This is a genomic window from Flintibacter sp. (genome assembly GCF_046973065.1).
On sequence record NZ_JBKVXZ010000002.1, the window covers coordinates 75,421 to 132,368 of the forward strand.

50 protein-coding genes and 2 pseudogenes (2 of these 52 only partly in view) are annotated in these 56,948 nt (G+C 60.0%); 24 read left to right on the forward strand and 28 right to left on the reverse strand.

All coding sequences use genetic code 11. The features are described 5' to 3' along the window. On the reverse strand, positions 1-1,704 hold the 5' portion of the coding sequence (locus tag ACLTXB_RS01175; RefSeq protein WP_428226069.1) for an S-layer homology domain-containing protein. The gene continues 1,488 nt to the left of window position 1, outside the view; 1,704 of the gene's 3,192 nt are visible here — the first part of the coding sequence; the start codon lies at positions 1,702-1,704; its stop codon lies off the left edge, out of view. A gap of 307 nt (positions 1,705-2,011) precedes the next feature. Continuing rightward, positions 2,012-3,283: a DeoR family transcriptional regulator gene (locus tag ACLTXB_RS01180; protein WP_276896604.1), complete on the reverse strand. Its 1,272-nt coding sequence runs from the start codon at positions 3,281-3,283 to the stop codon at positions 2,012-2,014. 283 nt (positions 3,284-3,566) lie between these two features. On the opposite strand from ACLTXB_RS01180, the gene ACLTXB_RS01185 reads away from it, so the two are divergent. The 4 genes from ACLTXB_RS01185 (at position 3,567) to ACLTXB_RS01200 (ending at position 7,216) form a co-directional block, all read left to right on the forward strand. Then, positions 3,567-3,899: a helix-turn-helix domain-containing protein gene (locus ACLTXB_RS01185; RefSeq protein WP_021749716.1), complete on the forward strand. Its 333-nt coding sequence runs from the start codon at positions 3,567-3,569 to the stop codon at positions 3,897-3,899. Between the two features lie 143 nt (positions 3,900-4,042). Next, positions 4,043-5,173, forward strand: coding sequence for a TerD family protein (locus ACLTXB_RS01190; protein ID WP_412260835.1), 1,131 nt, complete (start codon positions 4,043-4,045; stop codon positions 5,171-5,173). 21 nt (positions 5,174-5,194) lie between these two features. Further along, positions 5,195-6,568 (forward strand): VWA domain-containing protein, encoded by a 1,374-nt coding sequence (locus tag ACLTXB_RS01195; RefSeq protein ID WP_021749718.1) that lies wholly within the window; start codon positions 5,195-5,197, stop codon positions 6,566-6,568. 390 nt (positions 6,569-6,958) lie between these two features. Then, entirely contained in the window at positions 6,959-7,216 is a 258-nt protein-coding gene (locus ACLTXB_RS01200; protein WP_021749720.1) for an HPr family phosphocarrier protein, read from the forward strand. Between the two features lie 136 nt (positions 7,217-7,352). On the opposite strand, the gene ACLTXB_RS01205 is transcribed toward ACLTXB_RS01200, so the two are convergent. The 4 genes from ACLTXB_RS01205 to ACLTXB_RS01220 are packed head-to-tail and all read right to left on the reverse strand — an operon-like array spanning position 7,353 to position 11,099. Continuing rightward, the gene (locus ACLTXB_RS01205) at positions 7,353-8,246 is read right to left on the reverse strand and encodes an NAD(P)-dependent oxidoreductase (RefSeq protein WP_287967063.1); all 894 of its coding nucleotides are present in this window, start codon (positions 8,244-8,246) and stop codon (positions 7,353-7,355) included. A 24-nt stretch (positions 8,247-8,270) separates the two neighbouring features. Beyond that, positions 8,271-9,548 carry a TRAP transporter large permease gene (locus ACLTXB_RS01210; RefSeq protein ID WP_287967064.1) on the reverse strand — a complete coding sequence of 426 codons (1,278 nt, stop codon included), beginning with the start codon at positions 9,546-9,548 and terminating at the stop codon, positions 8,271-8,273. After that, complete coding sequence (locus tag ACLTXB_RS01215) at positions 9,545-10,048, reverse strand: TRAP transporter small permease (RefSeq protein WP_025544782.1); 504 nt, start codon at positions 10,046-10,048, stop codon at positions 9,545-9,547. The genes ACLTXB_RS01210 and ACLTXB_RS01215 overlap by 4 nt, the downstream gene beginning before the upstream one ends. 34 nt (positions 10,049-10,082) lie before the next feature. After that, a complete protein-coding gene (locus ACLTXB_RS01220) occupies positions 10,083-11,099 on the reverse strand; it encodes a TRAP transporter substrate-binding protein (RefSeq protein WP_036629491.1) in 1,017 nt (338 codons plus the stop codon). A gap of 329 nt (positions 11,100-11,428) precedes the next feature. Here ACLTXB_RS01220 and ACLTXB_RS01225 point away from each other — a divergent pair, with 329 nt between their 5' ends. Then, on the forward strand, positions 11,429-12,157 hold the full coding sequence (locus ACLTXB_RS01225) for a FadR/GntR family transcriptional regulator (RefSeq protein WP_025544779.1): 729 nt from the start codon (positions 11,429-11,431) through the stop codon (positions 12,155-12,157). Between the two features lie 211 nt (positions 12,158-12,368). On the opposite strand, the gene ACLTXB_RS01230 is transcribed toward ACLTXB_RS01225, so the two are convergent. Then, the gene (locus tag ACLTXB_RS01230; RefSeq protein ID WP_025544778.1) at positions 12,369-13,271 is read right to left on the reverse strand and encodes a LysR family transcriptional regulator; all 903 of its coding nucleotides are present in this window, start codon (positions 13,269-13,271) and stop codon (positions 12,369-12,371) included. A 297-nt stretch (positions 13,272-13,568) separates the two neighbouring features. Between ACLTXB_RS01230 and ACLTXB_RS01235 the strand changes: the two genes are divergently transcribed. The 9 genes from ACLTXB_RS01235 to ACLTXB_RS01275 all read left to right on the forward strand — a co-directional run bounded on the left by ACLTXB_RS01235 (position 13,569) and on the right by ACLTXB_RS01275 (position 24,566). Continuing rightward, positions 13,569-14,885: a GntP family permease gene (locus ACLTXB_RS01235; RefSeq protein ID WP_267288423.1), complete on the forward strand. Its 1,317-nt coding sequence runs from the start codon at positions 13,569-13,571 to the stop codon at positions 14,883-14,885. Positions 14,886-14,948: 63 nt separating this feature from the next. Next, on the forward strand, positions 14,949-15,893 hold the full coding sequence (locus tag ACLTXB_RS01240; RefSeq protein WP_051319924.1) for a thiamine pyrophosphate-dependent dehydrogenase E1 component subunit alpha: 945 nt from the start codon (positions 14,949-14,951) through the stop codon (positions 15,891-15,893). After that, positions 15,890-16,870 carry an alpha-ketoacid dehydrogenase subunit beta gene (locus ACLTXB_RS01245; RefSeq protein ID WP_021747768.1) on the forward strand — a complete coding sequence of 327 codons (981 nt, stop codon included), beginning with the start codon at positions 15,890-15,892 and terminating at the stop codon, positions 16,868-16,870. The genes ACLTXB_RS01240 and ACLTXB_RS01245 overlap by 4 nt, the downstream gene beginning before the upstream one ends. Before the next feature lie 13 nt (positions 16,871-16,883). Next, a complete protein-coding gene (locus ACLTXB_RS01250; RefSeq protein WP_287554582.1) occupies positions 16,884-18,146 on the forward strand; it encodes a dihydrolipoamide acetyltransferase family protein in 1,263 nt (420 codons plus the stop codon). A 12-nt stretch (positions 18,147-18,158) separates the two neighbouring features. Continuing rightward, on the forward strand, positions 18,159-19,883 hold the full coding sequence (gene lpdA, locus ACLTXB_RS01255) for a dihydrolipoyl dehydrogenase (protein WP_428226070.1): 1,725 nt from the start codon (positions 18,159-18,161) through the stop codon (positions 19,881-19,883). A 43-nt stretch (positions 19,884-19,926) separates the two neighbouring features. Beyond that, on the forward strand, positions 19,927-20,805 hold the full coding sequence (locus ACLTXB_RS01260; RefSeq protein ID WP_287554584.1) for an NAD(P)-dependent oxidoreductase: 879 nt from the start codon (positions 19,927-19,929) through the stop codon (positions 20,803-20,805). A gap of 706 nt (positions 20,806-21,511) precedes the next feature. After that, a complete protein-coding gene (locus ACLTXB_RS01265; RefSeq protein WP_021751403.1) occupies positions 21,512-23,092 on the forward strand; it encodes a peptide chain release factor 3 in 1,581 nt (526 codons plus the stop codon). 132 nt (positions 23,093-23,224) lie between these two features. After that, a complete protein-coding gene (locus ACLTXB_RS01270; RefSeq protein ID WP_021751404.1) occupies positions 23,225-23,713 on the forward strand; it encodes an RNA polymerase sigma factor in 489 nt (162 codons plus the stop codon). A gap of 10 nt (positions 23,714-23,723) precedes the next feature. Beyond that, a complete protein-coding gene (locus tag ACLTXB_RS01275; RefSeq protein ID WP_317336031.1) occupies positions 23,724-24,566 on the forward strand; it encodes an RsiV family protein in 843 nt (280 codons plus the stop codon). Positions 24,567-24,757: 191 nt separating this feature from the next. On the opposite strand, the gene ACLTXB_RS01280 is transcribed toward ACLTXB_RS01275, so the two are convergent. Then, positions 24,758-27,706: an S-layer homology domain-containing protein gene (locus ACLTXB_RS01280; protein WP_317336029.1), complete on the reverse strand. Its 2,949-nt coding sequence runs from the start codon at positions 27,704-27,706 to the stop codon at positions 24,758-24,760. A gap of 282 nt (positions 27,707-27,988) precedes the next feature. Here ACLTXB_RS01280 and prfB point away from each other — a divergent pair, with 282 nt between their 5' ends. Both prfB and ACLTXB_RS01290 read left to right on the forward strand, forming a co-directional pair. Beyond that, the gene (prfB, locus tag ACLTXB_RS01285) at positions 27,989-29,113 is read left to right on the forward strand and encodes a peptide chain release factor 2 (RefSeq protein WP_021751408.1); all 1,125 of its coding nucleotides are present in this window, start codon (positions 27,989-27,991) and stop codon (positions 29,111-29,113) included. 132 nt (positions 29,114-29,245) lie between these two features. Further along, positions 29,246-30,637 (forward strand): MATE family efflux transporter, encoded by a 1,392-nt coding sequence (locus ACLTXB_RS01290; protein WP_036631364.1) that lies wholly within the window; start codon positions 29,246-29,248, stop codon positions 30,635-30,637. 52 nt (positions 30,638-30,689) lie between these two features. Here ACLTXB_RS01290 and ACLTXB_RS01295 read toward each other — a convergent pair whose 3' ends face one another. From ACLTXB_RS01295 to ACLTXB_RS01315, 5 genes are all read right to left on the reverse strand, one after another. Continuing rightward, positions 30,690-31,391, reverse strand: a complete 702-nt coding sequence (locus ACLTXB_RS01295; protein ID WP_021748678.1) for a M23 family metallopeptidase — start codon at positions 31,389-31,391, stop codon at positions 30,690-30,692. 108 nt (positions 31,392-31,499) lie between these two features. Further along, on the reverse strand, positions 31,500-33,017 hold the full coding sequence (gpmI, locus tag ACLTXB_RS01300) for a 2,3-bisphosphoglycerate-independent phosphoglycerate mutase (protein ID WP_287554589.1): 1,518 nt from the start codon (positions 33,015-33,017) through the stop codon (positions 31,500-31,502). A 47-nt stretch (positions 33,018-33,064) separates the two neighbouring features. Further along, positions 33,065-33,838 (reverse strand): triose-phosphate isomerase, encoded by a 774-nt coding sequence (tpiA, locus tag ACLTXB_RS01305; protein WP_276895500.1) that lies wholly within the window; start codon positions 33,836-33,838, stop codon positions 33,065-33,067. Positions 33,839-34,284: 446 nt separating this feature from the next. Then, entirely contained in the window at positions 34,285-35,478 is a 1,194-nt protein-coding gene (locus ACLTXB_RS01310) for a phosphoglycerate kinase (protein ID WP_412260831.1), read from the reverse strand. 226 nt (positions 35,479-35,704) lie between these two features. Beyond that, positions 35,705-36,196 (reverse strand): tRNA (cytidine(34)-2'-O)-methyltransferase, encoded by a 492-nt coding sequence (locus ACLTXB_RS01315; RefSeq protein WP_036629967.1) that lies wholly within the window; start codon positions 36,194-36,196, stop codon positions 35,705-35,707. Positions 36,197-36,271: 75 nt separating this feature from the next. Between ACLTXB_RS01315 and ACLTXB_RS01320 the strand changes: the two genes are divergently transcribed. The 7 genes from ACLTXB_RS01320 (at position 36,272) to ACLTXB_RS01350 (ending at position 45,898) form a co-directional block, all read left to right on the forward strand. Then, the gene (locus tag ACLTXB_RS01320; RefSeq protein WP_428226071.1) at positions 36,272-36,583 is read left to right on the forward strand and encodes a hypothetical protein; all 312 of its coding nucleotides are present in this window, start codon (positions 36,272-36,274) and stop codon (positions 36,581-36,583) included. A 38-nt stretch (positions 36,584-36,621) separates the two neighbouring features. Continuing rightward, on the forward strand, positions 36,622-37,638 hold the full coding sequence (locus tag ACLTXB_RS01325) for a glucosamine-1-phosphate N-acetyltransferase (protein WP_249390665.1): 1,017 nt from the start codon (positions 36,622-36,624) through the stop codon (positions 37,636-37,638). A 73-nt stretch (positions 37,639-37,711) separates the two neighbouring features. Then, positions 37,712-38,671 carry a ribose-phosphate pyrophosphokinase gene (locus tag ACLTXB_RS01330; RefSeq protein ID WP_276897316.1) on the forward strand — a complete coding sequence of 320 codons (960 nt, stop codon included), beginning with the start codon at positions 37,712-37,714 and terminating at the stop codon, positions 38,669-38,671. Between the two features lie 102 nt (positions 38,672-38,773). Further along, on the forward strand, positions 38,774-39,361 hold the full coding sequence (gene pth / locus ACLTXB_RS01335; protein WP_136891393.1) for an aminoacyl-tRNA hydrolase: 588 nt from the start codon (positions 38,774-38,776) through the stop codon (positions 39,359-39,361). Between the two features lie 268 nt (positions 39,362-39,629). Further along, entirely contained in the window at positions 39,630-43,154 is a 3,525-nt protein-coding gene (gene mfd / locus ACLTXB_RS01340; protein ID WP_412260828.1) for a transcription-repair coupling factor, read from the forward strand. A 115-nt stretch (positions 43,155-43,269) separates the two neighbouring features. After that, a complete protein-coding gene (locus ACLTXB_RS01345; protein WP_287554596.1) occupies positions 43,270-44,349 on the forward strand; it encodes a peptidylprolyl isomerase in 1,080 nt (359 codons plus the stop codon). Positions 44,350-44,641: 292 nt separating this feature from the next. Further along, on the forward strand, positions 44,642-45,898 hold the full coding sequence (locus ACLTXB_RS01350) for an acetyl-CoA C-acetyltransferase (protein WP_021751364.1): 1,257 nt from the start codon (positions 44,642-44,644) through the stop codon (positions 45,896-45,898). Positions 45,899-46,631: 733 nt separating this feature from the next. Here the strand turns inward: ACLTXB_RS01350 and ACLTXB_RS01355 are convergent. From ACLTXB_RS01355 to ACLTXB_RS01380, 6 genes are all read right to left on the reverse strand, one after another. Then, on the reverse strand, positions 46,632-46,841 hold the full coding sequence (locus ACLTXB_RS01355) for a hypothetical protein (RefSeq protein WP_287554597.1): 210 nt from the start codon (positions 46,839-46,841) through the stop codon (positions 46,632-46,634). Further along, positions 46,813-47,373, reverse strand: a complete 561-nt coding sequence (locus tag ACLTXB_RS01360; RefSeq protein WP_287554599.1) for a Fic/DOC family protein — start codon at positions 47,371-47,373, stop codon at positions 46,813-46,815. The genes ACLTXB_RS01355 and ACLTXB_RS01360 overlap by 29 nt, the downstream gene beginning before the upstream one ends. Positions 47,374-47,507: 134 nt before the next feature. Further along, positions 47,508-48,923 (reverse strand): tyrosine-type recombinase/integrase, encoded by a 1,416-nt coding sequence (locus ACLTXB_RS01365; RefSeq protein WP_412260825.1) that lies wholly within the window; start codon positions 48,921-48,923, stop codon positions 47,508-47,510. A gap of 14 nt (positions 48,924-48,937) precedes the next feature. Then, the gene (locus ACLTXB_RS01370; protein WP_298020846.1) at positions 48,938-49,534 is read right to left on the reverse strand and encodes a helix-turn-helix domain-containing protein; all 597 of its coding nucleotides are present in this window, start codon (positions 49,532-49,534) and stop codon (positions 48,938-48,940) included. A gap of 169 nt (positions 49,535-49,703) precedes the next feature. Further along, positions 49,704-49,943, reverse strand: coding sequence for a helix-turn-helix domain-containing protein (locus ACLTXB_RS01375; RefSeq protein ID WP_412260823.1), 240 nt, complete (start codon positions 49,941-49,943; stop codon positions 49,704-49,706). Between the two features lie 13 nt (positions 49,944-49,956). Then, complete coding sequence (locus ACLTXB_RS01380) at positions 49,957-50,553, reverse strand: type II toxin-antitoxin system PemK/MazF family toxin (protein WP_412260821.1); 597 nt, start codon at positions 50,551-50,553, stop codon at positions 49,957-49,959. 283 nt (positions 50,554-50,836) lie between these two features. Here ACLTXB_RS01380 and ACLTXB_RS01385 point away from each other — a divergent pair, with 283 nt between their 5' ends. Then, positions 50,837-51,049, forward strand: a complete 213-nt coding sequence (locus tag ACLTXB_RS01385) for a hypothetical protein (protein WP_428226072.1) — start codon at positions 50,837-50,839, stop codon at positions 51,047-51,049. 96 nt (positions 51,050-51,145) lie between these two features. Here the strand turns inward: ACLTXB_RS01385 and ACLTXB_RS01390 are convergent, their stop codons facing one another. From ACLTXB_RS01390 to ACLTXB_RS01430, 9 genes and pseudogenes are all read right to left on the reverse strand, one after another. Beyond that, complete coding sequence (locus ACLTXB_RS01390; RefSeq protein ID WP_412260819.1) at positions 51,146-51,700, reverse strand: hypothetical protein; 555 nt, start codon at positions 51,698-51,700, stop codon at positions 51,146-51,148. A 450-nt stretch (positions 51,701-52,150) separates the two neighbouring features. Continuing rightward, positions 52,151-52,279: a hypothetical protein gene (locus tag ACLTXB_RS01395; protein WP_428226076.1), complete on the reverse strand. Its 129-nt coding sequence runs from the start codon at positions 52,277-52,279 to the stop codon at positions 52,151-52,153. Positions 52,280-52,288: 9 nt separating this feature from the next. Next, positions 52,289-52,489 (reverse strand): annotated as a pseudogene (locus tag ACLTXB_RS01400) (ImmA/IrrE family metallo-endopeptidase); the annotation flags it as partial. Beyond that, the gene (gene ltrA, locus ACLTXB_RS01405) at positions 52,422-53,807 is read right to left on the reverse strand and encodes a group II intron reverse transcriptase/maturase (protein WP_428226073.1); all 1,386 of its coding nucleotides are present in this window, start codon (positions 53,805-53,807) and stop codon (positions 52,422-52,424) included. The gene ltrA and the pseudogene ACLTXB_RS01400, both read right to left, overlap by 68 nt. 739 nt (positions 53,808-54,546) lie before the next feature. Further along, positions 54,547-55,410, reverse strand: a pseudogene (locus ACLTXB_RS01410) (VirB4-like conjugal transfer ATPase, CD1110 family); the annotation flags it as partial. After that, positions 55,403-55,768 carry a PrgI family protein gene (locus ACLTXB_RS01415; protein ID WP_333847231.1) on the reverse strand — a complete coding sequence of 122 codons (366 nt, stop codon included), beginning with the start codon at positions 55,766-55,768 and terminating at the stop codon, positions 55,403-55,405. The pseudogene ACLTXB_RS01410 and the gene ACLTXB_RS01415, both read right to left, overlap by 8 nt. Positions 55,769-55,787: 19 nt before the next feature. Continuing rightward, positions 55,788-55,997 (reverse strand): hypothetical protein, encoded by a 210-nt coding sequence (locus tag ACLTXB_RS01420; RefSeq protein ID WP_412260815.1) that lies wholly within the window; start codon positions 55,995-55,997, stop codon positions 55,788-55,790. Positions 55,998-56,008: 11 nt separating this feature from the next. Next, positions 56,009-56,848 carry a hypothetical protein gene (locus tag ACLTXB_RS01425; protein WP_412260886.1) on the reverse strand — a complete coding sequence of 280 codons (840 nt, stop codon included), beginning with the start codon at positions 56,846-56,848 and terminating at the stop codon, positions 56,009-56,011. 75 nt (positions 56,849-56,923) lie between these two features. Next, a protein-coding gene (locus ACLTXB_RS01430; protein WP_412260813.1) for a type II toxin-antitoxin system RelE/ParE family toxin crosses the window boundary here: on the reverse strand, positions 56,924-56,948 show its final stretch. 311 nt of this gene lie beyond the right edge of the window; the window shows 25 of its 336 coding nt (coding positions 312-336); the start codon falls outside the window, past its right edge — the gene reads right to left on this strand; its stop codon occupies positions 56,924-56,926.

Below are 56,948 nucleotides of genomic sequence, written 5' to 3' on the forward strand. Positions count from 1 at the left end.
ATTGTTGCTGTCAGTCTCGTAGACCTTTTTGGAATCGACAGGCTTCAGGGTGTAGTCGCCATCTTCGTCCACACGATAGGTAACGATGGTGGCATTGGTGATCTTATCTTTGCCGTTGCTGTAGTTCTCAGTGGTGTCAACGACCTTCTCAGTGCCGTCGGCGAACACCAGCAGAGCGCGGTTGCTGGAGAAGTTGCTCTTATCCTGGGTGTCGACCAGCAGGGCGTAGTCACCGATCTCGTCGTTCTGCTCGACATAGATCATGTAGCCATAGGCATCCAGATAAACAGTGTATTCCTCATCCACGCTGACATTGCCGATGTCCTCGCCAGCGATCATCTTAGAGGCGTTGTACTTGGTGCCGCCGATGGTGAGGGCTTTCTTCACGTCCTCGTCCTTCACGCTGTTCTCAGCGCGGGTTACGGTACCAGTGACCTCCTCAGCCAAAGCCACAGACTTGACTTCATCAGCAGACTGGGAGTAGGTGTACAGGACATAGGCGTCGTCCTCGAAGGTCTCGGCGGTTTCAAAGTCCTCGACACCATTTGCACCGTCGGGCTTCACATCCTCAACAGCGATCTCCACATAGGCGTCCTTGTTGCCCTTGGCAGCCACGGAACGGTTGATGGTGCCCACATAGGTGTTCACCATAGTGATCACGACGGTGTCGTCGTCATCATCATAGAAGACCTCGGTCAGAACGCCGTTGGCGCCGAACTCGGTGTCGTCGTCGTTCTTGGTGATGTCAACAGCCTTGTCCTTCAGCTCAGCGCCGTCCTCATAGACGGTGACGTCCTTCTTGTCCACGCTGCTGCCCAGGTCCAGGTCGGCATAGATATCGTCCACGGCGACCTTGGCGGTGTAAGAAGCGTCAGCCTCCTTGGCGTAGGTGCCGATCTTCTCGGCCTTCAGACGCCACACGTTGGCGGGACGGGCGAAATCATCCGTGCCGTCGGACAGCTTCAGATCGTCGAAGTAACGCTCGGCGAACTGCATCTTGTTGTCCTCGCTGATGCTCTCGTTCTTGTCGTTGTTGACAACATCCTTCCGGCTGGAAGTGGTGTTGATGGTGATGTCACCCACAACGATGGTGTTCTGCTGGTCATACTCCACCATGGTGGCCTGCAGCATGTTGAACGCATACAGGGCAGCCTCCTGGCGGGTCACGGCCTTGGAGCCCACGAACTCGTCGTTGCCGTCGTCCAGGCCAATGCCCACGGCCTGCTTGATGACGGACACGGTCCAGTTGGCGCCGGTGTAGCCCTCGATGGAGCTGTCATAGCCCAGAGCGCCCAGCAGCATCTTCATGAACGCATTGCCGCTCAGGGTGCCGGTGGGACGGAAGGTGCCGTCAGCATAGCCGCTGATGATACCCTGCTGAGAGCAGTAGGTGATGTAGCCCGCGAAGGTGTTGGTCACGGGAACATCCTTGAAGGGGGCGGTGCTGGCCGCCAGAGCGGATGCGGTGGTGGGGCCCAGGATCAGGTTGCAGATGATCTTGGCGGCCGCACCGCGGGTCAGGACATCATCGGGACGGAAGTCGCCGCCGGAATAACCGTCGACAACGCCCAGAGCAGAGATCACATCCACAGCTTCCTTGTAGGTGATCTCGCTGTCGTCCGTGAAGTCCTTGGCGCCGGCGCTGACGGTGACCAGAGACATGGTCATCACCAGAGCAAGCACCAGAGAAAGGAACTTCTTCATTTGGGATTTCTCCTCCTTTAAAATATTTGCGGTCCGCCGGTATGCCTGCCGCCGGGTCTGAGATTCGTGTGGGGGCTAGCCAACCAACTTGTGTCGGCCTACACCAACCACAGAGCCGGCCGCCAGTGACACTCCCGCCGTCCGCAACGCCAATGTATCAGTGTTTTTCCGGATTGTCTACGGATTCGGCGCGATTGTTATTCAAACGAAACACGCCGTTCAAAAGCGTCTGATTCGTGGTAATTTATGTAACAAAAGTTGTGGATTTCCAAAAAAGAGAGAGGCGGGAAACCGGGGCTGCCCGGTCTCACGCCTCCTTCTGCAAGAGGATGTATTTCTGCCCGTCCTTGGCGATCTGGTGCTCCGCCAGCATCCGCTGGAGAATGGGCCAGCACTGGCGGGGGCCGATTCGCAGCACCCGGGCAATGTCCTGGCGGTAGGCAAACCCCGCTTCCGACAGGTACGCCAGGATCGCCTGCTCCTGGTCCTCCGGCGGCACCACCGTGCTGGGCAGGTAATAGCGGTTTCCCACTTTGGTCAGCTTTCCCCGGGCCACCATCTGCCGAAGCCGGTTGTAGGCCGTGTTCTTGGAGACCCGCAGAAGGGCCATCACCTCATTCCGGGTGATGGAGCCCTGGCGCCGGACAACGTCCAGCACCTGGTTCTCGCCGCCCACCCGGATGTCGTAGTCCAGGCGCAGGTCCCGCAGGGAGAGATCGTCCAGCCCGCCCTGCACCAGCGCCGCCCGCACCAGCTTGGACAGGCGGGTGCGCTCATAGGGGCGGCGGCTGCGGGGGGACATCAGGACCCACTCCGCCTCTGGCGGCGCCGCCTTGCGCAGCTTCTGGAGAATGGACAGGACGCCGCTGGTCAGGCGGACCTGCCGGTCCGGCAGGATAAGCCGCTCCTTCTGCAGGTCCACCTGGTCCCACCGCAGCGACGCGATCTCCTCCACCTGGAGCCCCAGCTGCCAGGTGAGCCACAGGGCCGCCCCGGCGGGGGTGTCCTGTTCCGCCTGCAGCAGCTTCCAGAGGGCGAACTCGTCGATCTGCGGCGCTGCCTTCCGGCGGATGCGGGTGGAGACCTTCTTCTCCGTCAGGTAGGCCGCGAAGTGGACGTTCATGGCGGCGGCCTCCAGCCCGGTGATCCGGGAGACGTACTGCCAGTCGTGACGTTCCAGCTGCCGCAGAACGTAGTCGTGGCGCAGGTCGATCAGGCGGACGGCCTTCAGGTCCCCGGCGTCCAGCGCGGCGCGGGCCAGGCGGGAGATGGACTGGGCCGCCAGGGGCTGCTGGTCCCGGTCCGACAGCACCACCCGTTCGCTGCTGCCGTTCCGCTCCCGGCGCAGGGCCTCCAGCCAGGCGGCCAGCTCCGGGGCCAGCGGGACCGCCCGGTCCGGCAGCAGGAGCTGTTCGCCCAGCAGATCCACCTGAGCCCAGGTGAGGTGCTGGATTTCGTCCCGCATCAGACCGGCCATCCACGCCAGCCGCAGGATGGCTCCCGCGGCATCATTTGTATGCTCTTCCAGCACCCGGCAAAGCAAGGCTCCATCGGGGCGGTTGAGCGTGTAACTCTGCATGGCCTCTCCTTGTTTTGTTACGCTTGTGTGTCACAAAAATGACCTTCCTGCTTTTGGAAGTCTGCGGATACCGGAATCTTCTCTATAAGCTAACGTTTTTTGTGACAATTGTTATGCACGTGAAACCGCTTTTGAAAAAACTCCTAATCCATTGCACCACAATGGATACGGAGATTTTCTCGCTCAAAATATACACTATAAGATAACTAAAATCAATATCTTATAGCATATTTTGAATGGACACGTTCCAGAATAGACTTATTCTAAAAGGAGCGTGAAACAGATGACAAAACAGGAGCGAGTCGCCATGGGGCACCGGCTGCGGCAGCAGAGGACCCTTCTGGGCCTCACCCGGGAGGAGTTTGCCGAGCTGGCGGATATCAGCGCCGGCTATTACGGCCAGATCGAGGTGGGGACCTCGCAGATGTCCATTGACACGCTGATTAAATTATCGAAGACGTCGCAGCTCTCAATGGAGTATATCCTTTTGGGAGAGGAGATTCAGCCCGATGCGGATCTGACCGCCATAGAGGCCCTGCTGGCCCGGTGCACGCCCCGGGAGGTCCGGCTGGCTGAGAAGGTCCTCCGGCTGTTTCTGCTGCGGGGAGACGCATAGCGGGCCTGCGGCGGCCGGATAGATCTGCGCCCGCTGGGTTGAAAAACCGGATCCACTTCTTGATTCGGCGGCCGCCATCCACTAAAATAGGGAGGTAAACCCGCAGGACGGAGAAACGGATATGCGAGAAAGGACGGGATCCCATGGAACTGCAGAAGGGACAGAAGTGCAAACTGGCGGACCTGACCGGAAGCGGACAGCTGCGAATCTCCGTGACGGTGTCCCTGCCGGGGAGCGAGGCGGACGTGACCTGCTTCGGCGTGGACGGAGCGGGGAAGCTGTCCGACGACCGTTATTTTATTTTTTACAACCAGACCAGTTCGCCGGAGGGCGCCGTCTCCATGCACCAGTCCGGGGAGTCCACGGTGTTCTCGGTGGACCTGAACCGCCTTCCGGGCTTCCTGCAGAGGCTGGTGGTGACGGTGGCGGCGGAGAGCGGCACCATGCAGGCGCTGGCTCGGGGACTCCTGACGCTGGAAGGAGAGTTGGACCGGGCGGCCTATGTCTTCACCGGTGCGGGGTATCAGCAGGAGAGGGCCCTGATTCTCTGCGAGGTGTACCGCAAGGATGGGATTTGGCGCTTTTCCGTGGTGGACAGCGGCTTCAACGGGGGACTCTCCGCCCTGCTGGCCTACTTCGGCGGGGAGGAGGTCAAGCCTGACCCGCCGACCCCGGCGCCCGCTCCGCCGGAGCCGAAGGTGAATCTCTCCAAAATCAGCCTGAAGAAGAGCGGAGAGAGCCACAAGATCGACCTGACGAAAAACCGTCGGCGCATCCACGTGAACCTGAACTGGGACCAGCGGCGGGGCCTGTTCAGCCGGGGCATCGACCTGGATCTGGCCTGTATGTACCGGCTGAAGGACGGGCGGCAGGGGGTCATCCAGGCCCTGGGCAACAGCTTCGGCGCCGCCGATCAGCCCCCCTACATCAAGCTGGACAAGGACGACCGCTCCGGCGCCAGCGCCAACGGCGAAAACATGGACTTCTTCCGGCCGGAGCTGATCGACTTCGCCGTGGTTTTCGCCTTCATCTATGAGGGCGTGCCCAACTGGCGGTCCACCAACGCCCGGGTGGTGTTGAGCCAGCAGGGGGCGCCGGATATTGAGGTCCAGATCGACAACCCCAACAGCAACGAACGGTTCTGCGTCCTGGCCAGCCTCACCGGCCGGGACGGCGGGCTGGAGGTCCGGCGGGAGGACTTGTTTTTCAACAGCCACCGGGCTGTGGACGCCCATTACCACTTCGGCTTCCGCTGGGTGGCGGGCCACAAATAACACGGGAGAGGAGCCGAAGTCATGTTGGATTTGCAGCGGGGACAGAAGATCTCCATTCAAACCGTCTGCCGGACCTGGACCCTGGAGGTGGAGCTGCGGCATCAGGGGCCCCTGGCGGTCGACGTGTCCTGCTTTGGCCTGGACAGCGCAGGCCGCCTCTCCGACGAGCGGTATTTTCTTTTCTATAACCAGCGGCGCTCGCCGGAAGGGGCCATGGCCCTCTCTGAGGGAGCATCCGGCGGAACGGCCCGATTCCAGGTGGATCTGGCGGCCCTGCCGGACCATATCCAGCGGCTCTCCTTCACTGCCGCCATTGACGGCGGCCGCACCCTGCGGGAGCTGGAACAGGGCAGCATCGGTCTGTGGGTCAGAGGGGAGGAGATGGCCCGGTATGCCTACGCGGGGAACGAGTTCTCCGGGGAGCGAGCCATCGTGGCCGGCGAGCTCTACCGGAAAAACGGGGACTGGAAGTTCAGCGCCGTGGGCCGGGGCTTCAACGGCGGCCTCCGGGCCCTGGTGGAGAGCTTCGGCGGCGTGGTGTCAGACCCGGTCCCGCCGCCTCCGCCGCCTGTCCGGACAGCTGTGTCTGCCCGGACAACCCGGCAGCCGGCCGCGCCCGCCGGCGGTCCGCCTCCTTCCGTGGGGGACATCCTGCGCTCCCTGCCGCCCCATGTCTGCACCCGCATGGAGGGGCTGGCCCGCCGCTGCCAAGGGGACCTGGACTTCCTGGCGCCGTTGTACAAAGCCTCCTTTGCAGCACTGGCCCAGGTGCCCCGGGCAGCGGAGAGGGACCTTCAGACGGTCCTGTGCGCCGATGCCTCCGGCTCCATGTTCGACCTGTACCGCGGGGGCCGGGTCCAGCAGATGTTCGACAAGTTCTTCGCCCTGTCCTCCACCCTGTCAGACAGCGGCGCCCTGGACTGCTGGGCCTTTGCTGCGAAGAGCCGCCAGCTGGAGCCGGTGACGCTGGACAACATCCGGGACTACACCTTCTCTCAGGCCGGCGGATACGAGCGGTGGATGAGCATGCTCAACTACCAGTACAACAACGAGCCGGAGGCCATGCGGGACATCATGATGATCTACGGCGGCCTGCGCAGGCCCATTCTGGTGCTGTTCCTGACGGATGGCCGGTTGCAGTCCGACTGGGAGATCGAGGAGATCCTCATCAAGACCTCCCGTTTCCCCGTGTTCTGGCAGTTCATCGGCCTCTATGGCGAAGAGTACGGCGTGCTGAATCACCTGGATGAGATCGACGGCCGCCACACCCAGAACGCCGCCTTTTTGAAGATGGAGGATTTCGACGATTTCATGGACAGCGGATTTTACCGGACCATTTTCGCAAACACGGCCGCTTGGCTGGAGGAGCTGGACCGGAAGCAGATGCTGCCGTAGAGGAGATGCGCTGGGGCGGATGCTATTTACGGGGCAGCAGGGGGCGGGAGCCGAGGCATGGGACTTTTTCGGGTGTCAAATGATGCGGAGACTGTGAAAAGCCCCTGGGATGGAACCCGGCGCATCAGGGATTTTGCCGCTGGGCATTGCGCACTCCAGCTGATGCGGCCCTGCGGGATACCCCTGGTTGCCCGGAGCGGCAGGCCGTGAGGCTGCGGGATGGCTGTGCCTTCGGATGCGGCACGTCTCCATGCTTCTGTCAGGGGCCATCCCGGCGCTCTCGGGTTTGCGTTACCCCCTTGCCCGGACAGGAAAAAGAAGGTATAATCATTTTGTTCCATCACAGCGGGCGGACAGCCCGCGGCAAGGAGAAACTGAGGAGGTCTTCTTATGCTGTGCACGAGAGAAGTCACGGTCCAGGTCCCTGACGGCCTGCACCATCAGACGGCGGCCCGGTTCATCCAGACTGCCAACCGCTTTACCAGCGTCGTCCGCGTCGTATACGGCGACAACAACGTCAATGCCAAAAGCCTGCTGGGTGTGCTCTCCCTGTCCATCGGAGCGGGGACGCGGATCACGATCACCGCAGACGGAGCGGATGCCGGAGAGGCGCTGGATGCGCTGGAGCAGTGCCTTGCCGGGGCGTGAGCCTTTGGAGCAGACCTGATCTCCTGAATCAAAGAGGGGCCGCTGGCAAAGCCGGCGGCCCCTCTTTACAGAAATGCGCGGGGACCGGACAGGCATCCGGTCCCCGCGCACTCTGAGATTGATCGTCTGACAAGCGTCAGTCTGCCGTCTCCTCCCGGCCGACCTTCACGCCCATCTTGTCCTCGTAATACTTGACCAGCGCCGCCTGGTCCTCGTCGATGTGGCCGTTGTCGTTCATCCAGTCCATCACATGGAGGACCACATCTGTCAGCGGCGTGTCGATGTCCAGCTTGTGGGCATAGTGCTTGGCGTTCAGGATGTCCTTCCGGTGGACGGCGATCCGCGCGCCGGGGGTGTAGTCCCGCTTGATGATCTTGGGCACCTTGTTGTCGTACATGGGACCGCCGGCAAAGCCGCCCCGGGTGGCCTCGAACGTGGTCTGCAGGTCGATGCCCGCCTTGGCCGCGAAGGCATAGCCCTCCGCAATGGCCACCAGGATGGCGCCGCCGATCATATTGTTCACCAGCTTGGTGACGCTGCCGCTGGCGGGACCGCCGGTGTAAACGGGACTGCCCATGCACGCCAGGACCGGCTTTACCTTGACAAAGGCCTCCTTGTCGCCGCCGGTCATAATGGCCAGCGTCCCGGCGATGGCCATGGGGTTGCCGCCGCTGACCGGGGAGTCCAGCAGGAACATCCCCGCGTCCTTGGCCTGCTGGTACAGCTCCAGAATGATGTCCGGTGCGGTGGAGCTCAGGTCCACAATCACATTGCCGGGCTTGCCGTACTGGATGGCCTGCTCCACGCTGTTGCGGATGATGGGATGGGTGGGCAGGATCTGGAGGATCACGTCGCAGGCCTTGTAGATTTCTGCCGGGTCACTGACGGGGATGCCGCCTGCCTCCCGGAAGGCGTCCATCTGCTGCTGGACCACATCGTAGCCCAGCACGGGCAGCCCGCACTTCTGCACCACGTTTTTCGCCATAGGCAGTCCCATGACGCCCATTCCCAAAAATCCGATTTTTTGCATATCCAAGACTTCCTTTCTTCGCAATCAGCCCGCCACGATGCTGGGAAGCAAGGTGGTGAGGGGCGAGACATAGGTGATGAGGAACAACACGATAATGGAGATCAGCAGCATGGGCATCATGGCCTTCAGGGAGTGAGACAGCCGGGTTTCGCCGGTCTGGTTGCACAGCAGCAGACACAGGCCCACCGGCGGCGTCACCAGGCCGATGCAGAGGTTGAAGCTCATGACGATGCCGAACTGCAGCAGATCGATGCCGAAGGCATTCAACAGCGGCAGCAGGATCGGGGTCATCATCACCACAGCCGCATTGGCCTCCATCAGCATACCGATGATCAGGAACAGAATGTTCAGCAGCAGCAGAATGACGACGGGGCTGTTTGTGATGGAGCTGAAGAAGGAGACCAGCTGCTGGGGCAGGCCGGAGGTGGTGATTACATAGCTGGAGGCGGAGGACAGGCCCACCATCACCATGATGGTGGCGGTGGAAACTGCGCCCTCCACAAACACCTGGGGCAGCTCCTTGAAGCTCATGTCCTTGTATACGAAGAGGCTGATGATCAGGCTGTACACCACTGCCACGGCAGAGGCCTCGGTGGGGGTGAAGATGCCGCCGAAGATGCCGCCCAGGATGATGATGGGCATCAGCAGCGCCCAGATGCCCTTGCGCACGGAGGCGCCGATCTTCCTCAGGTTGGGCTTCTCATGGGCCGGCAGATTGTGCTTGTGGCCGTAATACAGGCCGTAGGCAATCAGAGCCACCGCCAGAATGATGCCCGGCAACACGGAGCCCAGGAACAGCTCCGCCACGGACACATTGGTGATGCTGGCGTACACGATCAGCACAATGGAGGGCGGAATGATGGGACCCAGGATGGAGGAGATGGACGCTACGCCCACGGCGAAGGGGGCGGGATAGCCCTCCCGCTTCATGGCGGGGATGGTGATGCCGCCGATGGCGGAGGCGGTGGCCACGCCGGAGCCGGAGATAGCGCCGAACAGGGCGGAGGCCAGAATGGTCACCAGGGACAGGCTGCCCTTGATGTGTCCTATAATGGCATTACAAATGTCAATCAGTTTTCCTGTAATACTGCGGGACATGATATTGCCCGCCAGAATGAAGAAGGGGATGGCCAGCAGGGCGCTGCCGTTCATGCCCGCGAACATTCTCTGAGGCAGCACAATCAGGGGCAGGTCCGCCAGGTTCAGGGCTGCCAGGGCGCCGATGCCCAGGGCGATGTAGATGGGGAATCCCAGGAGGGCGAGACCCAGCAGCAGAATGATGATTAACAGGCCGGCGTTCATACCTGGGCCTCCTTTCCGGCCCCGCGCAGGGCAGAGATGTTCTTGAAGAGGACCTCAATGGAAGTCAGGAGCATCAGCACGATGCCGACGGGCATACAGGAATAGGGGATGGACATGGGGATCCCAAGCCCCGCAGACATGGTGCGGGCGCCGGTCTGCACCAGGGTGATGGAGTAGGACAGCAGGAATACCATGAACACCATGCCGGCCAGAGTGGCGATGATGGTGAGGATGGTCCGCACCTTCGGCTTCATCAGATTGATGAGAATGTCGATCTGCAGATGGCTGTTGCGGCGGATGGCAATGGCTGCACCGATCATCACGTCGTAGATGAACAGATACCGGGCCAGCTCCTCGCTCCAGGAGTTGGCGTGGGCAAAGATGTACCGCATGATGACCTGGTAGGCGATGATGATGACCATAATCCCTACGGTGACAGCCAGGATCGCTTTCTCGACCTTCTCCAGGACATCTAGGAATTTGGAATATCCTCTCAGCATGTTTGACACCTCGCTATGTCCTTCGTGGCGGTTGTCAGGCATTGGGGGCCAGCGCACGGATCTGGTTGCACCAGTCGGCCAGATCGGGGAAGTTGGCCTCCGCATAGCCGCTGAAATGCTCGGTAAAGGCGGCGTTGTCCACATCCACAAAGGTGACGCCTTCCGCGGTCAGCTCTTCCTTGGCGGCATCCTCCCGCTCCAGCACCTCCTGACCGATCTGTTCGCCGGCATAGACGGCAGCCTCCTCCAGCGCGGACTGGATGTCCTCCGGCAGGGATTCAAAGTACGCCTTATCCATGATGATGGTGTTGGCGCTGTATACATGGTTGGTCAGAATCCAGTAGGGGCAGACCTCCTGGAAGGAATAGCTCTGGGAGTCCAGGATGGAGTTCTCCTGCCCATCCACGGTGCCCTGCTGCAAAGCCGTGTAGGTCTCGCCCATAGCCAGGGGAGTCGGGGCGGAGCCCATCCACTCCCAAACCTTGATGTAGCCCTCCAGATTGGGGCTGCGGAGCTTGAAGCCGGCGAAGTCCTCCACGGTCTTCATCTCCTTGGTGGCGGTCACGATCCGGGCACCACGGTAACCGGCGCCCATCAGCTTGAAGCCGGAGTCATTGCCCACGGTGTCTAGAATCTCCTGGCCCAGCTCGCCGCCCCAGACCGCCTGGAAGTGGTCGTAACCGTTGTAGATGTACGGCATGATGTCGATATTTGCCAGATTTGTGAAGGGAGCCAGCGTGCCCACGGACTCGCAGGTGATGTCCGCTACGCCGGCAGCCATGCCCTCCAGCACCTCAGTGGTGGAACCCAGGCTGTTGCCGCCGTAGAATTCAATGGAGACGCGGCCGGATGTGAGCTCCTCTACCTTCTCCTTGAAGAACGTGGCCATATCATAGCCCAGCTCGCCGGGGGCACTGCCGTTCAGCGCCATGCGCCAGGTGTATTCCGCGCCGGTGCCGTCTCCGCCGGAATCACCGCCTCCACCGCCGCAGCCTGTCAGCAGGGTAAACATCATCACAAGTGCCAATACCATTGCCAACGTCTTTTTCACATCAAACACTCCTTTTTCTTTTATCCTGTCGATTCTCTGCGAAGGGTCGCTTGCTGCCGGGACATGACAGTCGTGCCGCCGGCCTGACAACAAAATATGTTGTCTTATAAATGGTTTTACTATTTATATTTCTTGCTTTATTTTATAGCACTTTACCCAATGCTCGTCAAGCGTTAATAAAATAACTAGCTATTTTGCACAATTTTTAACAATGTCGCGTGCGGATATGTCTCGCCACTCCTGCAGGCATCCTACGGACTCTCCCTTGATTCCGGCTTTCGAGTATGATATACTTTTCACAAAAAGCAGGAAGGGTAAGGAGAACCATGATGGAGCAGCCTTCTTCCAAGGCCCTCTTCACGCCTGCCAAGACCCAGCGGGCATCCGAGGCTATTTACAATCAGATCTACCCCAAGATCATTTCCGGGGAACTGCGTCCGGGGGACCGGCTCCCGCCGGAGCGGGAGCTGGCGGAGATGTTCCAGCGCAGCCGCCCTGTGGTGCGGGAAGCGCTGCGGATGCTCCAGCAGGAGGGACTGATCGAAACCGCCGTGGGCAGCTCCGGCGGCGCGGTGATCCGGGGCGTCTCCCTGAAATCCGTGGAGGAGCCCCTGAAAAACCTGGTGGCCATGGGGGCCATCAATCTGGATGAGCTGCTGGAGTATCGGCATATCAACGACCGCAGCTGCGCCCGTCTGGCTGCCATCCACCACACGGAGGAGGATGCCGAGGCGCTCCGGCAGACCCTGGAGGGCGCGAAGGCCAACCTGGACAGCCTCTTCAGCTTCCAGGAGTATGATGTGGCGTTCCACAGTGCTTTGGCCAAGGCCAGCCACAACACGCTGGCCTCTCTGATTAATGACGTGATTGTCCGCCTCAACACGGATGTGTTTGTGGAGACGATTCGGGATTACACACCGGAGCAGCTGCGGGAGATCAATTTGCGGATCTACAACACCCATTACGCCATCATGGAGGCCGTCCTCGCCCATGACCCCGACGGGGCGGACCGCGCCGTGGCGGCCATGGTCCGGCTGTTTCAGGATACGGTCCATTGAACAGGCACGGAGCTTCACAAGTACGGCAGCGCGCCGCGAAAAGAAACGCTCGCCGCTGCGCATGAGGGGGCGCATCCGGATCCTGCTGCCTGGGAAGGGCAGGGAAATACCGTTCACAAATTTCTGCGATGCAGCTGCGTCGCAAAAAAGCTGGCTGCCCGCCGGGCAGCCAGCTTTTTTGCCATGATGTTTTGGAAAGGAGTTCCCGCGGTTAGGTGCCGCCCCGCAGGGTGTTCTCCTGGATGAAGCGAATCAGCTCCCACCCCAGCTTGGGCAGATAGCGCCCCTTTTTGAGAAAGAACCCCACGTCGAACACCACCGGCTCCTCGAAGGGGCGGATCGCCAGCCCTTCGCAGCCCAGGGCCTGCTGGCCCTGGGCCACGCTGATGATGCCCACGTACCGGCAGGAGCGGACCAGATTCGCCATGCACAGCACCTGGTCATAATTGAAGAGAATGTCCGGGATCACCTGATGGCGCTCAAACTCCCGGCTCATCAACTCCTTCACCTTGGATTGGGCGTCCATCATAATGAGCTTCTCCTCCCCCAGCCGCGCCAGGGGGATCCGGTCCAGCCGCGCCAGGGGATGGTCCGGATGCAGCACCGCGTGGATCTCCATAGTGCCCATAGGAATGATCTCCAGCTCCTCCGCCTCCGGCGCTGTGGGGAAGGCGTTATAAGCCAGGTCCAGCATTTCACCCGTCACCATCTCCACGTGCTTGTTCATGGAGCCCTCGTTCAGGTAGATCTGCGCCTTGGGGTGCTCCCGCAGAAAGGTGGAGAAGATCATGGGCACGATGGGATTCGTCAGCACGTGGGAGATTCCCAGCCGCAGGCGCTGTTCCGCCGTGCCGGCCAGATCCCGCATGGCATTTTCCGCCGCTTCACAGGTGCTGAGGATGCGCCGCGCCCAGATCATAAACTGCTCGCCCTCGTATGTAAAGGTAACGCCCTTGGAGCTGCGGACCACCAGCCGCACCCCCAGCTCCTCCTCCAGCGCCTGGACGGCGGAGGAGATGGCCGGCTGGGACACGTAGAGCGCCTCGCTGGCCTGGGTGAAATTCTTATACTGGTAGACCGCGTCCAGATATTGCAGCCGCTTCAGATTCAGCATCCGGCAGACCTCCCATCCCTCCGGCGGCGCACCGCCGCGCTTTTCTTTAAGAATAAAGGAGTTTTATTGAAAAATCAAGATTTTCTTTATGCCAAAAGTGCGAATTGACATTTTTTTGACTAGCTGTTTATAAGTTTTTGTTATTCCTGCATAAAAACATGGTATTTCACTATTGAATTGCCAGTTGCTAAAATTCAAATTGGAAGACATATTGGGGGGCGCGGGAAAGGAGGGGACACGGCAGAGGGCGCCGCTTTCATCAAATCTGACAGAGAAGGACGGGAGGATATAGACAACATGATCGTAGTGAGCGTGATTGGAATCATTCTGGCATTCGCGGTGCTGATCTTTGCGGCTTACAAAAAAATCAGCATGTTCCTGGCGGCAGTGCTGGCTGCGGCCATCGTGGCCCTGTTCGGCGGGCTGGACGTGGCGGCCTCCCTGGTGGGGGCGGACGGCCCCTTCCTCATCGGCATGAAGGACTTCGTGGGCAGCTGGCTGGTGATCTTCGCCCTGGGCGCCCTGCTGGGCGCGCTGTATGACAAGAGCGGCGCCACCTGGCGCATCAGCAGCACCCTCATCAACAAGGCCGGAACCCAGTGGACGCTGCTGATCTACGTACTGGTAGGCGCCTTGTTGGTGTACGGCGGCATCCAGGTGACCGTGATGATCTTCGTGCTGCTGCCCTTTGCCAAGATCCTGTTCCCCAAGGCGGGCATCCCATGGTACTTGTTCCCCGGCATCACCGGCCTGGCCATCGCCACCTTTGCCATGGGCCAGATGCCCGGCAGCCTGCAGATGCAGAACATCATTCCCTCCCGAATCCTGGGCACGGCGCTGACCGCCGCTCCGGTGGAGGGCGTGCTGGCCACGCTGTTCATGATCGTCGTAGGTGTCGGCTACCTCTACTGGCAGGTGAAGAAGGGCCATGACGACCCGGAGGCGGCCATCGAGCTCTACCAGGTCCAGGGCGGCATTTTGGACGAGAAAGAGCTGGAGCAGCGGGCTCCGGGCTTCTGGATCTCCCTGCTGCCCATGGTGGTGACCTTCGTCCTCATCAACGGCTTCGGCGTGGAGCTGCTGTACGGCCTCACGGCCGGGTGCGTGCTGTCCCTGCTGTTTTTCTGCAAATCCCTGGGCGGCGTCAGGGGCTTTGGGGAGGTTGTCTCCGAGGGCTTCAACAACGGCATCTTCCCCTGCATCATCATCGCCTCCGTGGTGGGCGTGGGCAAGGTGGTCTCCGCCACCGACGTGTTCGCCCTGGTGCAGGAGAACATCATCAACCTGCCGCTTCCGGGCCTGGTGAAGGTGGCAGCCATCACCACCATCATCGCCGGAATCACCGGCTCCGCCTCCGGCGGCCTGACCATCGCGCTGGAGCTCTTCGGTGAGACCTTCATCTCCTGGGGTTACACGCCGGAGATCATCCACCGGGTGGCCTCCATCGCCTGCGGCGGACTGGACACCCTGCCTTGGAACGGCACCGTAGTGATGCTGTTCGCCCTGTCCGGCGTGTCCTATAAGAAGGGCTACAAGCATGTGGCGATGGAGACGGTCATTCTGCCGCTGCTGTCCCTGATCCCTGTATTTATCTACTATTCCATCGTACACTGAGAAAGGTCGTGTTGAATCGTGGCTACCTATGAAAAGAGCTTTTTGTTGTCCCTGTACCGGGACATGGTCCGGATCCGGGCCTTTGAGGAACACGCCGCCGAGTGCTTCACCAAGGGCATGCTGGCGGGCAACATCCACCTGAGCATCGGTCAGGAGGCAGCGGAGGCCGGTGCCTTCGCGGCCATCGAGCCCAGGGACTACTTCACCTCCACCCACCGGGGCCATGGCCATGCCATCGCCCGCGGGGCGGACCCCAAGCGGGCCATGGCGGAGCTGTTCGGCAAGGCTGCCGGCTACTGCAAGGGCAAGGGCGGCTCCATGCACATTGCGGACATGGAGAAGATGAACCACCTGGGCGCCAACGGCATCGTGGGCGCCGGGCAGCCCATCTCCGCCGGCAGCGCCCTGGCCTCCAAGATCATGGGGGACGACTCCGTCACCGTGGGCTGCTTCGGCGATGGCTCCACCAACGAGGGCTCCTTCCACGAGTCCCTGAACATGGCCGCCGCCTGGAAGCTGCCGCTGGTCTGGTTCATTGAGAACAACTGCTACGGCGTGTCCACGGAGATCCACCGGGTCACCAACACCCCGGATCTGGCCTCCCGGGCCGCGGCCTACGGCGTGCCCTACGCCGTGGTGGACGGCACGGACGCCATCGCGGTGTATGAGGCTATGAAGGTCGCCCTGGACCACGCCCGCAGCGGCAAGGGACCCTATGTGGTGGAGGCCAAGGTATACCGCTATCAGGGCCACTACTGCGGTGACCCGGCGGTTTACCGCCCCAAGGAGTATATGGAGCACGCCCTGGCAAACGACGGCATCGAGAAGCTGGGGCGGCGGCTGCTGGAGAGCGGCGCCGCCCAGGAGGAGCTGGACGCCATCCGGCAGGACGCAGAGGCCGAGATGGACGAGGCTGTGAAGTTCGCGGATGCGTCCCCATATCCGGACCCCGCGACGGTGCTGGATGATATGTATGTGACTGACAACGAAAGGTGCGTGGCGAGATGAGCAAGAAGATCACCGTCAGCAAGGCCATCGGTGAAGCCTTGCACGAGGAAATGCTCCGGGACGAAAAGGTTTTCATCATGGGCGAGGACATGGCCGTCATGGGCAATGTGTTCGCCATCACCAAGGGCTTTCTGGAGGAGTTCGGCCCCAACCGCGTCATTGACACTCCCATCTCCGAGGAGGGGTTTGTGGGCATGGCCGTGGGCGCCGCGATGCGGGGGCTGCGGCCCGTGGTGGAGCTGATGTACGACGACTTCGCCACGGAGTGCGCGGATCCCCTGTTTAACCAGGCTGCCAAGATCCGCTACATGACCGGCGGACAGTGCAGCGTCCCCATGGTCCTGCGGGCGCCCATGGGCGCCGGCCGCCGGAACGCAGGCCAGCATTCCCAGTGCTTGGAGAATTTCTTCTGCCACTTCCCGGGACTGAAGGTGGTGGCCCCCTGCACCGCTGCCGACGCCAAGGGCCTGCTGAAGTCCGCTATCCGGGACGACGACCCGGTAGTGTTCCTGGAACACAAGCTGCTGTACGCCCACAAGGAGGAGATCCCCGATGGGGAGTACACCATCCCCCTGGGTGCGGCGGACGTGAAGCGGGCGGGCAGGGACCTGACCATCATCACCTGGAGCCGTGAGGTCCACTTCGCCCTGGAGGCCGCCCAGACCCTGGAGGCGGAGGGCATCGACGTGGAGGTCCTGGATCTGCGGACTCTGGTGCCCCTGGACTGGGATGCCATCGTGAAGTCCGTCTCCAAGACCCACAACGTCATCATCGTCTCCGAGGAGGTCAAGCGGGGCAGCTACGCCGGTGAGCTCTCTGCCCAGATCGCAGAGGAGCTGTTTGATGAGCTGGACGCCCCGGTGGAACGGGTCTGCGGCCTGAACATCTGCTCCCCCTTCAGCCCGGTGCTGGAGGACAAGAACTTCCCCCATCCGGAGGATATCGTGCGGGCTGTCAAGCGCGTGCTGAACAAGTGAGGAGGCGTGTGAGATGGCTTATGAAGTACTGATGCCCCAGCTGGGCCTGACCATGGAGGAGGGAACCGTCTCCCAGTGGATCAAGCACGAGGGAGACGCAGTAAAGGCCGGGGACGTGGTGGTGGAGATCACCACTGATAAGCTCACCAATGAGATCACCAGCGAGCAGGACGGCGTCCTGCTGAAGATCGTGGCCCAGGAGGGCGAGGATGTGCCGGTGAAGGGACTGCTGGCCTACATCGGCCAGCCCGGCGAACAGGTGGGGGAGACTACTGCCCCCGCTGTATCCGCGGCTTCTGCTGCCCCGTCTGCGGAGCCTGCGGCTGCGCTGGCTTCTGCCCCTGCGGCATCCCCGGCGGCCGGGGGCAAGCGGATCCGAATCTCTCCCCTGGCCCGGAAGATCGCCGGACAGATGGGCGTGGACTACACCGTCCTCACCGGCACCGGCCCCAGCGGCCGGATCGTCAAGCGGGACATCCTGGCTGCGGCGGAGGCCGCGCCCAAGGCAGTTGCTCCCGCCCCTGCTGATCGGAAGATCGCCGCGCCTGCGGCTGTCTCCGGCACCGCCTTCCCAGTGAAGAACCTGGAGCTGATGGAGGGTGACACGGTGGAGAAGCTCACCGGCATGAGGAAGGTGGTGGCCCAGCGGATGTACACCTCTGCTGTGGAGATCCCCACCGTCACCCAGACGGTGAAGGTGGACGTCACCGCCCTGCTGGCCTTCCGCAAAAAGCTGAAGGAGGAGGGCCATGCCTTCTCTGTCAATGACTTTGTGCTGAAGGCCGTGGCCAAGGCCCTGCGCCGTCATCCGGAGATCCTGGTGAGCTTGGACGGGGAGCAGATCATCCGCCGGGCCCATGTGAATCTGGGCATGGCGGTGGCTCTGGACGCGGGGCTCATCGTCCCTGTGATCCGGGACGCGGACCTGCTGAGCCTGGAAGCCCTGTCCGCCAAGGCCAAGGATTTGGCGGAGCGGGCCCGTGCCAACCAGCTGGGCGCCGACGAGTACAAGGGCTCCACCTTCACTGTGTCCAATCTGGGCATGTTCGGCGTGGAGAGCTTCACCCCCATCATCAACCAGCCGGACGCGGCCATTCTGGGCGTCAACTGCACGGAGGATGAGCTGGTGATGGAGGACGACGGCACCATCGCCAAGCATCAGGTGCTGCGGATCTCCCTGACCTTCGACCACCGACTGCTGGACGGCGCGGTAGCGGCCAAATTCGAGATGACAGTCCGGGATCTGCTGGAGCATCCCATGGACATCCTGCTGTGAGGAGCGTAAACAATGGCAACGGAAATCAAAATGCCCCAGCTGGGGCTGACCATGGAGGAGGGCACCGTGGAGCGGTGGCTGAAGGCGGAGGGCGATCCCGTCAAGGCCGGTGAGCCCCTGCTGGAGATTACCACCGACAAGCTGACCAACGAGGTGGCGGCGGAAACCGACGGCGTCCTGCTGAAGATCGTGGCCCAGGAGGGCGCCGACGTGCCGGTAAAGGGCCTGCTGGGCTACATCGGCCGGCCCGGCGAGCAGGTGGGGGCCCCCACCGCAGCCGCGGCACCTGCCGCCCCGGCTGTGGAGGCCGCGGCTGCCCCCAACGGGCCTGGGACGGTGCTGGTCATCGGCGGCGGCCCCGGCGGCTATGTGGCCGCCATCCGGGCGGCCCAGCTGGGCGCCAGGGTGACCCTGGTGGAGCGGGAGCACCTGGGCGGCACCTGCCTGAACATTGGCTGCATCCCTACCAAGTGCCTGCTGCACAGCGCAGAGCTGGTGTCCCAGATCAAGGACCAGGGCGCGGAGATCGGCGTGGAGGCGGACGGCGTCCGGGTGAACTTCCCCCAGGTGATCGCCCACAAGAACGCCGTCTCCAAACAGCTGACCAGTGGCGTAGCGGGACTGCTGAAGGCCAACAAGGTGGTGAAGATCGACGGCGAGGCCAGCTTCACTGGCCCCAAGACCCTCTCTGTGAAGAAGTCCGACGGCTCCGTGGAGGAGATGACCGCCGACGCCATCATCGTGGCCACCGGCTCCGTCAACTCCCAGCCGCCCATCCCCGGCCTGAAGGAGAATCCCAACTGCATCGACTCCACCGGTGCGCTGAGCCTGGAGAAGCTGCCCAAGAGCATGGTGGTCATCGGCGGCGGCGTCATCGGCCTGGAGCTGGCCTGCGCCTACGCGGCCTTCGGCACCAAGATCACCGTGGTGGAGGCACTGGACCACATGCTGCCCATGCTGGACGGCGACCTGACTGCCATCGGCGTGAAGCACATGAAGAAGATGGGCATGGAGTTCAACCTGGAGTGCCCGGTGCAGGCCGTGGAGGCCTCTCCCGTGGGCGCCAAGGTGGTCTGCAAGAACAAGGCCGGCGAGACTGTCAGCTTTGAGGCGGAGAAGGTGCTGGTGGCCATCGGCCGGAAGGCCAATACCGCCAGCCTGAACCTGGAAGCTGCCGGCCTTGCCAACGACCGGGGCCGGATCATCGTCAACGACAAGATGGAGACCAGCGTGCCCGGCGTGTACGCCATCGGCGACTGTGTCAAGGGCTATGCCCAGCTGGCCCACACCGCCAGCGCCATGGGCGAGGTGGCTGCGGAGAATATCTGCGGCATGGAGGCCCACTACGACGAATCCACCAATCCCACCTGCGTGTACATCGAGCCGGAGGCTGCCTCTGTGGGTCTCACAGAGGAGCAGGCCAAGGCGCAGGGGATCGACTACATGGTGGGCAAGTTCCCCATGAGCGCCAACGGCAAGGCTCTGATCCTGAACGGGGGCGAGGGCCTGGTGAAGATCATCGCCGGGAGGGAATACGGCGAGGTGCTGGGTATGCACATCATTGGGCCCCGCGCCACGGATCTGATCTGCGAAGGGGCGCTTGCCATCGGCAGCGAGCTGACGCTGGATGAGCTGGCAGCCACCATCCATTCCCACCCCACCGTCACCGAGACCATGCGGGAGTGTGCGCTGGACGCACTGGGCCGCGCGGTCCACATCCCGCCCCGCAGGAAATAACAGGGCAGTCCTTTCCGGAATTTAGAACAGGAGGTCAATGGGCATGAAAACACTTGGATATCTGGGCCTTGGCGTGATGGGCTACGGCATGACAGGCAATCTGATCGACAAGAGCGGCTGCGACATCTATGGCTACGACCCCGTGCCCGCTTTGCGGGAGCGGTTTGCCGCCCGGGGCGGCAAGGTCCTGGACGACGCTAAAACGCTGTACAAAACCTGCGACATCATCTTCATGTGCCTGCCCACCAACGCCATCGTGAAGGCCACCATCACCGAGATCATGGAGACTGCCCGGCCCGGCACCACCATTGTGGACATGGGCTCCACCTCTCCCTATGTGATTCAGGAGCTCCACGCCGCGGCGGTGGAGAAGGGCTTCCATTTGCTGGACTCCCCGGTCAGCGGCGGCGAGACCGGCGCCAACGGCGGCACCTTGGTCATCATGTGCGGCGGCGAGAAAGAGGTCTTTGACGAGGTCCGGCCCTACCTGCTGATGATGGGTAAGACCGCCACCTACATGGGGCCCTCCGGCTGCGGCAGCACCGCCAAGGTGGCCAACAACATGATGGTGGGCATCCATCTGTGCGCCATGGGAGAGGCATTCGCCTTTGCGAAAAAGGCCGGGCTGGATCCTCAGACCCTTTTTGACGCCATCAAGGGCGGCTTTGCCCAGAGCGCAGTGATGGACGGAAAGGCCCCCAAGCTCCTGAGCCGGGACTTCTCCGCCAGTGCCCGGATCGCCGTCCACCTGAAGGACATCAACAACGCCATGGACGTGGCCGCCCACCTGGGGGTGGAGCTGCCCATGACGGAGATCGTCAAGGAGCAGATGGACTGGATGGACGCCCGCGGCATGATCGACGAGGACCAGTGCGCACTGGCCAAATACTACGAGGAAGCCATGGGCGTGGAAATCAAGTGATCTCCCGCCAAGGAACAGGCAATCTGCGGGGACCGGCTGATGCCGGTCCCCGCTGGTTTTTCCCTGCGGTACAGAATCATCGGATTTTTTGCGGGATAGCTACGGGAAATCTTGCAAAGCGGCACAAAATATGGTACATTGTTCGGGAATACACACGGCGGGAGACTCCTCCCGTCCGTTTTTCGCGGTCTGACCGCCCCGGATTCCGCATGTAGCTGTGCGCCGTGGGTCGAAGATGGCCCATACTCTGATATTTTTTTGGAGGATATTCCATGTCTGAACTACGCACTGAAATTTCCCGGCGGAGGACCCTCGCCATCATCGTCCCACAAAAGCTGGCGCTTTTGCGGGAGCCCTGATTTGCGTTTGCTCCGGGCGGAGTGAATCCGCCCTTCGCCAAGGTTTTGCCTTGGCAAAACGCTTGGGCGGCGCAAAAGCGCCGTGGGTCGAAGATGGCCCATACTCTGATATTTTTCTGGAGGATATTCCATGTCTGAACTACGCACTGAAATTTCCCGGCGGAGGACCCTCGCCATCATCGTCCCACAAAAGCTGGCGCTTTTGCGGGAGCCCTGATTTGCGTTTGCTCCGGGCGGAGTGAATCCGCCCTTCGCCAAGGTTTTGCCTTGGCAAAACGCTTGGGCGGCGCAAAAGCGCCGTGGGTCGAAGATGGCCCATACTCTGATATTTTTCTGGAGGATATTCCATGTCTGAACTACGCACTGAAATTTCCCGGCGGAGGACCTTCGCCATCATCTCCCATCCGGACGCCGGCAAGACCACGCTGACAGAGAAGTTCCTGCTGTACGGCGGGGCCATCGCCCAGGCGGGCGAGGTTAAGGGAAAGCGGGCCCGCGCCGCCACCTCTGACTGGATGGAGATCGAGAAGCAGCGGGGCATCTCCGTCACGTCCTCCGTGCTGCAGTTCCAGCACAGCGGCTTCTGCATCAACATCCTGGACACCCCTGGCCACCAGGATTTCTCCGAGGACACCTACCGGACCCTGATGGCCGCGGACTCCGCCGTCATGGTCATTGACGGCGCCAAGGGTGTGGAGCCCCAGACCCGGAAGCTGTTTAGGGTCTGCGCCATCCGCCACATCCCCATCTTCACCTTCATCAACAAGATGGACCGGGAGACCAAAGACCCCCTGGAACTGTGCGAGGAGGTGGAGCGGGAGCTGGGCATCGACACCTATGCCGTCAACTGGCCCATCGGCTCCGGCAAGGAGTTCCAGGGCGTCTACGACCGGGAGAAGCAGCGCATCCTGTTCTTCCAGGCGGAGGAGCGGGGCAAGAAGGTCGGCTCCGCCGAGGTGGCCCTGGATGACCCGGCGCTGGAGGACATGATCGGCGCACAAAAGGCCGCCGCCCTCCGGGAGGAGGTGGAGCTGCTGGGGGCCGGACGGGAGTTTGACATGGAGGCTGTGCGGAACGGCACCCTGTCCCCCGTGTTCTTCGGCTCCGCCCTCACCACCTTCGGCGTGGAGCCGTTCCTGGAGGAGTTCCTCCGCATGACCACGCCGCCACTGCCCCGTGTCAGCGACCAGGGGGAGGTGGATGTGTTCAGCGAGGACTTCTCCGCCTTCGTGTTCAAGATCCAGGCCAATATGAACAAGGCCCACCGGGACCGGCTGGCCTTCATGCGCATCTGCTCCGGCAAGTTTGAGCGGGACACGGAGTATTTTCATGTCCAGGGCAACAAAAAGCTGCGCCTCTCACAGCCCCAGCAGATGATGGCCGCAGAGCGGGAGATCATCGACGAGGCCTACGCCGGGGACATCATCGGCGTGTTTGACCCCGGCATCTTCTCCATCGGCGACACGGTGACGGTGCCTGGAAAGAAATTCAAGTTCTCCGGCATCCCCACCTTCGAGCCGGAGCACTTCATGCGGGTGTCTCCCAAGGACACCATGAAGCGCAAGCAGTTCATCAAGGGCACGGAGCAGATCGCCCAGGAGGGCGCCATCCAGATTTTCAAGCTGCCCGGCGCCGGCCTGGAGGAGGTCATCGTGGGCGTCGTGGGCACCCTGCAGTTCGACGTGTTCCAGTACCGGATGAGGAGCGAGTACGGCGTAGAGCTCTACATGGAGGGACTGCCCTACGAGCACCTGCGGGTCATCACCGCCTGCCCCTGCAAGCCGGAGGATCTGGTGCTGTGCACCGGCGCCGCCCTGCTGGAGGACTTCAAGGGCCGCCTGCTGGTGGCATTCGGCGGGGAGTGGTCCGTGGGCTTTCTCACCAAGCACAACCCCGGCCTGGAGCTGGCCGAGTCCCTGTCTGTCTGAGCCTGAAACCGTCCGCCGGAAAGAGGCGGACGGTTTTTTGCTTTTCTTTCTTCCGGCTGTCACCTTTTCGGCGGAAACCGCATCCTAATAAGTGACCGGTCAAACGAACCCAAAGGAGCGCTCAGTCCCGCCATGACAAATTTTTTGTTGGACAAAGAAATATTCTGCGACCAGGTAATCCGAAACCAGGAGACCATGTTCCGCACTGCCAAGGCTATCCTTCACCAGGACGAAGATGCGGAGGACGCCGTGCAGGAGGCCATCTGCGCCGCCTATGCCGGCCGCGGCAGCCTGCGGGACCCGGCGCGGTTCCGACCCTGGATCCTGAAAATTCTGGTCAACAAGTGCTATGAGTTCTGCCGGAAGCGGAGGACCACGGTGGACCTGGCGGATATCCAGGACTTCCTGCCGGCTCCGGCGGCAGACCAGGCGGAGCGCCTGTCTCTATGGCAGGCGGTCATGGCGCTGAACAGCGACCTGCGGGCGGTCGTGACCCTGTTTTATTATGAGGACCTCTCCATCCGGGAGATCAGCGCCGTTCTGGGCATCAGCGAGGCGGCGGTGAAGACCCGTCTCTCCCGAGGGCGGTCCCGGCTAAAACAACTATTACACGAGGAATGAGGTGCGCAAGGTGGAGCCATTCGACAAGCGACTGAAAGAGCGGGCGAAGCAGGAACCCTTCCCCCTGCCGGAGACGTATGCCGGAAAGGTGCGGGACACCTGCGCCGCTTTAAAGGAGACGAACATGAAAGAAAACAAGCAAAAACGTTCCTATCGCTGGCTGGTCGGCGTAGCCGCGGCCCTGGCCGTATTCGTGGCCATTCCCAATGTATCTCCCGCGGCGGCTGCCGCCATGGAAGAAATCCCGGTGCTGGGCGCCGTGGTGCGGGTCATCACCTTCCGGGATTACCAGTATGACGATGGTCACAGCACTGCCGACGTCCACGTCCCGGAGCTGGGCGGCAGCGGCGCTGCAGACGAGATCAACGACCAGGTGCAGGCCTATACCGATCAGCTGATCGCCCAGTTCCAGACGGACTGCGAGGCTGCGGGCGAGAGCTACCAGGGCCTGGATGTGACCTCCTCTGTGGTGACGGACAGCGATACTTGGTTCACTCTGCGGATCGATGCCACGAGGACCGAGGCCAGCGGCTACAATTTCACCCGATTCTACCACATCAACAAAGCTACGGGTGAAGCCGTCACCCTCAGCGATCTGTTCCGGCCTGATGCGGACTACGTCTCTGTCCTGTCCGCGGAAGTCCTGCGGCAGATGGAGGAGCAGATGGCCGCGGACGCATCCCTGAGCTATCTGACGGAAGAATTCACCGCTATTGACCCGGAGCAGAGCTTTTACTGGAACGCCGACGGCGATCTGGTTCTGGTGTTCGACGAGTACGCGGTGGCTGCAGGCTACATGGGCATGGTGGAGTTCACCATCCCTCAGGATGTGTACAGCGCCCTGCTGAAGTGATCGCGCTCCCCCATAAACCTTTATACGCATTGGGCGCATCGTAGATAAGGGCAAATGCTGTGGTGAAAGGTTTGGCGCATCGTTTCCAGTTGCCCCAAAGGAGCGGGGAAAGATGCATTCAGTTTTCTGCGGTGCTTTTGTATAACAGAGAACAGCGGACCGCTTCAGCGGTCCGCTGTTGTTTTCCAGGTTTACTGGGCTTGCTCCATCCGCCAGACGATGGCGGAGATCTGGCCCCGGGTCAGAGTGTTGTAGGGCTTGAAGGTGCTGGTGCCGTTGCTGAAGTAGCCCTCCACGATGCCTGCGGCATTCAGCGCCTGGACATAGGGGTCCGTGGTGTCGGTGAAGGGACGGACGCTGGACAGGTTGCTGATGCTGAGGCCCATGGCCTTGGCCGCGATCTGGCTGACCGCCAGCCGGGTGATGGGGGCGTTCAGGTTCACGCTGCCGGACACCAGCCCGTCCGCCTGCGCCCGGGCCAGATAGCCGCTGAACACGTTGGAGTTCACCGGCTTCTGCTCGTCATAGCCAGCGGCCAGCATGATGAGCTTCAGCGCCGCGCCGTAGGTCACCTGGTTGTCGGGCTTGAAGGTGCCGTCGCTGTATCCGTCGATCACGTCGGCGTCGCTGAGCTCCAGTACATATTTATAGCACCAGGTGGAGGAGGTGATATCAGAGAAGTCCTCCATAGCGCTGACAATGCCCAGGCAAAGCTTGCCGCTGGCAATGGGATCGCCGCTGCTGTTGCAGGCCACATAGGGGATTTCCACAGATCCGGTGAAGCCGCTGGCCGGCACGAACCGCAGCTGGCTGATCCGCTCGCTGCCGCTGGAGTAGCCGTACAGGGTCTCGGTGTCCGCCCGCTTGGAGGTGCCGCTGCCCACGTAGATGATACCCTCGTTGGTGGCGGGCAGTTCCAGCAGCTGGATGCTGGCCAGACCCAGGCCGCTGGACTGGGCCACCGCCGTGTAGATGGAGGCGGCGGGGAAGGTGACGGCCGTGTTTCTGGGCGTGGGGCCGTACACGTCGGGCACCTCGCTGAGGTTCACGCTGATGAGGATGGTGCCGGACACAGAACGGCTGCCGGAGCCGTAAGCGGTGAAGGGGATCTGGGCGCAGTAGTTGACGCTGCTGGGTATGTATGTCAGCTCGCTGAGGGCGTGCTGGCTGCTGGAGGGACTGAAGTAGAAATCTATGTCGTCGCAGTTGTCGTCGGTGATGCGCAGGCTGCTGGAGCTGCCGTAGCTGCTGGTACCGTAGTAGTTGTAGTACAGGCTGCCATAAGTGGGCGCATCTTTAAAGGTGACATACTGCAGGGTATAGCCGGGGTAGCTCTCCTCAAAGAACCGGGCGATGTCGTTGGCGTTGATCTGCACTCGGCCGCTGTAATCCGTATAATAGCGGATATCGCCGCCCTCTGCGGCCACGCTGGTTCCCCCCACATCGCCGATGGCGATGGCCACGGTGCCGTAGGCCTTGTCGCCGTCCTCACCGTAGGCAGTGAAGTCCAGCTCCACCACCTTGCCGTCGGCGTCCCTGTCCGCCACAAAGGTCAGGTCATCCAGGGTGAAGTCCTCGTCGTAGAACAGGTCCTTGCTGTCGTAGTAGAAATAACCGTCGTCCAGGTCGCTCTCGTCAAAGTACGTCCGGTCATCATCGTAGTCGTAGCTGTACAGCTCGCCCCAGTCGTCCAGTCCGTCGGCGTCGGTGAACCGTACATACTCCAGATCGTCCCCGGTCTCGTCATCCAGGAAATCCCAGAAGTCGTCCCGGTCAAAGGTCACGCTGTCGTCGGGATCCACCTCGTAAATGATATCGCCCTTCACCTTGGTGCCGCTGCCCTTGCCGATCTCAATGGTGAGGGTGGCGGAGATCTTGTCGCCTTTCACGCCGCGCATGGTGACGTCAAAGGTCAGGGTGTCTTCATCGGCATTCCGGTCCGCCGCAAAGGTCAGCGTGTCCAGCTCGAAGTCATAGTCGTCCCAGATATCGTCCTCATCATAGTAAAACACGGCGTCGTCCAGGTCACTGTCGTTCAGCTCGTAATCCCGGGTGTAGTCGTCGGAATCGTATCCGTCGGCGTAGAAACAGCCGTAATCGTCAAAGTCGTCATAGTCGGTGAACTCCACGTATTCCAGTTCGTCGTAATCCGACTCGTCGTAGAAGAAATCGTAGAAATCCTCCGCGTCCAGCGTCACATCGTCGTCCGGGTCCACCTGATAGGTCAGGTCGCCCTTGCTGCTGGTGCCACTGCCCTTGCCGACCTCGATGTACAGAGTGCCATATACCTTGTCACCGTCCACGCCGTGCATGGTGAAGTCAAAGGCCAGGGTGTCCGCGTCGGCGTTCCGGTCGGCGTAGAACGTCAGCGTGTCCAGTTCAAAGTCATAGTCGTGCCAGACGTCGTTCTCGTCGTAATAGAACATGGCATCGTCCAGATCGCTGTCATTGAGCTCATAGTCCGGGATATAGTCATCGCTGTCGTATCCGTCTGCGCCGAAATATCCGAAGTCATCGAAATCATCGTAGCTGGTGAACTCCACATACTCCAGCTCGTCATAGCGGCCGTCTTCCTCGTCGAAGAGATCCCAGAAGTCCTCGGCGTCCACCGTCACATCGTCGCCGGGGTCCACCTTGTAGGTCAGCTCCACGTCGCCGGAGCCGGAGCGGGAGCCGCCCTCCACATCAATGCGGACCGTTGCATAGAATGACCCTTCGTCGCCGTACAGCCTGACATCAAAATCCAGTGTGTCGCTGTCGATGTTGTCATAGGTCTCAAACCGCAGCGTGTCCAGGTCGATGTCGTAATCGTCCGCATCAGCACGGTCATAGTAGAATTCGTAGTTCTCCAGCGCCTTGGAATCCACGTCGTCGAACCCGTAACGGTCAAAGTCCTCGAAGGTGAAATAGCCGTAATCGTCAAAGTCATCATAATCGGTGAATTCCACGTATTCAAGGTATCCGCCGTTGTCGTCCTCATAGATTTCCTGAAAGTCATCCGCATCCAGCCAGACGCCGCTGTCCTCGTCCACATCGTACGTCAGATCCGCCGAGGCCGCAGACGCCATGGGAACGGTTCCGGCCAGCAGCGCCAGCGCCAGCAGACACGCCGGGAGCTTTTTCTTCCAAAATGTTTTCATAGTCCTCTTTCCTCCATCATATTCCAAAAGGCTTGCTTCCAGCTTCTATCTCTCTACATGTAACATATCGGGAAAGTGCCCGGCAATCATGAACAAATTATGAACTTTTCGCCATTCGGGAAAAAAGATTCCGGTCCGGCCGCATCCTGGAAAACGAAATTGTCCCCTGAAATACACAGACGGCCCGGGATTTTCCGTTTTTTTACGGGTTTTTCTTTACAAACAAACGTTCCTCCGATATAATACTATGGCTAATGAAATTTGAGGAAGTGGAGAGAGCACATGGCTTTGATCGAATACGACGAATATAAGCAGAGGCTCCGGGACCTGGGGCCCGAGCTGGAGAAGCTCTCCGCCGCGCTGGACATGGACAGCGCCCGCGCAGAGGCCCGAAAGCTGGAGGACGAGACCGCCCAGGACGGCTTCTGGAACGACCTGGAGCGATCCCAGAAGGTGCAGCAGCGCCTCAAGCAGCTGCAGAACAAGATCGCCCGCCAGGACAAGCTGGTGACCGAGTGGCAGGATCTGACGGCCCTGTGCGAGATGGGCCAGGAGGCGGAGGATGAGGAGCTGCTGGAAGAGCTGAAGTCCGGTTTCCAGACCCTGGAGGAGAAGATCGAGGAGTCCCGGATGGCCACGCTCCTCTCTGGGGAGTACGACGGCCACAGCGCCATCCTGACCTTCCATGCCGGCGCCGGCGGCACCGAGGCCCAGGACTGGGCCCAGATGCTCTACCGGATGTACACCCGCTGGACGGAGCGCCACGACTTCACCTATCAGATCCTGGACTATGAGGACGGCGACGAGGCGGGCATCAAGTCCGCGTCCATTGCCATCCAGGGGGACAACGCCTACGGCCTTTTGAAGAGTGAGAACGGCGTCCACCGGCTGGTCCGGGTGTCTCCCTTTGATGCCAACGCCCGCCGGCAGACCAGCTTTGCCGCGGTGGAGGTCATGCCCGAGATCGAGGATGACGACGAGGTGGAGATCCGGGAGGAGGACATTGAGATGCAGGTCTACCGGGCCAGCGGCGCCGGCGGCCAGCACGTGAACAAGACCTCATCCGCCGTGCGCCTCATCCACAAGCCCACGGGCATCGTGGTGGCCAGCCAGCAGGAGCGCAGCCAGTTTCAGAACAAGGACAACTGCATGAAGATGCTGCGGGCCAAGCTGGTGGAGCTGAAGCAGCAGCAGCACGCGGAGAAGATCTCCGATATCAAGGGCGTGCAGATGAAGATCGAGTGGGGCAGCCAGATCCGCTCGTATGTGTTCATGCCCTACCAGATGGTGAAGGACACCCGCACCGGCTATGAGACCGGCAACATCGACAACGTTATGGACGGCGATCTGGACGGCTTCATCAACGCGTATCTCACTCAGCTGGCCACCGGTGAGCTGAAAAAATAAATCGTCCACGCATCCTTCCGGATGCCCGGCTTTCCGGAGCCGCAACCTAATAGAGAAATCAAAATATGAGACGTGGCGCGGGGTGGTCCCCGTGTCACGTCTCTCTGAATGAGAAAGGATGTTGGAATTTCCATGGCAGAAAAATTCCCCCAGGGCGCGGCGCCCCAGGAGAACAAGATGGGCGTGCTGCCCATCGGACGGCTGCTGACCAACATGGCGGTCCCCATGATGATCTCCATGCTGGTCCAGGCCTGCTACAATGTGGTGGACAGCGTGTTCGTGGCGCAGATCAGCGAGGATGCCCTGAATGCCGTGTCCCTGGCCTTCCCCCTGCAGAACCTGATGATCGCCTTCGGCGCAGGCACCGCTGTGGGCATCAACGCGCTCCTCTCCCGGTCCCTGGGAGAGAAGAATCAGGCCATGGCGGACCGGGCTGCCAACACGGGCATCTTTCTGGCCCTGTGCAATTTCGCGCTATTCGCCCTGATCGGCATCTTCTTCTCCCGGACCTTCTTTGAGCTGCAGGCCGGGGGAGAACAGGTGATTATCGACTACGGCGTGGATTACGCCTCCATCTGCCTGGGCTGCTCCATCGGTATTTTCAGCCAGTTCTGCTTTGAGCGGCTGCTGCAGTCCACCGGCCGCACGTTCCTGGCCATGTGCACCCAGCTTACCGGCGCCCTCATCAACATCGTGCTGGACCCCATCCTGATCTTCGGCTGGTTCGGCCTGCCCCGGATGGAGGTGGCCGGCGCCGCCATTGCCACGGTGGCAGGGCAGATTGTGGCTGCCGCCGCTGCCCTGGTGCTGAACCTCAAATGCAATCCGGACATCCACATCCTGCCCCGGGAGATCCGCTGGCACGGCAAGGTGGCGGCGGAGATCTACCGGGTGGGCTTCCCCTCCATCGTCATGCAGTCCATCGGCTCCGCCATGGTGTTCGGTATGAACAAGATCCTCTTCTCCTTCACCAAGACGGCCACCGCCGTGTTCGGCGCATACTTCAAGCTTCAGAGCTTCGTCTTCATGCCGGTGTTCGGCCTGAACAACGGCATGGTGCCCATCGTCAGCTATAACTACGGCGCCGCCAGCCTGCCCCGGGTGAAGCGGACCATCAAGCTGACCATCTGCACCGCCATGGCCATCATGGCTGTGGGATGCCTGATTTTCCAGCTCTTCCCCCAGCAGCTGCTGATGTTCTTCAACGCCTCGGAGGAGATGCTCTCCATCGGCTCCGTGGCTCTGCGGATCATCTCCGTGTCCTTCGTGCTGGCGGGCTTCGACATCATTGCCGGTTCCGTGTGTCAGGCTATCGGCAACCCGCTGTACAGTCTGATTACCTCTGTGTGCCGCCAGCTGGTGGTGCTGCTGCCGGTGGCATGGCTGTTGTCCCACACCGGCGTCCTGACGCTGGTGTGGCTGGCCTTCCCCATCTCCGAACTGGTGTCCCTGGTACTGAGCGCTATCTTCCTGCGCCGGACCATGCGGGCCGTTGCCGAGCGGATCGGCAGCCGGGCGGCCTGACTCCAGAGAAAAGCAGCGGCGGAACGGCCTTTGCCGTTCCGCCGCTGCTGCGTCAGCTGTTGAGAAATGCGTCCGGGTCCACAGCTTCCCCATCCTTTGCAACGGAGAAGTGCAGGTGGGCGCCCTGGGCGGCCTCCGCCGCGGCGGTGGTTCCCACTGCGCCGATGGTCTGCCCGGCGGACACCGTGTCGCCCGTCTCCACGGCGGGCTCCACCTGGAGATTGGCATAGGTGGTCTCATAGCCGCCGCTGTGCTGGATCACCACGGTGGTGCCCATCAGGGGATCGTCGGTGATGGAGGAGACCGTCCCGGCGCAGGCGGCCAGGACGGCATCGCCTTCCGCCGCGGCGATATCCACCCCGTCGTGGGTCCGCCAGTCGTCCAGCGTCTCATTGTACAGCAGCTGGTCCACGGAGAATGCCGTCAGCACCTCTCCCTGGATGGGCAGGACCACCACATGGGGCTCCTCTGCCACCACGGGCGTGTCATCCACCGGGATGGTCACCTCCGGCATGACGACGGGCTCCGTCTCCTCCTCCGGTTCCTCCGGAGGCACGGTCTCCACCACCGGTTCGTGCTCCGGCAGGTCCTCCACCGGTGCGGAGGCTGCCGTGTCCGGGCCGGTGGGCGCTTCCGTCTGGGCCGGTTCCCCAAACAGCAGAAAGTAGCCGCCCACGCCCACCGCCAGGACGCACAGGGCTAGGACCGCGTAAAAGCCTGGCCCGCCCAGCAGGGATTTGACTTTATTTGCCATGTATCATACCTCCCTCGATCTTGGGTCTGAGGGAAGTATGGGCAGGATTTCCAGGAATTATACAAAAAGAGACCGCTGGAAAGCGGTCTCTTTTCTCTCAGAAATTGGTCACTTCACGATCAGCGTCTTGCCGTCCATCTCCTCTGGACAGGCCAGGCCCATCACGTCCAGCATGGTGGGGGCGATGTCCGCCAAGCGGCCATTGGGGCGCAGTTCGGTCCCCGCGCCGCAGAGAATGAAAGGCACGGGATTGGTGGTATGGGCGGTCATAGGGCTGCCATCCGGCTCCGCCATCTGCTCGGCGTTGCCGTGGTCGGCGGTGATCATGGCGATGCCGCCCATCTTCAGTGTGGCGTCCACCACCCGGCCCACGCAGCTGTCTACGGTCTCCACGGCCTTCACCGCCGCGTCATAGACGCCGGTGTGGCCCACCATGTCGCAGTTGGCAAAGTTCAGAATGATCACGTCATAGGCGCCGGACTCGATGCGCTCCACGCACTTGTCCGTCACCTCCGCCGCGCTCATCTCCGGCTGCTTATCGTAGGTGGCCACCTTGGGGGAGGGCACCAGTACCCGGTCCTCACCGGGAAACACAGTCTCAGACCCGCCGTTGAAGAAGAAGGTCACATGGGCGTACTTCTCCGTCTCCGCGATCCGCAGCTGGGTCATGCCCATCTGGCTGAGATACTCCCCCAGGCCATTGCGCACCGTCACCCGGGGGAAGGCCACCTCCACATTGGGCATGGAGGCGTCGTACTCTGTGTTGCACACGAAGGTCACGGGGAAAAACTGGCGGGTGAAGCCGTCGAACTCCGGGTCCACCAGGGTCCGGGTGATCTCCCGGGCCCGGTCGGGCCGGAAGTTGAAGAAGATCACGCTGTCATTGTCGGAGATGGTGCCCTCGGCATCACAGACCACGGGTTCCACGAATTCGTCGGTGACGCCCCGGTCATAGGACTCCCGTACCGCGGCCACCGGGTCTGGATTCTGCACGGCGCCCTCGCCGTACACCATGGCGTCGTAAGCCGCCTCCACCCGGTCCCAGCGCTTGTCCCGGTCCATGGCATAGTACCGGCCCATGACCGTGGCGATCCTGCCCACGCCGATCTCCCGGCACTGTGCCACGGTCTGCGCCACAAAGTCTGCGCCGGAGGTGGGGGATACGTCCCGCCCATCCAGAAAGGCGTGGAGATACACATGCTCCAGGCCCCTTCGCTTCGCCAGCCGCAGCAGGGCGAACAGGTGCTCCAGGTGGGAGTGGACGCCGCCGTCGGACAGCAGGCCCATCAGGTGCAGGGACGTGCCCTTCTCCAGGCAGGCGTCCATGGCGTGCCGGTAGGCGGGATTTTCATCAAAGCTCCCGTCGGCAATGGCCTTGGTGATCCGGGGCAGGTCCTGGAACACCACCCGGCCGGCGCCGATGTTGGTGTGACCCACCTCGCTGTTGCCCATCTGCCCGTCCGGCAGGCCCACGTCCAGGCCGGAGGCCCGGAGCGTGGTGTGGGCATACTCCCGGAAAAACTGGTCCAGCCGGGGCGTGGCGGCGGCGCGGATGGCGTTGCCCTCCGTCTCCTGCCGCAGGCCGAAGCCGTCCATGATGATGAGGGTTGTTGGTGTTTTGTTCATTGAAATCTCGTCTCGCTCGCTTTCTCACAAAACCGCTCTGCCGGAGCTCACTCCTGGTTGGCTGCGTTGATGATGTCCACGAACTGGTCGGGCTTCAGGGCGGCACCGCCGATCAGGCCGCCGTCGATGTCCGGCTGGGCCAGCAGCTCCGCCGCGTTCTTGGGGTTCATGGAGCCGCCGTACTGGATGGTGACGCTGCGGGCCACCCGGGCGCCGTACAGGCTGCGGATGGTGGCACGGATGTTGGTGCAGACCTCGCCGGCCTGCTCGGCAGTTGCGGTCTTGCCGGTGCCGATGGCCCAGATGGGCTCATAGGCGATGATGCAGCGGCGCAGCTTGTCGGCGGGCACGCCGTACAGGGCGCTCTTCACCTGAAGGGCAATCCACTCGTCGGTGATGCCGGTCTCCCGCTGCTCCAGGCTCTCGCCCACGCAGATGATGGGGTTCATGCCGGCGTTCAGCACGGCGTGGACCTTCTTGTTGACGGTGGTATCGGTCTCGCAGAAATACTGCCGCCGCTCGCTGTGGCCCACGATGACGTACTTCACGCCCAGATCCTTCAGCATGTCGGCGGAGATCTCGCCGGTGTAGGCGCCCTTCTCCTCAAAATACACGTTCTCGGCGCCCACGGAGATCCGCAGGTCCTTGAACGCCTTGGCGGCGGTCTGAATGTTGCAGGCAGGGACACAGATCAGGGTGTCGCACCACTTGGCCCGGGGCATGATCTTCTTCAGTCCCTCGGCGAATTTCTTCGTCTCAGTGGCGGTCATGTTCATTTTCCAGTTTCCGGCGATAACCGTTTTGCGATATCTGCGATTCATGGTGATCTCTTCTCCTTTATGTCTTCATCTATCCGCAATCGCGTTCTCCGCGATCTGATGCGCAGGTTTTGGCCGTTTCCAGGGCATTTTCCCCGAAAGGCCCTTTTTTTTATACAGAATTCCAGCCCGTTTGTCAAGTCAAATGAAGCGCGTTTGGGGACGGATTCGGCGCGGCCGCCGCAAGCGGCCGCAACATTCAAATTCATTTTCGCCTCAGGGCGTGCGTGGCGAAAATACTTTGCCTCAGCCGCCCTGGGCGGTGTCACCAGTCCGCAGATTGGTGAGGAGGAATGTAAAGGGGGGACACAGTCCCCCTCTTTAAGCATCCGGGAGGCAGGCCACGCGGGGCAGCTCTTTGCCCTCCAAAAATTCCAGCGGCGCGATTGACGGCTCCGGGAGGAACCGGGAAACGCAATGCCGCAACGGTGGATCGGCGGCACAGCAGCTTACTGATCAAGGAGGCAGGCCACGCCGGGCAGTTCCTTACCCTCCAGGAATTCCAGGGAGGCCCCGCCGCCGGTGGAGATGTGGGTCATCTTGTCGGCGTAGCCCAGCTGCTCCACAGCCGCCGCGCTGTCGCCGCCGCCGATGATAGTGATGGCGTCCGTACGGCTCAGGGCCTCGGCCACAGCCTCAGTACCCTTGGCGAAGGCCGGGAACTCAAAGACACCCATGGGGCCGTTCCAGATGACGGTGCCCGCGTCCGCCACGGCGCCGCAGTACAGCTTCACCGTCTCCGGACCGATATCCAGGCCCTGCCAGCCGTCGGGGATCTCCCCGGCCTTCACCACCTGACTCTTGGCGTCGGGGGCGAAGGCGTCCGCGCAGACGGTGTCCACCGGCAGCAGTAGCTTTATGCCCTTCTCCTTTGCCTTCTCCACCATCTCATTGGCGTAGCTCTCCCAGTCGGCCTCCAGCAGGCTGTCGCCCACCTTGCCGCCCTGGGCGGCGGAGAACGTATAGGCCATGCCGCCGCCGATGATGATGGTATCGGCGATGTTCAGCAGGTTGTTGATGACGCCGATCTTGGAGGAGACCTTGCTGCCGCCTAAGATGGCCACCAGGGGCCGCTTGGGATCGGCGATGGCACCGCCCAGGAACTCCAGCTCCTTCTGGATCAGGAAGCCGGAGACAGCGGGCAGGTACGCCGCCACGCCGGCGGTGGAGGCGTGGGCCCGGTGCACGGCACCGAAGGCGTCGGACACATACAGATCCGCCATGTCGGCCAGCTTCCTGGCCAACTCCGGGTCGTTCTTGGTCTCGCCGGGCTCGAAGCGGGTGTTCTCCAGCAGCAGGATCTGTCCCGGCTGCAGGGCGGCCGCCTTGGTTTGGGCGTCGGGGCCCACTACGTCATGGGCGAAGATCACTTCCCGGCCCAGCAGCTCGCTGAGGCGCTTCGCCACCGGGGCTAGGCTCAGCTTGGGGTCGGGGCCGTTCTTGGGCTTGCCCAGGTGGGAGCAGGCGATGACCGCCGCCCCATTCTCCAGCAGATACTGGATGGTGGGCAGCGCCGCCACGATGCGCTTGTCACTGGTGATGGCGCCGGTCTCTTTGTCCTGGGGCACGTTGAAGTCACAGCGGAGCAGGACCTTTTTGCCCCGCACCTCCACATCCCGGACCGTCTTTTTATGGGTATTCATCTGAGATGTCCTCCTATCTGATCTCGTTCCATTGGATTCCTCATGATTCATTCCAACGCAGCCGAAGCCGCAGAGGCGTTCGGCGGCGGTGTCAGCGCGTTCAGGGACTAGTATGGACCGAAGGATGGAAATTCACCCCCGGCCGCCCCCCTGCAATGCAAGGCCGCTCCGCGCCCTGCAAAAGCAGCCGGGCCTCCCCAGCGGAATCGGCGCCGCCCGGCGGGGCTCAGCCCCAGGTCATCTCGCCGGTTCCCAGCAGGCCCGGAAACCCGTTCTGCCGCAGCGCCTCGTAGACGCAGACGGCCACGGTGTTGCTCAGGTTCAGGCTGCGGGCCTCGCTGACCATGGGCAGGCGGACGCAGCGGTCCCGGTACCGCTCCCGGAGAGCCAGAGGCAGCCCGGCGGTCTCCTTGCCGAAGAACAGCCAGCTGTCGGCGGTGAACTGGGCCTCCTGATAGGACCGGGGCGCCTTGGTGGTGGTGAGCCACAGGTCCCGCTCCGCCTCGGGGCGGCGGCGGAAAAAGTCCTCCAGATTCTCGTAATCAAAAACCTCCACCAGGTTCCAGTAGTCCAAGCCAGCGCGGCGGACGGCCTTCTCCGAGATGTCGAAGCCCAGGGGGCGGATCAGGTGCAGCTGACTGCCGGTGGCGGCGCAGGTGCGGGCGACATTGCCGCAGTTCTGTGGGATCTCCGGCTCCACCAGTACGATATGAAGCATAGACAGCTGTCCCCCTCTTTTCATGCAGTCAAAACACATTGTACCGCGTCGCCCCGGCAAATTCAACTGTAATGTGTGAAGAAAACCGGATTTTTAGAAAAAATCACGACAAATCCGGCTGGATTTCTGCAAAATGCCGGAAATGACAGAAGGAGGGGGCGCCGCAGGAGCGGATCTGTTGCCTCCCACAAAAAAACGTCCCTGCACAAGAAAAATCTGGAGGAAATTTCTTTTATAAATTCGCCGGAAATACTGGATTTTCCCAAGATATTTGTTATAATAAAAAATACGAACGAACAAGGAGGAGAAAACCCATGGATTTTCCGCAGCGCGCCGTGTTTTTTCTGGAAGAGGACTCCTCCCTCCCGGCGCACTCCAAACCGCTGATGCTGGAAGCCGTGTTATTTTGCCCGATCCTAAAATGGATGAGTGACAAGCTGTTGGCCGACGGCGTGCAGCGGTTTTTTGCTGTCTCCAGCCCCCGCTTTGCCCAGGAGGTCCGCGCCTGCTTCCCGGAGGACGCAGACGTGACCATCTCTGAGCAACACAGCGAGCTGCTGGACTTTTTGAACACGCCGGACCCGGTGGCCGTGTTTGTCCGGGCCGCCCTTCCCATGGAGGAGGCGGGCCCCGGCTTTGTCTACGGCGCCGCCGGCTACGAGCTCCAGGCGGTCTGGCAGGAGAAGATGACCAATGCCGTCTCCGCGGCGGAGCTGATCCCCGGCTGGGTGCCGGTTTTCAGTCTGGAGACCGTGGCCGAGCTGGAGCCCCTGCTCCGGGAGCGGATCGTCCGGCGGCACATCCGCGCCGGCGTCCGGGTGCTGGACCCGAACGCGGTGTATATCGACCCCCGGGTCACCATCGGCCGGGGGACCATGCTCCTGCCCGGCACCATCCTGCGGGGGGAGACCGCCGTCGGCTGCGGCTGCACCATCGGTCCCAATGCCGTGGTGCGGGATTGCGTCATCGGCGATGAGACAGAGATCAATGCCTCCCAGGTGAACGAGAGCACCATCGGCAGCCGCACCCACGTGGGGCCCTTTGCCTACGTGCGCCCCGGCTGCGCCATCGGGGACGACATCAAGGTGGGCGACTTTGTGGAGGTGAAGAACTCCGCCATCGGTGACGGCACCAAAATCTCCCACCTGACCTATGTGGGGGACAGCGACGTGGGCCGCAAGGTCAACTTCGGCTGCGGCACCGTCACCACCAACTATGACGGCGTGAAGAAGTACCGCTGCACCATTGAGGACGGCGCCTTCATCGGCTGCAACACCAATCTGGTGGCGCCGGTGACTGTGGGCGCGGGTTCCTATATCGCGGCGGGTGCCACCATCACCAAGGATGTGCCCGCGGACGCGCTGGCCGTGGCCAGGGCCAAGCAGGAGAACAAGGAGGGGTGGGCCAAACGGCGGCGGAAGCTGTACGGGCAGGAGCACTGATGCTCCTTCGGCTGATCGATCCTACTGACAGAAACCAAGAACATTCAGAACATAGAAAGAGGGCGTTCAAACAATGATTTCTCACGGCAAGGACATCAAGGTGTTTTCCGGCAACGCGAATCCGAAGCTGGCGGAGGAGATCTGCAAGTTGATGGGAACCAAACTGGGCGAGGCGGAGGTCGGTACCTTCTCCGACGGGGAGATTTTCGTCTCCCTGTACGAGACGGTCCGCGGCAGCGACGTGTTCGTGGTCCAGTCCACCTGCACCCCGGTGAACAACAATCTCATGGAGCTGCTCATCATGATCGATGCGCTGAAGCGCGCCTCCGCCGGCCGCATCACCGCGGTCATCCCCTACTACGGCTATGCCCGGCAGGACCGCAAGGCCAAGGCCCGTGACCCCATCACCGCCAAGCTGGTGGCCAACATGCTCACCGCCGCGGGCGCGGACCGGGTGCTGACCATGGACCTGCACGCCTCCCAGATCCAGGGCTTCTTCGACATTCCTGTGGACAATCTGGCGGGCAACCCCATCTTTGTGGACTACTACGCCAAGAAGTACGGCTCCGAGTGCGAGAACATGATGGTGGTCTCTCCCGACGTGGGCTCTGTGTCCCGGGCCCGGGCCTTTGCCCAGAAGCTGCACATGAATCTGGCCATCGTGGACAAGCGCCGGCAGAAGGCCAACAGCTGCGAGGTCATGAACGTCATCGGCGACGTGCGGGACAAGGACTGCATCCTCTTCGACGACATGGTGGACACCGGCGGCAGCCTGTGCAACGCCGCCAAGGCCCTGATCGAGGTGGGCGGCGCCAAGAGCGTCCAGGCCTGCGCCTCCCACGGCGTGCTCTCCGGCCCGGCCATTGACCGGATCAACGACAGCATCATCACCGAGCTGGCCTTGCTGGACACCATCCCCGCCATTGATCCCAAAAAGAGCAGCAAGATCAAATACCTGCAGGTGGCCCCCATGTTTGCAGAGGCCATCGAGCGTATCTACCAGGAGATCTCCATCTCCAAGCTGTTCCGCTGAGAAGCGGCGGAGCTCCGGCATTTCTGCGTATCAATAATGGACTGGTCAAGGCGGGGAAGGGAACTTTCCCGCCTTGGCTGACGTTGCAAAGGAGTTTTTTTCATGCTGTTAGGCGCCAAATCCGCCGCCGTGGACTGGCTGGTGGTGGGCCTGGGAAATCCCGGGGCCAAGTATGAGCACACCCGCCACAACATGGGCTTTCTCACCGTGGACCTGCTGGCGGAGCAGGCGGGGGTGAAGCTGAACAAGGTCAAGTTCAAATCCGCCTATAACATCATCCCCTTCGCCGGGTCCAAGTGCCTGGTGATGAAGCCCCAGACGTATATGAACCTCTCCGGCGAGGCGGTGCGGGAGGCGGTGCAGTTCTACAAGATCCCTGCCGACCACGTGCTGGTGATCTATGACGATGTGTCATTGCCGGTGGGGAAGCTGCGGGTGCGGCCCACCGGCTCCGCCGGGGGGCACAACGGCATCAAGAACATCATTGCCCACCTGGGGACCCAGGACTTCCCCCGGATCAAGATCGGCACCGGCGCGCCGGGCGAAGGGGGCGACATGATCGACTGGGTCATCGGCGTGCCCTCCCAGGCGGAGCGGAAGGTGTTGGTGGAGAGCTTCCGCCGGGCCATCGACGCGGCGGAATGTATCATTGAACATGGCTGTCAGAAGGCCATGAATGACTTCAATTGAATGAGGGCCGTCCAATAGGGCGGCTCGCCGCGCCTCTTTTTGCCGCCGGGCATGGCGCCCGGTAAAGGGGAATACACTAAGGACGGATCCATTTTCCCGGATCGTGCCGGTGGATATGACCTGGGTGGGAGAATCATGTCCATCCGCTTTACAGCCCCTGCCTCCAAACAGGCGCCGGGCGGAGAACGCCCACCGGGCCATGCGCCCGGAAGCGGCCCGGCGCCCAGAGAGTCTTCCCAATTTTTCATGTTGACAAGGACCACATCCTATGGAACAGTTTCTGAGACAATTGCAGACTATCCCCGAGGCGGCGGAGCTGATCCGCCGGGTGGAGGAGGGCGGCTGTCCCGCGGCGGTCAGCGGCCTCCAGCCGGTGCAGCGGGCCTGCGTGGGCGCGGCGGTGGCGGCAGCCTGCGGCCGTCCGGCGGTGTTCCTCTGCGGGGACGAGCGGGAGGTCCAGGTCCTCTCCGCTGATCTGGAGACCCTGACGGGCCGCCGCCCCGTGACCCTGCTTGGCCGGGAGTGGCAGTTCCGCCCCGGGGCCGTGGGTTCTCGGGACTGGGAGCGGAGCCGTCTGGCGGCGCTGTACGCCCTGGCCCAAGGGGACGCGCCGGTAGTGGTGGTCACCGCGGACGGCCTCATGGCCCGGACCCTGCCGCCGGAGACCCTGCGGTCCCTGGCCATCACCCTGGAGGTGGGGGGGCAGGCAGAGCTGGGCGCGCTGGCGGAGCAACTGCTCTCCGCCGGGTATACCCGGTGCGAGCAGGTGGAGGGCGTGGGCCAGTTCGCCCTGCGGGGCGGCATTCTGGACGTGTTCTCTCCCCTGATGGACCAGCCGGTGCGGTGCGAGTTTTTTGACGATGAGATCGACTCCATGGGCGCCTTCGACCCCGGCACCCAGCGGCGGACCCGGAACGTGTCCTCCGCTCGGATCCTGCCGGCGGCGGAGGTGCTGCCCCACTGCGCCCCCGGAGGCCTGCCCGGTCTTGCGGACCAGCTGACCGCCCTGGCGGAGAAGCTGGCGAAAAAGCAGAAGACGGAGGCCATCGTCCAAACGTTGCGGGAGGACGCGGAGCGGCTGCGCAGCGGCGCGGCCCCGGGGGCGGCGGACCGGTATCTGGCAGCCATCTATCCGACTGTCACCGCCGGGGTCCACTACCTGCCTCCGGACGCGGTGGTGTTCCTCAGTGAGAGCGGCCGGGTGGACGAGCGGGTGAAGAACACGGTCCTCCAGCAGAAGCAGGACGTGGAGGCGCTGCTGTCCGCCGGGGTGCTGGCGGGGGAGTACGCCCATCTGACCCTCACCGCCGAGGAACTGTACGCCGCGCTGGAGGACTTCCCCGTGATCCTGGAGGACTCTCTGCCCACCTCCCGGCACCCCCTGCGGCCCCGGGGCCTCCTGACCATGAATGCAAAGCAGCTCAGCTCCTACGGCGGCAGCCTGGAGACCGCCGTCACGGATCTGGAGCACTACCGCTCCTCCGGCAGCGCGGTGCTGGTGCTCTGCGGTGGGGAGACCCGGGCGAAGAATCTCCACCGGCTGCTGGAGGAGAAGGGCATCCCGGCCACCCTGGATCTAAGCGGCGCCGCCATGCCTGCGGCGGGGGAGGTGCGCCTCTCCCTGGGGGCCCTGTCCGCCGGCAGCGAGTGGCCGGCGCTGAAGCTGGCGGTGCTGACAGAGGGCCAGCTGACGGCCCCGGCCATGCGCAAGCGCCAGCGGGTGAAGAAGGACTCCAACCGGCAGAAGCTCCAGTCCTACACCGACCTGTCCCCCGGAGACCTGGTGGTCCATGAGCACCACGGCGTGGGTCGGTTCGTGGGCATCCAGCGGATGCCGGTGGACGGCGTGGAGAAGGACTACATCAAGATCGACTACGCCGGCGGGGACTGCCTGTACGTCCCCGTGACCCAGCTGGATCTGGTGAGCAAGTACATCGGCGGAGGCGAGGACACCGAGCGCACCAAGCTCAATAAGCTGGGGGGCGCCGAGTGGACCCGGCAGAAAACCAAGGCCAAGAAGGCCGCCAAGGATCTGGCCAGGGGCCTCATCGCGCTGTATGCCGAGCGGCAGAAGCGGCCGGGCTTCGCCTTCTCCCCGGACTCCCCCTGGCAGCGGGAATTTGAGGAGTCCTTTGACTACACCGAAACCGACGACCAGCTGCGGTGCATCGCGGAGATCAAGGCGGACATGGAGAAGCCACGGCCTATGGACCGGCTGCTATGCGGCGACGTGGGCTACGGCAAGACGGAGGTGGCACTCCGGGCCGTGATGAAGTGCATCCTGGACGGGAAGCAGGCCGCCATTCTGGTGCCCACCACGGTCCTGGCCCAGCAGCATTACGCCACCGCTGTCAGCCGGTTCCGGGACTTTCCAGTGAAGATCGAGGTGCTGTCCCGCTTCACTCCCGTCAGGGAGCAGAAGCGGATCCTGGAGGCCGCCAAAAACGGCGGCGTGGACCTGCTGATCGGCACGCACAAGCTGCTGCAGAAGAGCATGGCGTTCAAAGACCTGGGCCTGCTGGTGATCGACGAGGAACAGCGGTTCGGCGTCACCCACAAGGAGCGGCTGAAGGAGATGAGCCGCCAGGTGGACGTGCTGACCCTCTCCGCCACTCCGATCCCCCGGACACTGAACATGGCTCTCTCGGGCCTGCGGGATATGTCCACCCTGGAAGAGCCTCCGTCAGACCGCCAGCCGGTGCAGACCTATGTGCTGGAGCACGACTGGGCCATCATTGAGGATGCCGTCCGCCGGGAGCTGGGCCGGGGCGGCCAGGTATACTACCTCCACAACCGGGTGGAGAGCATCGACGCCACCGCCGCCCGGCTCCAGAAGATGCTGGGGCCGGAGGTCCGCATCGTCACCGGCCACGGGAAGATGACGGAGCAGGAGCTGTCCTCCGTCATGCAGGCCATGGTGGACGGGGGGGCGGACATCCTGGTCTGCACCACCATCATCGAGACCGGCATCGACATCCCCAACGTGAACACGCTCATCATCGAGGACGCGGACAAGATGGGGCTGGCCCAGCTCCACCAGATCCGGGGCCGCATCGGCCGCAGCGCCCGGCGGGCCTATGCCTATCTCACCTACCGCCGGGGCAAGATCCTCCAGGAGACTGCCGCCAAGCGGCTGGCCGCCATCCGGGAGTATGTGGAGTTCGGCTCCGGCTTCAAGATCGCCATGCGGGACCTGGAGATCCGGGGCGCGGGGAACCTGCTGGGGCCGGAGCAGTCTGGGTATCTCATGAGCGTAGGCTACGACCTGTACCTGAAGCTGCTGGAGGAGGCCGTCCTGGAGGAGCGTGGCGAGGAGAAGCGGATCGAGACGGAGTGTGCCGCCGACCTGACGGTGAACGCCCATATCCCGGACCGGTACGTCCCCTCGGCGGAACAGCGGATGGACCTGTACCGCCGCATCGCCGCCATCCGCACGGACGAGGACGCCTCGGATCTGCTGGACGAGATGCTGGACCGCTACGGCGAGGCGCCCAAGTCCGTTCTGGCCCTGCTGGACGTGGCCCTGCTGCGTTCTGCCGCGGCCAAAGCCGGCGTGTCCGATATCTCCCAGAAGGGCAGCCTCCTGCGGCTGCAGCTGGGAGTGTTCCACCCACAGGCCCTGGTGGCGGTGTGCGGCCACGCCAAGTACCGCCAGCGGCTGACGCTGGCGGCGGGGGAGATCCCTGCCCTCACCCTGAAGCTCAAGCCCGGGGAGGATGTGCTGGAGGCCGCCCGGGACCTGGTGGAGGACCTGAAGCTGGCCGCGGAGGAGGCCGCGGGCGGGACCCCGTAAGTTTCATCATGTTTTTGCCATGCCCCGCATAGGATGGTGGCGGTGGGACGTCCCCCGCCTGTCCTGTGCGGGGCGTTTCCACGGAATCTGCGAGGAATGACAAAGGAGAACCGTGATGAAACGATGCATCGCTTTTTGCCTGGCCCTGGGGGCCGCCATCTCTCTCACCGCCTGCGGGGGCGGAGACACAGAGGGGGGACTTCTCTGCGAGGCGTCCGGCATCCGTCCGGACACTGTGCTGCTGTCCGTGGACGGGCGGGACGTGTCCGCCCAGCGATACCTCTACTGGCTGGCCTACGCCTGCGACTACATTGCCGACTACTACGACAGCGGGGAGGGGATCCAGTGGGGGGACACTGTCTCCGGCCAGAGCCTGGAGGATTACGCCAAGGACCAGGCGCTGCAGAACGCCGCCCTGTACGCCACAGTGGAGACCTGGGCGGAGGATTACGGCTGCACCCTCACCGACGAGGACCGGACTGCCATGGACCGGGAGTGGGCGGCCCGGGCGGCCCAGTACGGCGGGGAGGAGACCTATTTGGCTGTGCTGGCCCGCATGGGGCTGGACCGGGCGGAAGCGGAGGCCATCTCCGGGGACTACTATCTCTATGAGCACCTGTACGACCTCTACTGCACGGAGGGCAGCGAGCTGGCCCCCGCGGAGCATGACCTGGAGACCTTTGCCCAGGAGCAGGGCTACCTCACCGTGGACCACATCTGGCTCTCCACCGCCGCTGTGGACCCGGCGGACGCGGAGGCCGTGGCCGCCTGCCGGGCCAGGGCGGAGGAGGCATTTTCCAAGCTGAACGGCAGCGCGGACCCTGCCCATGACTTTGCCGTCCTGGCCGCCACTTACAGCGATGAGACGGACCGGGACCAGCATCCGTCCGGATACACCTTCACTATGGGGGACGGCACGCTGCCCGCCGCCTGCGAGGAGGCGGCCCAGGCCCTGGAGGAGGGCCAGTTCAGCGGCGTGGTGGAGGCGGATGACGGCTTCTACCTGATTCTGCGCAAGCCCGTGGACCTGGAGGCCGTGGCCCCGGACTACTTCGACGCCCTGCTCCAGGCTGCGGCGGACAGCGCGGACATCTCCACCACCCGCACCTATGCGGACCTGGATGTGAGCCGGTTTTACGACGAGCTCATCGCCGCCCGGGCGGAGCTGGATGCCTCCGGCGGAGAGGTTGCCTGATGGGTGTTTGTGCCAATTTTGGCAAAATGACGAAATTCGCAGAGGTTTTGATAAAGTTTTAACAAATTTTCGAATTTCACAGAAATTTGCATTGACGGGGCAGGGAAAACCCAGTATAATCAAATCAGCAAGCGGTTGGTGTATGAGCATTTGTCAAAAATTTGGCAATCATGTTTTCCTTTTGACAAACTCTCGCCGCCACCCTCAACTTGTGATTGGCGTCTGCGGCAGCGCCTGACGAAGAGCCGTCGGAGCTGCCAATCCCATATTTTTATAAAAACGGAGGAAGATCATGAAAGAGCTCTATGTTGTGAATTGCTGCAGAACCGCGATTGGTTCCTTTGGCGGCGCGCTGAAGAACACCCCTGCCGTCGATCTGGGTGCCATCGTCATCAAAGAGGCTCTGAACCGTGCCGGCGTGAAGCCCGAGCAGGTGGATGAGGTCATGTTTGGCTGCATCCTGACCGCCGCCCAGGGCCAGAACGTGGCCCGCCAGGCCTCCATCAAGGCCGGCATCCCCTATTCCGTCCCCGCTTACACCGTGGGCATGGTCTGCGGCTCCGGCATGAAGTCCATGATCGAGGGCGCCCGCTCCATCCTGGCCGGCGACGCCGACGTGGTTGTCTGCGGCGGCACTGAGAACATGAGCGCCGCTCCCTACGCCGTTCCCACCGGCCGCTACGGCGCCCGGATGGGTCACACCCAGATGATCGACACCATGATCAAGGACGGCCTGTGGGACGCCTACAACAACTATCACATGGGCACCACCGCTGAGAACATCGCGGACATCTGGGGCATCACCCGCAAGGAGATGGACGAGTTCGCCGCCTCCTCCCAGCAGAAGACCGAGGCCGCCCAGAAGGCTGGCAAGTTCGAGGCTGAGATCGTCCCCGTGCCCGTGAAGGTCAAGAAGGACATCGTGGAGTTCAAGGTGGACGAGTTCCCCCGTGCCGGCGTGACCGCCGAGGGCATCTCCAAGCTGAAGGGCGCCTTCCCCGTGGGGCCCGAGTCCCCCAATCCCCAGGTGGTCCACACCTTTGAGCCCACCGGCATCCAGGAGACCGACGACAAGGGTCAGCAGCGCGTGACTGCCGCCAACGCCTCCGGCATCAACGACGGCGCCGCCGCACTGGTGCTGGCCTCCGGTGAGGCTGTGGAGAAGTACGGCCTGAAGCCCATGGCCAAGCTGATCGGCTGGGGCCAGGGCGGCGTGGATCCCAAGATCATGGGCGTCGGCCCCGTGCCCGCCTCCCGTCAGGCCATGACCAAGGCCGGCGTGACCATCGACGATATCGACCTGGTGGAGGCCAACGAGGCGTTCGCCGCCCAGTCCATCGCCGTGGCCCGTGAGCTGGGCTTTGACATGAGCAAGGTCAACGTCAACGGCGGCGCCATCTCCCTGGGCCACCCCGTCGGCGCGTCCGGTGCCCGGATCATCGTGACCCTGCTGCACGAGATGCAGAAGCGGCCCGAGGCCAAGAAGGGCCTGGCTACCCTGTGCATCGGCGGCGGCATGGGCGTTGCCACCGTGTTCGAGAAGTGCTGAATTGATCTTCCGGCAGAGCACCGTCTCCGCTGAATGTGAAAAGGCGTCCCCGGCCATTAGCCGGGGGCGCCTCTTTTTTTGTGCCGGGAAGCGGCGTGCCGCAGGGCCGCCATCCAGCAGAACGGCAGGAGGACGAGGGTATAAAAGCGCCTGGAGGCGGCCTGAGAGGATGCCCAAGCAGTTTGCGGATCGCACATCAGCCGGAGTTTTTACAGAGACCGCGCTATGAAAGGCACCTGGCAGCCGCTGGAATGCGGTGGAACGGATAAGAAGGCCGCTGTAAGCCGAAAACTGGCTTACAGCGGCTGACTTGGCACCCCTGACCAGACTCTAACTGGTGGCCTACCGCTTAGGAGAAGGCCCGGCGTGGTTGTGACGGGCACTCACAACACCTCAAGAACCCTTGCAAACACTCACTTTTTTCAAATCCCATCACTCACAATTTGCCACGTTTTCTTGCTAATCACGGCCATTTTGGGGGGCCGTAATTAGCAAGCAATTAGCAAGCGGGCAAAAAATCGCTTGACGGTTCAGCGTTCAATGCTTCTCATCTTTGCAACACTAATGGTAATCAATTCAAATATCGCCGGTTTTGTAGGTGTTGCAGTCCTCATAGACTTTGTGTGATCTCGTATTTCTCGGTAATTCTAACTTCCATAAAAAATTGTTTCTTGCAAAAAGAAAAACACCAACCATTTCTGATTGATGTTTTCGCTCAAAGCATATTTAGTTGTTAATCAAATTCATACAGACCTTTGCTATAACACATCCAATCCAAATCAACAACATAATCAAGGCGTCCTTTGCCTTTTTTCTGTTTGATTTGTTTTTGGTTTGTTATTTTGGCTTTGTATGCTTTGTTATTAGGGGTATGCTGGTTTGCATAATCATCTAACTGCTGTTTAGTGTGGGTTTTACCCGACATGCCCTTGTTTCGAGCCATAGTGCTTACCTCCTTTCTTCGTAGAAAATCTTACCAATGATTGTATAACGAAACGGTCGGTTACCGAGAACCCTTTTTGAACCCTACTGCAAAAAACACGAGCATTTTTGCTCCAGTCTACGGCCTGACACAGTTCTTTCTTCAAGATAGCGTCCAGCCATAAGCGGGTGCTACGTCCGTTTCCTTCACGAAAAGGATGGGCCACGTTCATTTCAACATACTTGGCAATAATCTCATCAAACGTGGATTGCGGCATCCTGCTGATGTTTTCCAGGGCCGGGGTAAGATAGAGGACAGGGGCAAAACGGAAACCGCCCTTGGCGATGTTCACTGTGCGAACCTGTCCCGCAAAGTCGTATATTTCATCAAACAGATATTTATGGATTTGGGAAAGTCCCCGGAACGTACCGACTTCAAAGGTGTCCAGCAGGCCCTGCTGAAACATCTCCAGTGCTTTTGTCTTGCTGATCCGTTCCTCCGCCTTTGCCAGTTCAGTGGAGTCGGTGATACCCAGCTTATTCTCCAATGCCATAAACGACACCCCCGTATTAGCAACGGATTTTATGTCCATATTATACCACAAATCAGCTTTCTGGTCAATCAAAGAGTGCCGAATACAGCTATGTAAAAACGGACAGGAATGGTACTCATTCCCGTCCGTCTCTATTATGTGCTTCTTCCTGCAAGGGCTGTCAAAATCGCTGCCATATCCGGGGATTCTGCAAGGAGTTTGAGAAGCAACTGCTGTTTGGCTGCTGCGTCAAGGTTTTGAAGCGGGTCTTGTGCCGGGGGTTGCTGTTCCACGGGAGACTCGGTCGCCGCTGCGGTTTCCGCTGTGCTGCCACCCCCATAAAACTCTTTCTGAAATCTTGCAGCGTTTACACGGCGGTCATCGTCTAAGATATGGGCATACCGTTCCGTGACCATTGTGGCCTGTGCGTGGCCGGTGTCACCCTGAACGGCTTTAATGTCGCCACCGCTGAGTTTAAGTTTGTAGGTCGTGCTGGTGTGCCTGAGACTATGAAATACCACCTTTGGGAGATTATTGTCCGCGATGAGTTTGCCAAAGGCCCGGTTGATGTAATTTGCTTCGGTAGGGGTCCCCTGGGTACTGGCGAATACAAGGTCATAATCTCTATATTCATCCCCCAGCAATTCTTTCAGTTCATCAATCGTTTTTCTGCGCTCTACCAGCATTTCCGATACCGCCCTGGGCAGAAATACCTTCCGCACACTTGTCTTGGTTTTCGGCTCTTTCAGGGCCAGTACAGTGGAATTGCACCCGCGCATCGTGGGGAACTTAAACATGATACCTTTTTCCCCGATTTGTGCCAGTGATTCCCTAGAGATCCGCTGAAGTTCTTTGTCGATATAGATATAGGCGCAGTCATGGTCTATGCTGTCCTGGCTAATATCCACACAGCTCCATGTCAGGCCCAGCAGCTCCCCTATTCGCAAGGAACAGGCAAAGGCCAGATTGATCGCCAGAGAGAGGAATGGGTCATCGCAGAGGGATAACGCTTTCATCAGTGTTTGAGCGTCCCAAATATTCCGCTCATGCTTCTCGGCTTTGGGAACGGTGGCATTCTGAACGGGATTCCTTGCCATCAGCTCCCACTTTACTGCCTGATTGAACGCGTTCCGCAGGAGTTTGTGTATCTCCCGTATCGTATTGGGGGAGATAAGTTCCCCCTCGGACTGCCCGTACCGGGGAACTGCTTTCACGGTTTGGAGGTCTTTATAGAATTTAGTTATCATTCTGGGGCTGATGTCATCCAGCTTCACATCTCCGATGATGGGCTTGATGTAGTTGCTGATCAGCGCCGTATGTCCATCAAAGGTAGAGGGAGCCCATGTGTTGACACCATAGAGGGATACATATTCGTCCAGAAAATCGGATAGGGTATCGGCACTGGGCGGGATGAACACTCCGGTGTCTAGCTGATGCTCAATTTCCGCTTTTCGCTTCTTGGCTTCCGCATGGGAGCCGCAGGTTTCCCATTTTTGGCGCTTGGCGCCATTGCTGTCCGTATAGGTATAAACAACGGAATATTTGGTTTTACGTTTAATGATAGACGCCACGGTTGTTCCTCCTTTCAGCTGGCAACTATGGTATGGCGATTTTGGGACTTATACCACGCTTCAAAGCTGTCCTTATAAATGCGGATCTTGTCATTCACTTTCACTGTGACAAACAAATCTCGCTTGTTCACCATGTTATAAACGCTGTTTCGGTGTATGCCCAGCAGTTTTGCCACATCGCTCACCGAAAGGGTTGCGTCCAACAGCTCTTGCGGTGCCGCGTCTTCTCGTTTCTTATAATGGGACTGTCCTTGATACCACGTCTCAAAGTTTTCCTTTAGAATGCGAGTTTGCCCATCGACCTTGAATGTCTCAAAGGGTGCATGGTTCTTTATCAGCTCATAGATGGAGCCAGGGTTCAGCCCGAGGATGTCAGCCGCCTCCGGGACGGTCAGAGACGCAGGGAGTAGTTGGCCTGGTTCCGGCCCGTTGACCTTTTTGTAGTGGAATTGACTGCCGTACCATTCCTCAAAGCTGTCCAGCATGATCCGCATTTTGCCGCCGACAAGAATAACTTTGAAGCGTCCCTGTTTTACAAGCCAATATGCCTCGACCTTTTTCATACCGAGCAGCCTCTGCATTTCGGGGACAGAGATGCTGGTTTTTCCCATATCGAAGTACCTCCTATGTAGATTTTGAGTCCTGGCCCATTGGTTGGTGTCAGAATATGTAGCTTACCAATGTAGCCAAGGCAAAAGCCTTGACTACATTGTAGCGGAGGGGTTTATTTGACTCAAATGTGCGATTGTGCTGGCTAATTTGAAATCGTACAGTTGACAATCACCCATTGTCCAGCCATTTATCAAAGCTGGCTTTGGAGATACGGAGCTGGTTCCCAATCTTGACGCTCCGAAAGAGATTCTTTTTGATAAGGATATATGCGGACGAACGGCTAATATCCAGGATCTCCATAATATCGTCCACGGAGTAGGCCCTTTTTTCGCTGTCAAAAGCAGGCGTTTTTTCTGTGTTGCGGGCGTTGAGTTCTGCCATGCGCTGCTCCATCAATTCATCAGTCATACCTCGTGCCTCCTTAATACCTGTCATCGCCCAGGCGTTTTTTCTTGTGAATGATACGATAATCGTAGCCGTCCCGGACGTGGCAGTACATACAAGATTCTTTAGCTTGTGTGTGGTTGATCCGCCTCACAATATGCTCGGGCGAACAAATGAACTGTCTAAGGCAGGTGCCACAAAGAGTCAGCACCATTTCGCCATGCATCTCATCACGCGGCTCATCGGCATACGACTTCTGTTCCTTCACGGCAAGATCATGCAGGCCGACGCTGATGCCAAGGGCCTCGTCAACATAGTCCATCACATCATCGTCCAAGCAGCCCACATAACTGCCAAGCCTGCTCTTATCAATCGTTCTGATCTGCTCCAGCATAACCATAGAGTTTTGGGGCAGGCCAAAGTATGGAGGGACACCGATATGGGTCGGCTGATGGAGCTTCTTCACCCTGGTCGTGATAGGGGCAATGATGATGGTCGGGCTGTGGCGATTCCCTATGTTGTTCTGGATCACAAGGACGGGGCGGTTGCCGCCCTGTTCAGAGCCGATCACCGGATCTAAATCAGCATAGTACATCTGGCCGCGCAGCACTTCATCTGGCAGTTCTCTATTCATGAGGACACCTCACCTTTATGTGATTTGCCCTTGCAGCCAAATACCCAATTACTTCCCAGGTAGTGTGCAAAACACATCTGACCGCCAATCCATCCAGAGTCTCCTATTATCATAGCTGGCGATTGGCCGTCCCCGTGTTGGCGGTCAGATATGTAATGCACACTATTTGTCCTCGACACCCCGTGTGCAGGCCGAAGCCTGGGAAGTCGTCAAGCGGTGGCCTGCTCACCACCCCACGGGAGTTTCACCCCAACTGTCGTTCTGACAGAGCCGCCCCCATTGTTTGAGACTGTGGCTGGGCGGGAGTACCATTGTCATTCCGACTGTCATCGCCATGCCGGGGGCAACCCGGCACTTACAAAGGGAATTCTCGCTCATCTCGGATGGGTTGGATATTTTTGCCGACCTCATTTTCAAGCAGGTCATGATTTCCAACAGTCCGGGCCTCGTGGCGTACCCTGTTGTGGTGGCTCATGCTTTCGCACATCGGAACTGATGTACTTGACGAATGGGTATTCGGTTATCAAGGAGCATTGAGGGGCCTGCGGCCCTCTCAACCCCCTACTACAACTTTCGACACTTCAAACCGAACTTATTTTTTCAAAAAATCTAAAACGAATTTTTCAAAGGCCGCTTTCCGCTTTTGAACAGCTCGATCACTCAGCCCGTACTTCTCACACAGGCTGCTTGTGCAGGAACGTTTTGCGCCAGATAAATAGAGTTCCAGCAGTTCCTCTGCCCAGGGCTTCCATTTACGCAGGGCTGCCTTCAGTTCTTCAATCAGAAGGTGGTCAGTAGCAAGTCCTTCGAGATCAAAGGCCGAGGGGACGCTTTCGTGCAGCGATTCAAGTCCGGTTTCCGGCACACCGGCGTCCAAAGATAAGAATGAGTAGAGCGAACCAGCTTTGCGTTTCCGCTGGATAACTGTGTTTTTGCTGTTCCACTCCCGGTATTCGACGGCGGTCATTTCGATATACATACAATCCAGTTCATCCCCATCCGCAAAACAGTCTTTTATGAAGTACCGACGCTGCTCGGCGGGCAATCCCCGGTTTCCTTTCAAAATAGTGTCCCATTCCTCCGGCGTTGCTGTGACAAGCTGCCGGACCCCATTCACCAGTTTATAAACTAAATATGTAGTTTTCATTTGTGATCTCCTTGAATTTTTGGATTTTGAGAGCCAAAAATTCAGGAGATCACGGATAGCGGCAAAGCGCCGCCTGCCAAGCAAACAGATCCATTCCCTACTCCATTTCTGGAGCGGCAACAAAAAATGGCCGGGCATTAGGAAATAGAGGGGTACATCCCCTCACATTCCTAATGTCCGGCCATTTGGTGACTATCTACCTTATGGTACGATGACCCGTTGCTCGGTACTCTTAGACATTATTCTGTTGTCACTTCCTCTTTGTGTGTGATATTTGAAACTAACCTGCCCTTCGGTACAGTATTTTCCGTCGCAGGGCCAGATCGACCTCCACGATCCTATGACAGCGGGGGCACTTAATCACGATTTTCCCCGTAGCTGGCGATATTTTATCCATCACGCGCCAGCTACATACGGGACACCTAACGGCAATATTTATAGATTCAACCATCAACCATCATCCTCCTTCTCAACATCGGCCAGCGCATAGGGGTTCTGCAAATAATCCTTTTTCAGCAGGCCAAGTCTTTTCAACCTGATAGCCGTAGCCTGTTTTGAAACGCCAAGAAACTCCGCCATTTCGCAGAATAGTTTGTATTCCTTTGGCCAGTATACCTTGTTCAATATATCGATGCCATGCTCTAAATTAAATTTGCGGAGCGCACCAAGTACGATCTCAGGGGGAAGCAGGAGCGCAGACGCCAAATTATCAGCTTGCCACTCATCCCAATCGCGGATCGGAAATTGTGGGCTGCGTCCCTGATAATAGAAAACACGATTTTGGAGCACACCATTCGTCGGATGCAAACCGGCCAAAATCTGGTGGGCTGTTTCGTGCGCCACAGTAGTTCTGCACACCCACGACCATTGAGTTGAATAGCCTGATTTCGTCATACTCTTTTCGCCCTTTGGCTGGCTTGGCGATTCGCTTTGCCTGGTCTGTCAGCTTTTGGTTCTGGTTTCGGAGCGCCTTATCACACATATGAGATTTTACTACCTGCTTTTGCCCTTTGCGGTGTACCCTGATTTTGAAACCAAGGAACTGTGAATATCGGCGTTTGACATTGACGATTCGCGTCTTTGCCTCTGATACTTCCAGCTTCAGCCTATCGGACAGCCATTGCGTGATTGCAATTTTGGCCCGTTCAGCGTCGCCTTTGGTTCGGCAGAATATGCGGAAATCGTCTGCATAGCGAACAATAAACATCTCTTTTAGGTTGGTGGTTTTCATAGCCCGATAGCCTTTTCCATAGTCCACCGACCCACTACGATTTACTTTTGTGCTGTACTTATGGATGACAGGGTTTCGCTGCCACTGACTTTCTATCCAATGGTCAAGCTCATTTAATACTATATTTGCAAAAAGCGGCGAAATGATGCCGCCCTGCGGCGTTCCCCTGTCAGGCCATTGTATCGTTCCATCCGGCAGCTTTATGGGCGCCTTCAGTATCCTTTTTATGTTCCAGATAAGATGCTTATCTCGTATCCCCATTGACCATATCTGCCTAATCAGCTTTGCGTGGTTCACATTATCAAAGAAGCCTTTAATATCAAATTCGATGACATAATGCAGATTCGAACGCTGCATATGTTTATAGGCGCTTTGTATTGCGTGTTCCACGGAACGGTTTGGTCGGAACCCGTAGCTATTATCGCTGAATTTAGCTTCGCAAATCGGCTCCATGACTTGTTTGATACATTGCTGCACCAGCCTGTCCCACATACAGGGGATTCCAAGCGGTCTGGTTGCCATCGGGTCATAAGGTTTTGGGATGTCTTTTCGCCGTACTGGTTTTGGGCGGTAGCCGTGTTGACTTCCTTGCACGATAAAACGGACTTTTTCCACAACATTTTCAGGAGACAGTTTTCCTATATCACGGATGGTAACTTTATCTGTTCCCGGCGTATTACTTCCGGTATTGGCTTTGATGTTTCTGTATGCCAGCAGAATATTTTCTCGTGATAAAATCAGCCCCATCAAGTCTGTAAAATATTCTCCCTCTTTTGCTCTTGCGTATAAATCATCAAAAGTTTCCTGCATTCCGTAATATTCCGTATGTCGCAGGTTGTCAACACTTAAGATTTTTGCGTTCTTCTCCTTTGGCATAAGGCACCACTCCTTTCTGGGGAGCGACCCTTTTGGTCGTACTCGCAATCCCTAAAACGACCAAATAGTACAATTTTCATATAATCGACTGAAGGCCATCCCTCCATTCCCATTACAGGAACTTCATCGGTTCGACCTCCGCTTTTCAGCATCGGTTCGGCGGCTTATATGTTTCGACCGCCTATTCCAAATGAGGAACCCGATACCTTTCCTTGTTCCGGCAATCCTATCTTTGCATCTATGCCCTTAGGCGCTTGCTCTGGTCCTGTTGGCTTGACTGCGCCTGTAACGCAATATGGTTTTTCATAACGTCAATTCTTACTCAACCACACCAACGCGGCGTGAACCGCACCGTACATTTCTATACGGCAACTATATAGACCCGTACATTCGCAAGTTTGTCAGTCGATTAAGACATTCTCGCCATAGGCATTTTATAGACCCCCGGCATATAGGCTGCACCATCCACCTCTGGACAGCTTTCGGCGTGTGGCATTCCGCTGATTCACGCTACGGCAGCTCTCTGCCGCCTTTGCCGAGCTTCTGACCCTCCCGCTTTCGCATGGAACGCCAGTCGGAGTTCAGGGCAGGCGTTTCAGGGCGTTACCCCTTCATTCCACCTGTCGGATTGCCAGTTCTCGCTTCTTTTTTTCAGAAGCGGCCTGTTTTTAGCACCACATGGTCTGACGCCCATCAGGGTTTTCCCTGATGGAATGGTGTTTGTTCAGGAACAAGTCGCACTGATGTTGGTTTCAACACCCAGCAGACGGTTCTCCACCTCCCGCACGGCCTCGTCCGTGGGCACATTGAAGATGTCAATGGACAACATCATATTGCGGTCCAGGTCAGTCAGGTTCGTCACGATCTCGTCCTGGATATAGTTGGCGTAGTCCTTCAGGAACAGCACCCGGCAATAGCGGTCGCCCAGCTTCAGATAGTCGCTGTGCTTCTCGATCCCGTCTGGGCAGATGTAGTCCTTGAAGTCGTGGCCCTTACGGGCCATATCCGCCATATCAAAATGAAAATTGCCCTCGTCTCCGGCCCGGTAGAAATCGTGGAGAATACGGAGCCGGTCCGTGGCGTCCAACTCCACGCACTTGGAGCCGAGGGCGGCGAAGCGGGCGGCCAAATCCGCTCCGACGCGGGTGAAGTAGGCGCGGGCGTCCTCAATATCCCGCTTGTAGACCGTGATGGTGATATACTTCTCCTGGGTGATGCCGTTGGCTCCGGTCGCCTTGTCCATGAGCATTTGATTGTACTCCCTGCGGTACTTGTCCAGTCCGTCCTCCCGCATGGGCATGAGGACAGACTGCTCAAAGTCCGCCTGACTTTGACGGTGGTTGCAGATGGTGAGCTTGGTGGTAGCGGCGCAATCCAGGCTGTTCAGCAGTTCCGAGTAGACCCGAAACATGGTTTCTTTATCCTCCTGACCGGCCACCTTGTAATTGATGTCGGTGAAGCGGTAGGTCTTGGAGAACTTGATGCCTACCTTAAAAATGCCGTCCGGCCAGACGCATTGAATGGGGATCACATCCTGCACCCTGCGGGGGATGCGGTACGGCTCCCGGTCCTGCCGCATGATGGTCTTGATACTTCTAATCATGGCGCTTGTATTCCTCCTTTTCCCACTTGTCTATGCTGGGCTTCAAGAGATCGTAATAGAGGGTGGACGCTTCAAAGCGCAGTTCTCTGGGTTCCAGTACCTCCGAGCGCAGCCATGCCCAGATGAATTGTTCCGCCGTCATGCCGTGGTAGGTGAAAAAGCCCAGGGCGGCGAAGGGGGCCGCGCCCAGGACGCACACCCAGGACACAGTTTCTGTCCCGACGTAGGGCTTTAGCAGAAAGTACAGCCCCACAGCGACAGCTACCGCCAGGGCAGAAAAAACGAGCTGCCGCAGGGACAGCCCGAAAAACATACTCTCCGTGTAATTACGGATCTCACGGTTGATTTTAACTTCCAAAACAGATTCCTCCTAATACTCACCGTTCCATCTCTTCTTTTTTTCTGAACGGCTTTTGGCGGGAAGGGTAGGGGATAAATTCTTCCTCGCCCTCAATGACACTAAACTCCGAGCGTAGAAGGGGATGGGTTTCGCGGCTCTGCCACAGGCGGATCATCTCTATCGCCTCCTCTCTTGTTTCCGTGCTGCCCTTCTGTGTCCCGTCTTTAAACATATAAAACCGTTTCATTCGTATTCTCCTTACAACCCCATCATTTCCCGCACAACATGATCGGACATTTTGACGCTGCCCACCAAAATGAGCATATTAAAAATGAGCTCACCAATGTAGCTCCACACCATTGAGGCCGCTGCGGCATCTTGGTCAACGGCAGGCGGGGCGCTGGCAAAGACGGAGAAGATGATACAGGCCAGCACGATGACGGCCCCTTCCAAACAGACGGCGGCGTAGCTTTTGAGAAAGCTTTTGCCCACATTCTGGCTGGGTTCCCCGGCAAAACTGGACAGGGGGATGGGGGCCAGCGCAGCGTACATAAACATTTTGAAAAAGCGCCCGTAGACACTCAATATCATTACGAAGGACAGCACCCAAATGAACAGTCCACCAATCAGTGTCACTGCCCATAGAGGGATGCTCTCGAAAAAACCGCAGCCCTCAATGGCCGTCACAATCTCCGCAGGCAGGATCGTGGACGATGGCGCGCCGAAGCCTGCCGCGTTCATGAGCGAGGACACCACGCCTTGAATAATGTCCAGCAGGGCCAGCATCAGTTCCATGCCGTAGGTGATTAGAGCCTTTGCCAGCGCAAAGCGGACGAACAGCTTCAGCGCGTGTTCCGGTTTTTTGACCTCCACAAAGCTGCCGCAGGTCTTGACCACACCCACCACGAAGAACAGTACCAGCAGGGCGTAACCGATGGCCTGGAGCGCACCGTGGATGTCCTCTATCACGGTCCAGATGGCTCCACCTTTGAAGTCCTGCGGGGATTGCGTAATGAGCTGCCATATCTCACTCAGTTTGCCGTTCCAGACCTCCAGCGCGTTTTCAAGGTTCTGAACGACCCAATTATCACTTCCGATTATTCTCACCTCAGTTCCTAAATTACGCAACAATGCGCTGGAGCATTGATCGCTCCAGCGCATCGTTGTTTGTCCTTATTGGTGCTTCTCTTTTAGTCGC

What these genes read in the sequence shown, in the direction of transcription:
- ACLTXB_RS01180 (WP_276896604.1), bottom strand. Translation starts at nt 3,283, where the DNA reads ATGCAGAGTTACACGCTCAACCGCCCCGATGGAGCCTTGCTTTGCCGG.
- ACLTXB_RS01185 (WP_021749716.1), top strand. Translation starts at nt 3,567, where the DNA reads ATGACAAAACAGGAGCGAGTCGCCATGGGGCACCGGCTGCGGCAGCAG.
- ACLTXB_RS01190 (WP_412260835.1), top strand. Translation starts at nt 4,043, where the DNA reads ATGGAACTGCAGAAGGGACAGAAGTGCAAACTGGCGGACCTGACCGGA.
- ACLTXB_RS01195 (WP_021749718.1), top strand. Translation starts at nt 5,195, where the DNA reads ATGTTGGATTTGCAGCGGGGACAGAAGATCTCCATTCAAACCGTCTGC.
- ACLTXB_RS01200 (WP_021749720.1), top strand. Translation starts at nt 6,959, where the DNA reads ATGCTGTGCACGAGAGAAGTCACGGTCCAGGTCCCTGACGGCCTGCAC.
- ACLTXB_RS01205 (WP_287967063.1), bottom strand. Translation starts at nt 8,246, where the DNA reads ATGCAAAAAATCGGATTTTTGGGAATGGGCGTCATGGGACTGCCTATG.
- ACLTXB_RS01210 (WP_287967064.1), bottom strand. Translation starts at nt 9,548, where the DNA reads ATGAACGCCGGCCTGTTAATCATCATTCTGCTGCTGGGTCTCGCCCTC.
- ACLTXB_RS01215 (WP_025544782.1), bottom strand. Translation starts at nt 10,048, where the DNA reads ATGCTGAGAGGATATTCCAAATTCCTAGATGTCCTGGAGAAGGTCGAG.
- ACLTXB_RS01225 (WP_025544779.1), top strand. Translation starts at nt 11,429, where the DNA reads ATGGAGCAGCCTTCTTCCAAGGCCCTCTTCACGCCTGCCAAGACCCAG.
- ACLTXB_RS01230 (WP_025544778.1), bottom strand. Translation starts at nt 13,271, where the DNA reads ATGCTGAATCTGAAGCGGCTGCAATATCTGGACGCGGTCTACCAGTAT.
- ACLTXB_RS01235 (WP_267288423.1), top strand. Translation starts at nt 13,569, where the DNA reads ATGATCGTAGTGAGCGTGATTGGAATCATTCTGGCATTCGCGGTGCTG.
- ACLTXB_RS01240 (WP_051319924.1), top strand. Translation starts at nt 14,949, where the DNA reads ATGGTCCGGATCCGGGCCTTTGAGGAACACGCCGCCGAGTGCTTCACC.
- ACLTXB_RS01245 (WP_021747768.1), top strand. Translation starts at nt 15,890, where the DNA reads ATGAGCAAGAAGATCACCGTCAGCAAGGCCATCGGTGAAGCCTTGCAC.
- ACLTXB_RS01250 (WP_287554582.1), top strand. Translation starts at nt 16,884, where the DNA reads ATGGCTTATGAAGTACTGATGCCCCAGCTGGGCCTGACCATGGAGGAG.
- lpdA (WP_428226070.1), top strand. Translation starts at nt 18,159, where the DNA reads ATGGCAACGGAAATCAAAATGCCCCAGCTGGGGCTGACCATGGAGGAG.
- ACLTXB_RS01260 (WP_287554584.1), top strand. Translation starts at nt 19,927, where the DNA reads ATGAAAACACTTGGATATCTGGGCCTTGGCGTGATGGGCTACGGCATG.
- ACLTXB_RS01265 (WP_021751403.1), top strand. Translation starts at nt 21,512, where the DNA reads ATGTCTGAACTACGCACTGAAATTTCCCGGCGGAGGACCTTCGCCATC.
- ACLTXB_RS01270 (WP_021751404.1), top strand. Translation starts at nt 23,225, where the DNA reads ATGACAAATTTTTTGTTGGACAAAGAAATATTCTGCGACCAGGTAATC.
- ACLTXB_RS01280 (WP_317336029.1), bottom strand. Translation starts at nt 27,706, where the DNA reads ATGAAAACATTTTGGAAGAAAAAGCTCCCGGCGTGTCTGCTGGCGCTG.
- prfB (WP_021751408.1), top strand. Translation starts at nt 27,989, where the DNA reads ATGGCTTTGATCGAATACGACGAATATAAGCAGAGGCTCCGGGACCTG.
- ACLTXB_RS01290 (WP_036631364.1), top strand. Translation starts at nt 29,246, where the DNA reads ATGGCAGAAAAATTCCCCCAGGGCGCGGCGCCCCAGGAGAACAAGATG.
- ACLTXB_RS01295 (WP_021748678.1), bottom strand. Translation starts at nt 31,391, where the DNA reads ATGGCAAATAAAGTCAAATCCCTGCTGGGCGGGCCAGGCTTTTACGCG.
- gpmI (WP_287554589.1), bottom strand. Translation starts at nt 33,017, where the DNA reads ATGAACAAAACACCAACAACCCTCATCATCATGGACGGCTTCGGCCTG.
- tpiA (WP_276895500.1), bottom strand. Translation starts at nt 33,838, where the DNA reads ATGAATCGCAGATATCGCAAAACGGTTATCGCCGGAAACTGGAAAATG.
- ACLTXB_RS01310 (WP_412260831.1), bottom strand. Translation starts at nt 35,478, where the DNA reads ATGAATACCCATAAAAAGACGGTCCGGGATGTGGAGGTGCGGGGCAAA.
- ACLTXB_RS01315 (WP_036629967.1), bottom strand. Translation starts at nt 36,196, where the DNA reads ATGCTTCATATCGTACTGGTGGAGCCGGAGATCCCACAGAACTGCGGC.
- ACLTXB_RS01325 (WP_249390665.1), top strand. Translation starts at nt 36,622, where the DNA reads ATGAGTGACAAGCTGTTGGCCGACGGCGTGCAGCGGTTTTTTGCTGTC.
- ACLTXB_RS01330 (WP_276897316.1), top strand. Translation starts at nt 37,712, where the DNA reads ATGATTTCTCACGGCAAGGACATCAAGGTGTTTTCCGGCAACGCGAAT.
- pth (WP_136891393.1), top strand. Translation starts at nt 38,774, where the DNA reads ATGCTGTTAGGCGCCAAATCCGCCGCCGTGGACTGGCTGGTGGTGGGC.
- mfd (WP_412260828.1), top strand. Translation starts at nt 39,630, where the DNA reads ATGGAACAGTTTCTGAGACAATTGCAGACTATCCCCGAGGCGGCGGAG.
- ACLTXB_RS01345 (WP_287554596.1), top strand. Translation starts at nt 43,270, where the DNA reads ATGAAACGATGCATCGCTTTTTGCCTGGCCCTGGGGGCCGCCATCTCT.
- ACLTXB_RS01350 (WP_021751364.1), top strand. Translation starts at nt 44,642, where the DNA reads ATGAAAGAGCTCTATGTTGTGAATTGCTGCAGAACCGCGATTGGTTCC.
- ACLTXB_RS01355 (WP_287554597.1), bottom strand. Translation starts at nt 46,841, where the DNA reads ATGGCTCGAAACAAGGGCATGTCGGGTAAAACCCACACTAAACAGCAG.
- ACLTXB_RS01360 (WP_287554599.1), bottom strand. Translation starts at nt 47,373, where the DNA reads ATGGCATTGGAGAATAAGCTGGGTATCACCGACTCCACTGAACTGGCA.
- ACLTXB_RS01370 (WP_298020846.1), bottom strand. Translation starts at nt 49,534, where the DNA reads ATGGGAAAAACCAGCATCTCTGTCCCCGAAATGCAGAGGCTGCTCGGT.
- ACLTXB_RS01375 (WP_412260823.1), bottom strand. Translation starts at nt 49,943, where the DNA reads ATGACTGATGAATTGATGGAGCAGCGCATGGCAGAACTCAACGCCCGC.
- ACLTXB_RS01380 (WP_412260821.1), bottom strand. Translation starts at nt 50,553, where the DNA reads ATGAATAGAGAACTGCCAGATGAAGTGCTGCGCGGCCAGATGTACTAT.
- ACLTXB_RS01390 (WP_412260819.1), bottom strand. Translation starts at nt 51,700, where the DNA reads ATGAAAACTACATATTTAGTTTATAAACTGGTGAATGGGGTCCGGCAG.
- ACLTXB_RS01395 (WP_428226076.1), bottom strand. Translation starts at nt 52,279, where the DNA reads ATGGCGGAGTTTCTTGGCGTTTCAAAACAGGCTACGGCTATCAGGTTG.
- ltrA (WP_428226073.1), bottom strand. Translation starts at nt 53,807, where the DNA reads ATGCCAAAGGAGAAGAACGCAAAAATCTTAAGTGTTGACAACCTGCGA.
- ACLTXB_RS01420 (WP_412260815.1), bottom strand. Translation starts at nt 55,997, where the DNA reads ATGAAACGGTTTTATATGTTTAAAGACGGGACACAGAAGGGCAGCACG.